Annotated in this window: 54 protein-coding genes and 4 pseudogenes (2 of these 58 running past the window's edge); 19 read left to right on the forward strand and 39 right to left on the reverse strand. The window is 35.9% G+C overall.

From position 1 onward, the window contains the following. From C7Y47_RS00520 to C7Y47_RS00530, 4 genes are all read right to left on the reverse strand, one after another. A protein-coding gene (locus C7Y47_RS00520; RefSeq protein ID WP_142506979.1) for an MFS transporter crosses the window boundary here: on the reverse strand, positions 1 to 469 show its beginning. It extends 719 nt beyond the left edge of the window; 469 of the gene's 1,188 nt are visible here — the first part of the coding sequence; it begins with the start codon at positions 467 to 469; the stop codon falls past the left edge of the window. 373 nt (positions 470 to 842) lie between these two features. Continuing rightward, entirely contained in the window at positions 843 to 1,886 is a 1,044-nt protein-coding gene (locus C7Y47_RS00525; RefSeq protein WP_142506980.1) for an ATP synthase beta subunit C-terminal domain-containing protein, read from the reverse strand. Between the two features lie 487 nt (positions 1,887 to 2,373). Next, the gene (locus tag C7Y47_RS24770; RefSeq protein ID WP_185903355.1) at positions 2,374 to 2,529 is read right to left on the reverse strand and encodes a hypothetical protein; all 156 of its coding nucleotides are present in this window, start codon (positions 2,527 to 2,529) and stop codon (positions 2,374 to 2,376) included. Positions 2,530 to 2,918: 389 nt separating this feature from the next. Next, positions 2,919 to 3,872 carry a bile acid:sodium symporter family protein gene (locus C7Y47_RS00530; RefSeq protein WP_142506981.1) on the reverse strand — a complete coding sequence of 318 codons (954 nt, stop codon included), beginning with the start codon at positions 3,870 to 3,872 and terminating at the stop codon, positions 2,919 to 2,921. Between the two features lie 127 nt (positions 3,873 to 3,999). Between C7Y47_RS00530 and C7Y47_RS00535 the strand changes: the two genes are divergently transcribed. After that, the gene (locus tag C7Y47_RS00535; protein ID WP_142506982.1) at positions 4,000 to 5,025 is read left to right on the forward strand and encodes an S-layer homology domain-containing protein; all 1,026 of its coding nucleotides are present in this window, start codon (positions 4,000 to 4,002) and stop codon (positions 5,023 to 5,025) included. Positions 5,026 to 5,291: 266 nt separating this feature from the next. On the opposite strand, the gene C7Y47_RS00540 is transcribed toward C7Y47_RS00535, so the two are convergent. After that, positions 5,292 to 5,501: a hypothetical protein gene (locus C7Y47_RS00540; RefSeq protein WP_142506983.1), complete on the reverse strand. Its 210-nt coding sequence runs from the start codon at positions 5,499 to 5,501 to the stop codon at positions 5,292 to 5,294. Positions 5,502 to 5,806: 305 nt separating this feature from the next. Next, a complete protein-coding gene (locus tag C7Y47_RS00545) occupies positions 5,807 to 6,487 on the reverse strand; it encodes a LysR family transcriptional regulator substrate-binding protein (protein WP_436970090.1) in 681 nt (226 codons plus the stop codon). Positions 6,488 to 6,811: 324 nt separating this feature from the next. Between C7Y47_RS00545 and C7Y47_RS00550 the strand changes: the two genes are divergently transcribed. Next, entirely contained in the window at positions 6,812 to 7,369 is a 558-nt protein-coding gene (locus C7Y47_RS00550) for a flavodoxin family protein (protein WP_142506984.1), read from the forward strand. Between the two features lie 401 nt (positions 7,370 to 7,770). Here C7Y47_RS00550 and ade read toward each other — a convergent pair whose 3' ends face one another. Together ade and C7Y47_RS00560 are read right to left on the reverse strand one after the other, a co-directional pair. Beyond that, on the reverse strand, positions 7,771 to 9,522 hold the full coding sequence (gene ade, locus C7Y47_RS00555) for an adenine deaminase (RefSeq protein ID WP_142506985.1): 1,752 nt from the start codon (positions 9,520 to 9,522) through the stop codon (positions 7,771 to 7,773). A 127-nt stretch (positions 9,523 to 9,649) separates the two neighbouring features. Continuing rightward, positions 9,650 to 10,072, reverse strand: a complete 423-nt coding sequence (locus C7Y47_RS00560; RefSeq protein ID WP_132359637.1) for a pyridoxamine 5'-phosphate oxidase family protein — start codon at positions 10,070 to 10,072, stop codon at positions 9,650 to 9,652. A 156-nt stretch (positions 10,073 to 10,228) separates the two neighbouring features. Here C7Y47_RS00560 and C7Y47_RS00565 point away from each other — a divergent pair, with 156 nt between their 5' ends. The 3 genes from C7Y47_RS00565 to C7Y47_RS00575 all read left to right on the forward strand — a co-directional run bounded on the left by C7Y47_RS00565 (position 10,229) and on the right by C7Y47_RS00575 (position 11,882). Continuing rightward, positions 10,229 to 10,858 (forward strand): YczE/YyaS/YitT family protein, encoded by a 630-nt coding sequence (locus tag C7Y47_RS00565; protein WP_400934722.1) that lies wholly within the window; start codon positions 10,229 to 10,231, stop codon positions 10,856 to 10,858. A 144-nt stretch (positions 10,859 to 11,002) separates the two neighbouring features. Next, the gene (locus C7Y47_RS00570) at positions 11,003 to 11,290 is read left to right on the forward strand and encodes a PadR family transcriptional regulator (protein ID WP_185903372.1); all 288 of its coding nucleotides are present in this window, start codon (positions 11,003 to 11,005) and stop codon (positions 11,288 to 11,290) included. Beyond that, positions 11,277 to 11,882, forward strand: coding sequence for a DUF2812 domain-containing protein (locus C7Y47_RS00575; RefSeq protein WP_142506987.1), 606 nt, complete (start codon positions 11,277 to 11,279; stop codon positions 11,880 to 11,882). The genes C7Y47_RS00570 and C7Y47_RS00575 overlap by 14 nt, the downstream gene beginning before the upstream one ends. A 47-nt stretch (positions 11,883 to 11,929) precedes the next feature. On the opposite strand, the gene C7Y47_RS00580 is transcribed toward C7Y47_RS00575, so the two are convergent. The 3 genes from C7Y47_RS00580 to C7Y47_RS00590 all read right to left on the reverse strand — a co-directional run bounded on the left by C7Y47_RS00580 (position 11,930) and on the right by C7Y47_RS00590 (position 14,636). Next, positions 11,930 to 12,562 carry a 50S ribosomal protein L25/general stress protein Ctc gene (locus tag C7Y47_RS00580; RefSeq protein ID WP_142506988.1) on the reverse strand — a complete coding sequence of 211 codons (633 nt, stop codon included), beginning with the start codon at positions 12,560 to 12,562 and terminating at the stop codon, positions 11,930 to 11,932. 304 nt (positions 12,563 to 12,866) lie between these two features. Next, positions 12,867 to 13,784 carry an S-layer homology domain-containing protein gene (locus C7Y47_RS00585; protein WP_185903356.1) on the reverse strand — a complete coding sequence of 306 codons (918 nt, stop codon included), beginning with the start codon at positions 13,782 to 13,784 and terminating at the stop codon, positions 12,867 to 12,869. A gap of 147 nt (positions 13,785 to 13,931) precedes the next feature. After that, the gene (locus C7Y47_RS00590) at positions 13,932 to 14,636 is read right to left on the reverse strand and encodes a YjjG family noncanonical pyrimidine nucleotidase (protein WP_142506990.1); all 705 of its coding nucleotides are present in this window, start codon (positions 14,634 to 14,636) and stop codon (positions 13,932 to 13,934) included. Positions 14,637 to 14,984: 348 nt separating this feature from the next. Between C7Y47_RS00590 and yfkAB the strand changes: the two genes are divergently transcribed. Further along, a complete protein-coding gene (gene yfkAB, locus C7Y47_RS00595) occupies positions 14,985 to 16,097 on the forward strand; it encodes a radical SAM/CxCxxxxC motif protein YfkAB (RefSeq protein ID WP_142506991.1) in 1,113 nt (370 codons plus the stop codon). A 320-nt stretch (positions 16,098 to 16,417) separates the two neighbouring features. Here the strand turns inward: yfkAB and C7Y47_RS00600 are convergent, their stop codons facing one another. The 3 genes from C7Y47_RS00600 to C7Y47_RS00610 form a co-directional block, all read right to left on the reverse strand. After that, positions 16,418 to 16,597, reverse strand: a complete 180-nt coding sequence (locus C7Y47_RS00600; protein WP_142506992.1) for a hypothetical protein — start codon at positions 16,595 to 16,597, stop codon at positions 16,418 to 16,420. Between the two features lie 325 nt (positions 16,598 to 16,922). After that, the gene (locus C7Y47_RS00605; protein WP_142506993.1) at positions 16,923 to 17,930 is read right to left on the reverse strand and encodes an LLM class flavin-dependent oxidoreductase; all 1,008 of its coding nucleotides are present in this window, start codon (positions 17,928 to 17,930) and stop codon (positions 16,923 to 16,925) included. A gap of 73 nt (positions 17,931 to 18,003) precedes the next feature. Further along, positions 18,004 to 18,429 (reverse strand): hypothetical protein, encoded by a 426-nt coding sequence (locus C7Y47_RS00610; RefSeq protein WP_142506994.1) that lies wholly within the window; start codon positions 18,427 to 18,429, stop codon positions 18,004 to 18,006. Between the two features lie 216 nt (positions 18,430 to 18,645). On the opposite strand from C7Y47_RS00610, the gene C7Y47_RS00615 reads away from it, so the two are divergent. From C7Y47_RS00615 to C7Y47_RS00625, 3 genes and pseudogenes are all read left to right on the forward strand, one after another. Next, entirely contained in the window at positions 18,646 to 19,413 is a 768-nt protein-coding gene (locus C7Y47_RS00615) for a TSUP family transporter (RefSeq protein ID WP_142506995.1), read from the forward strand. Positions 19,414 to 19,533: 120 nt separating this feature from the next. Then, positions 19,534 to 20,039 (forward strand): annotated as a pseudogene (locus C7Y47_RS00620) (IS66 family transposase); the annotation flags it as partial. Between the two features lie 81 nt (positions 20,040 to 20,120). Then, positions 20,121 to 20,408, forward strand: a pseudogene (locus tag C7Y47_RS00625) (DDE-type integrase/transposase/recombinase); the annotation flags it as partial. Positions 20,409 to 20,613: 205 nt separating this feature from the next. On the opposite strand, the gene C7Y47_RS00630 reads toward C7Y47_RS00625, so the two are convergent. Next, the gene (locus C7Y47_RS00630; RefSeq protein WP_142506997.1) at positions 20,614 to 21,510 is read right to left on the reverse strand and encodes a DegV family protein; all 897 of its coding nucleotides are present in this window, start codon (positions 21,508 to 21,510) and stop codon (positions 20,614 to 20,616) included. 167 nt (positions 21,511 to 21,677) lie between these two features. Here C7Y47_RS00630 and C7Y47_RS25340 point away from each other — a divergent pair. Then, a pseudogene (locus tag C7Y47_RS25340) lies at positions 21,678 to 22,266 on the forward strand (IS66 family transposase); the annotation flags it as partial. Positions 22,267 to 22,493: 227 nt separating this feature from the next. Here C7Y47_RS25340 and C7Y47_RS00645 read toward each other — a convergent pair. Further along, on the reverse strand, positions 22,494 to 23,177 hold the full coding sequence (locus tag C7Y47_RS00645; protein WP_255504952.1) for a YqeB family protein: 684 nt from the start codon (positions 23,175 to 23,177) through the stop codon (positions 22,494 to 22,496). Between the two features lie 43 nt (positions 23,178 to 23,220). Next, positions 23,221 to 23,382 carry a hypothetical protein gene (locus C7Y47_RS24775; protein ID WP_185903358.1) on the reverse strand — a complete coding sequence of 54 codons (162 nt, stop codon included), beginning with the start codon at positions 23,380 to 23,382 and terminating at the stop codon, positions 23,221 to 23,223. Positions 23,383 to 23,674: 292 nt separating this feature from the next. Between C7Y47_RS24775 and C7Y47_RS00650 the strand changes: the two genes are divergently transcribed. The 8 genes from C7Y47_RS00650 (at position 23,675) to C7Y47_RS00685 (ending at position 32,029) form a co-directional block, all read left to right on the forward strand. Further along, complete coding sequence (locus C7Y47_RS00650; protein ID WP_142506998.1) at positions 23,675 to 24,193, forward strand: sigma-70 family RNA polymerase sigma factor; 519 nt, start codon at positions 23,675 to 23,677, stop codon at positions 24,191 to 24,193. Beyond that, positions 24,186 to 25,067 carry a DUF3298 and DUF4163 domain-containing protein gene (locus C7Y47_RS00655; RefSeq protein WP_142506999.1) on the forward strand — a complete coding sequence of 294 codons (882 nt, stop codon included), beginning with the start codon at positions 24,186 to 24,188 and terminating at the stop codon, positions 25,065 to 25,067. The genes C7Y47_RS00650 and C7Y47_RS00655 overlap by 8 nt, the downstream gene beginning before the upstream one ends. Before the next feature lie 484 nt (positions 25,068 to 25,551). Further along, complete coding sequence (locus C7Y47_RS00660; RefSeq protein ID WP_142507000.1) at positions 25,552 to 26,676, forward strand: endospore germination permease; 1,125 nt, start codon at positions 25,552 to 25,554, stop codon at positions 26,674 to 26,676. Then, entirely contained in the window at positions 26,676 to 28,136 is a 1,461-nt protein-coding gene (locus C7Y47_RS00665; RefSeq protein ID WP_142507001.1) for a spore germination protein, read from the forward strand. Before C7Y47_RS00660 ends, C7Y47_RS00665 begins: the two co-directional genes overlap by 1 nt. Next, on the forward strand, positions 28,133 to 29,293 hold the full coding sequence (locus tag C7Y47_RS00670) for a Ger(x)C family spore germination protein (RefSeq protein WP_142507002.1): 1,161 nt from the start codon (positions 28,133 to 28,135) through the stop codon (positions 29,291 to 29,293). Before C7Y47_RS00665 ends, C7Y47_RS00670 begins: the two co-directional genes overlap by 4 nt. Positions 29,294 to 29,832: 539 nt before the next feature. Next, the gene (locus C7Y47_RS00675) at positions 29,833 to 30,594 is read left to right on the forward strand and encodes a TerC family protein (RefSeq protein WP_142507003.1); all 762 of its coding nucleotides are present in this window, start codon (positions 29,833 to 29,835) and stop codon (positions 30,592 to 30,594) included. Positions 30,595 to 30,780: 186 nt separating this feature from the next. Continuing rightward, entirely contained in the window at positions 30,781 to 31,413 is a 633-nt protein-coding gene (locus C7Y47_RS00680) for a Bax inhibitor-1/YccA family protein (protein WP_142507004.1), read from the forward strand. A 106-nt stretch (positions 31,414 to 31,519) separates the two neighbouring features. After that, complete coding sequence (locus tag C7Y47_RS00685) at positions 31,520 to 32,029, forward strand: ferritin (protein WP_142507005.1); 510 nt, start codon at positions 31,520 to 31,522, stop codon at positions 32,027 to 32,029. 111 nt (positions 32,030 to 32,140) lie between these two features. Here C7Y47_RS00685 and C7Y47_RS00690 read toward each other — a convergent pair whose 3' ends face one another. The 15 genes from C7Y47_RS00690 to C7Y47_RS00760 form a co-directional block, all read right to left on the reverse strand. Further along, entirely contained in the window at positions 32,141 to 34,207 is a 2,067-nt protein-coding gene (locus C7Y47_RS00690; RefSeq protein WP_142507006.1) for an ankyrin repeat domain-containing protein, read from the reverse strand. A 13-nt stretch (positions 34,208 to 34,220) separates the two neighbouring features. Next, positions 34,221 to 34,559, reverse strand: coding sequence for a hypothetical protein (locus tag C7Y47_RS00695; RefSeq protein WP_255504953.1), 339 nt, complete (start codon positions 34,557 to 34,559; stop codon positions 34,221 to 34,223). A 335-nt stretch (positions 34,560 to 34,894) separates the two neighbouring features. Then, a complete protein-coding gene (locus tag C7Y47_RS00700) occupies positions 34,895 to 36,202 on the reverse strand; it encodes a DUF4179 domain-containing protein (RefSeq protein WP_142507008.1) in 1,308 nt (435 codons plus the stop codon). Next, complete coding sequence (locus tag C7Y47_RS00705; RefSeq protein WP_142507009.1) at positions 36,203 to 36,712, reverse strand: sigma-70 family RNA polymerase sigma factor; 510 nt, start codon at positions 36,710 to 36,712, stop codon at positions 36,203 to 36,205. It abuts the gene before it with no gap. Positions 36,713 to 37,258: 546 nt separating this feature from the next. After that, complete coding sequence (locus tag C7Y47_RS00710; protein ID WP_142507010.1) at positions 37,259 to 38,440, reverse strand: iron-containing alcohol dehydrogenase; 1,182 nt, start codon at positions 38,438 to 38,440, stop codon at positions 37,259 to 37,261. Between the two features lie 17 nt (positions 38,441 to 38,457). Further along, entirely contained in the window at positions 38,458 to 39,303 is an 846-nt protein-coding gene (ahlS, locus tag C7Y47_RS00715) for an AhlS family quorum-quenching N-acyl homoserine lactonase (RefSeq protein ID WP_142507011.1), read from the reverse strand. A 132-nt stretch (positions 39,304 to 39,435) separates the two neighbouring features. Further along, entirely contained in the window at positions 39,436 to 40,857 is a 1,422-nt protein-coding gene (locus C7Y47_RS00720) for an aldehyde dehydrogenase family protein (protein ID WP_142507012.1), read from the reverse strand. Between the two features lie 99 nt (positions 40,858 to 40,956). Beyond that, positions 40,957 to 41,952 carry a LacI family DNA-binding transcriptional regulator gene (locus C7Y47_RS00725; RefSeq protein ID WP_142507013.1) on the reverse strand — a complete coding sequence of 332 codons (996 nt, stop codon included), beginning with the start codon at positions 41,950 to 41,952 and terminating at the stop codon, positions 40,957 to 40,959. 90 nt (positions 41,953 to 42,042) lie between these two features. Beyond that, a complete protein-coding gene (locus tag C7Y47_RS00730) occupies positions 42,043 to 42,867 on the reverse strand; it encodes an RtcB family protein (RefSeq protein ID WP_142507014.1) in 825 nt (274 codons plus the stop codon). A gap of 304 nt (positions 42,868 to 43,171) precedes the next feature. Beyond that, positions 43,172 to 44,272, reverse strand: a complete 1,101-nt coding sequence (locus C7Y47_RS00735) for an ABC transporter ATP-binding protein (RefSeq protein ID WP_142507015.1) — start codon at positions 44,270 to 44,272, stop codon at positions 43,172 to 43,174. Beyond that, positions 44,272 to 45,966, reverse strand: a complete 1,695-nt coding sequence (locus C7Y47_RS00740) for an ABC transporter permease (RefSeq protein ID WP_255504955.1) — start codon at positions 45,964 to 45,966, stop codon at positions 44,272 to 44,274. Before C7Y47_RS00740 ends, C7Y47_RS00735 begins: the two co-directional genes overlap by 1 nt. 2 nt (positions 45,967 to 45,968) lie before the next feature. Continuing rightward, complete coding sequence (locus tag C7Y47_RS00745) at positions 45,969 to 47,006, reverse strand: ABC transporter substrate-binding protein (RefSeq protein ID WP_142507016.1); 1,038 nt, start codon at positions 47,004 to 47,006, stop codon at positions 45,969 to 45,971. Positions 47,007 to 47,008: 2 nt separating this feature from the next. Further along, positions 47,009 to 47,782, reverse strand: coding sequence for a 5'/3'-nucleotidase SurE (surE, locus tag C7Y47_RS00750; protein ID WP_142507017.1), 774 nt, complete (start codon positions 47,780 to 47,782; stop codon positions 47,009 to 47,011). Beyond that, complete coding sequence (locus C7Y47_RS00755; protein ID WP_142507018.1) at positions 47,757 to 48,554, reverse strand: sugar phosphate isomerase/epimerase family protein; 798 nt, start codon at positions 48,552 to 48,554, stop codon at positions 47,757 to 47,759. Before C7Y47_RS00755 ends, surE begins: the two co-directional genes overlap by 26 nt. After that, positions 48,551 to 49,387 (reverse strand): PHP domain-containing protein, encoded by an 837-nt coding sequence (locus tag C7Y47_RS00760; RefSeq protein WP_142507019.1) that lies wholly within the window; start codon positions 49,385 to 49,387, stop codon positions 48,551 to 48,553. Before C7Y47_RS00760 ends, C7Y47_RS00755 begins: the two co-directional genes overlap by 4 nt. 358 nt (positions 49,388 to 49,745) lie before the next feature. Here C7Y47_RS00760 and C7Y47_RS00765 point away from each other — a divergent pair, with 358 nt between their 5' ends. Continuing rightward, positions 49,746 to 49,928 (forward strand): hypothetical protein, encoded by a 183-nt coding sequence (locus C7Y47_RS00765; RefSeq protein WP_142507020.1) that lies wholly within the window; start codon positions 49,746 to 49,748, stop codon positions 49,926 to 49,928. Between the two features lie 326 nt (positions 49,929 to 50,254). Here the strand turns inward: C7Y47_RS00765 and C7Y47_RS00770 are convergent. From C7Y47_RS00770 to leuC, 7 genes and pseudogenes are all read right to left on the reverse strand, one after another. Beyond that, a pseudogene (locus tag C7Y47_RS00770) lies at positions 50,255 to 50,560 on the reverse strand (transposase family protein); the annotation flags it as partial. A 172-nt stretch (positions 50,561 to 50,732) separates the two neighbouring features. Continuing rightward, complete coding sequence (locus C7Y47_RS00775; RefSeq protein WP_142507022.1) at positions 50,733 to 52,583, reverse strand: dynamin family protein; 1,851 nt, start codon at positions 52,581 to 52,583, stop codon at positions 50,733 to 50,735. A gap of 233 nt (positions 52,584 to 52,816) precedes the next feature. Beyond that, positions 52,817 to 53,698: a ribokinase gene (gene rbsK / locus C7Y47_RS00780; RefSeq protein ID WP_142507023.1), complete on the reverse strand. Its 882-nt coding sequence runs from the start codon at positions 53,696 to 53,698 to the stop codon at positions 52,817 to 52,819. A 547-nt stretch (positions 53,699 to 54,245) separates the two neighbouring features. Continuing rightward, on the reverse strand, positions 54,246 to 54,416 hold the full coding sequence (locus tag C7Y47_RS24780) for a hypothetical protein (protein WP_185903359.1): 171 nt from the start codon (positions 54,414 to 54,416) through the stop codon (positions 54,246 to 54,248). Continuing rightward, positions 54,413 to 55,624, reverse strand: a complete 1,212-nt coding sequence (locus C7Y47_RS00785; RefSeq protein ID WP_142507024.1) for an MFS transporter — start codon at positions 55,622 to 55,624, stop codon at positions 54,413 to 54,415. The genes C7Y47_RS24780 and C7Y47_RS00785 overlap by 4 nt, the downstream gene beginning before the upstream one ends. Positions 55,625 to 56,046: 422 nt before the next feature. Then, a complete protein-coding gene (leuD, locus tag C7Y47_RS00790; protein ID WP_142507025.1) occupies positions 56,047 to 56,637 on the reverse strand; it encodes a 3-isopropylmalate dehydratase small subunit in 591 nt (196 codons plus the stop codon). A 30-nt stretch (positions 56,638 to 56,667) separates the two neighbouring features. Then, positions 56,668 to 57,671, reverse strand: the 3' portion of a protein-coding gene (gene leuC, locus C7Y47_RS00795) for a 3-isopropylmalate dehydratase large subunit (RefSeq protein ID WP_142507026.1). Its footprint extends 406 nt past the window's final position; 1,004 of the gene's 1,410 nt are visible here — the last part of the coding sequence; its start codon lies off the right edge, out of view; its stop codon occupies positions 56,668 to 56,670.

Raw genomic sequence — 57,671 nt, forward strand, 5'->3', positions numbered from 1 at the left:
TTAACATGAATCCCGCTGCAGCAGTACCAATAATCCTTGAAATCGTTCGTGCATTCATTTGCCAAGCATTTATTGTAATTAAATCCTTATCCTTTACAATCATTGGAATAATAGATTGTAAAGCTGGCATATAAAAGGCGGCTGCTATTTGCAACGTAATTAAAAAAAGAATCATCCAAATAACCGAATTTGTATAAAGTGCCATAAACATAAACAAAACACTTATAATTCGTCCTACACTAGCCCACTGTACAACTGTTTTCTTCATTGACCTGTCAATAATACGCCCTGCCAACGGACCTACTACTAAACCCGCCAATATACCGCTAGAAATAATTAATGATTTGCGAAAGTCAGAGGGTACGACTTCTTGCATAAAAGCAAGATTTCCTATAATCCCAGCCCACAAGCCAAGACCTACAACAAATTCACCTAATAAAATTATCCATACATTCCGATTACGCCACATGCTATATCTCCTTGTTGTATCATTAATTAATAAATCGTAACAAAATTACAAATATTAGTACATAGTCATTTTAACTAATTTCATTATATGTATGTCTTGAATATATTTAGTTCTTTAATTATGGAATATCGCCTTTTCGATCATATCAGGAAAGCGATAAAGAACATATTATCAAACATGTCCGTGTAGCTTTAAAAATTTGCAAAAAAATTTAGATAAAAATCACCTCTTTAGTTTTTCTTAGAGGTGATTTAATATTGAATATTAAAATAAACTTGAAGATTATAAAGAAATGTACTTAAACATACAGGTTAGATTAGTTGAAGAAGAAACTTTAAAAACAATAGAAAAGGCCTTTTTCCCTATTCTAGGATTAAAGACTCCCAATAAACACTAATTCTGATGCATCTCTAGAATCTAAAGCACCGTTCATAATTTCTTGTACATCATTCAAAGTATCTTTAAGGCTGACAGATTGGCCCGGTTTATTTGTAAAGGGCTCAGCAGTATAAAAAGGCTGAGTTAGATAGGCTTCCAGTTTCTCTCCTCTTTGATATGTTTGTAACTCAGAAGTCGGAATCCGTTCAATCCCACTAACATTCACTAATGAACGGAGTTCCCGATAACGGCGAAGAAGTTTTAAGGCTTTTTGTTGAATTGTGAAATGTTCCTGATCTAAATGTGCTCCTTCGAGAACAGTTGATGTTGAACTAAGAGGATTAACGGCTGGATAGCGGTGTCTTGCAGCAAGATCAGCATCAAATTGCCAAAAAGTTTCAAGTGGTCCATAAGGTAAATCTTCATCAACAACTTCGCCTGTCAAATCAACGAGGAAAGTTGTAACAGAATGAATTCCAATCCCTTGAAGACTCTCCTGCAGTTGTTGGATACCTCCTGTTATAACATGGGTTCTGTCTGCAACGAACATAATGTCTTTGTCTCCACCAATATTCGCAATACACTCATACGTGTCTTCAATGGTGTTTGTAATGATTTCTACATTTTCTACAAGATCATTTAATCCTTGATGTTCACCTTTAGGCATTAAAAAGATTGTTTTATATGCTTCATTTTTAAAACGATAGAGTAATTCTGCTAAAACTACGAGCTGCCCCATTCCAGGGCGTGCAACCAAACCGACAGTACCTCCTTTTGCTAAAGGAGCAAATAAATCTAACGTTTTGATTTTGGTTTCTATCATTTCGATTTTCTCCCCTCTGAGAATCAGATTATCCAAACTGCAATCGGCTAATGATGCAAGTGCAACTAAAGTCCGAACCTCGGCTCTACCAACAGGTATTTTTCCCGTGCATAAGTTAGAAACGGTTGCTGATCGCAAGCCAACTTGTCGGGCTGCACTTGTTAGATTCGGTACTTTCCTGCGTAATAAGCTTACATTTAATCTTAAGTCATCCATTTCCCATAATTCCCCTCCCTTACTCCATATTGTGAATTAAATGGCGTTAAATTGCAACAAAAAATTACGCTCTAAAATAATATTAATTACTTTTTGGAGTAAATTATGTAAGAGCTATTCAAACTTAAGGAAGAGGTACATTAAATGAACGACTAAGTTGCGTGCAGTTTAAACATACTTCCTAACAGAAGCTACAGTGCAACAAAGGTATCAAAAATAATCAAACTTTTTTATAATGAATTTTATCAGCCACATAAATAAAAGCATGTTTTGATCAATCTTTTTTCAAAACATGCTCTTTGAATTTGCCCTTATATCAAGGTTGATATCGTTAATTTTATTACAAAGCTACAGTCTGATAGTAGATAAACGTTATGTTTTTACATAAAGCTATTTGGCAATTTTTAGTCGACAGACCGTTATTTAACATTTTATGAGGAGCCTTAAAACTAACACTACGTAACATTAGAAAAATCTCGTTTTCAATTCATATTAATTTTTTTACAAGGCGCCGCCAGCCTATCCAGAAAATAATGACCATCATCCCTGCACCAACAGACTCTGTCAGTTTCCATAAAAGTATAAGAATTAGCAAAATAATTAACGGAAGAATCGTTAGCTTTACATCATCTAACTCTTTCATTCATGCACTCTTCTTTCTTAAGTGACATAATTAGTACTCAAAATACTTCCGACAAGCATAAAACACTAAAATTTCTTGTATAAAAAGGGCTGGTATTAACTCTCAAATTTATAGTTCTGATATGAAATATCTCCTCCATCCTACATTTAAATAACATGGATACTGCTTATCTTCATCATATTCTGAAGGTAGCATAATGGAAACCTCATGTTTTGTTATTTTCACTTCATGATCTTGCAGCAAAATTTTTAGTGTCTTTTCTTCTTTTTGTAACAGCTTCACCATCATTAATTGTCACAAAAATGATGTAGCATTCTAATAACTGTCGGGATAGTAGCTCTTACATACTCGCTTCCCCTCGAACATTCGCGGATATTTTTACATTTAACCTATAGTAAACCTTCCGCATATTTCAGCTGATACTTTTCCATTACTCGGCTAAAGAACGAGGCTAGAACTTGCTGAAATAGCATACCAAACACCACAGGCATAACCGTTTCTGCGGGAAAGTATGTAGTCGCTATTACAACCCCTACAGCAATATTACGCATCCCTCCTGTAAAAACGAACATCGTAACAATGCTTTTATCCTTCCAAAGCATATGCCCTAATACTAAACAAAAAGCATATCCTGATACAGCTAGTAGAAATACGACCAAAATAACACTAACAAGCTCCAAGTTAATATTTTTTATATATGGGGCAATTGCACTACTGTTAATCATTACAATACTAAATAAGCTAAGTTTTGAAAAAGGGGCTAATTGCTTTCCTAATGTAAGCTCAATTTCACCTTTAGTAAACTCATTTAACGCTACACCTATAAGAGAAGGCACAACAATCATCCAAAGTAAATCTAGAATGAGACCAACAGTATCAATTTCGATTGATTGCCCTACTACAATATGAAGTAATGCTGGAATGACAAAGGGCGAAATGAGTGTATCGATTAAAATAATTGCAAGACACAATGCAAGATGCCCCCTACAAATACTAACCCAAATAAAGCTAGTTACCCCTGTTGGTATAACGACTGCTAAAACAAAACCAATTGTCAGCAGATGATCGTGAAAGATGATGTTTGATACAAAATAAGCCCAAATTGGCATGAGTAGGTGTAAAAATGCAATAACAATTACTATTTCTGTTGGGTATTTTTTAAGATTTTTTATTCCTTCAAAATTCATGCTTAAACTACCTGCAAATGTCATAAAAGCGAACAGCCACGGCACTAAAAATAATAGCTGATGCCCTACGTTCTCAAACAACACACCAATTACTAAGCTAAACGGTGTTAAAATAGGCATCCATTTTTGGAAGTATTTATTTAAACTATTTAACATCTCTTTTTATTCCTTCTTTCATAAAAGAATAGTTTTCTTCAGTCTATAAACTAAAAAAAAATTTGCAGTTTATATCCATATCCTTCAAACTATTAACATGACTAGAAAGAAAGGATGACTGAGACTAATGAAAAAATTAGTGTGCACTTTATTGCTTCCCCTACTTGTTGTGGCAACTGGATACACTGTACAAGCTGCTGGCTTTAAAGATGTGCCAGAAGATCACTATGCCTTTGAAGCCATCATGTGGGCAGAGGAATACGATATCGTTAATGGTTATCCAGACGGTACATTTAAGCCCAATGCAACAATCACAGAGCAACAATTCGCAAAACTACTAGCTAATTTTTATGAGCTTGAATCACCGTATGATGAGTTAAAAAAACAAACCCCTGCTGCAAACGGGTCTGACGAATATTACAATCGTCTTGCGAGCTACGGTGTTCCATTAAACGGATATTTTGATAATAATATTCGCGCAGCTAGTGTGAAGCGCGGTGTTGTGGCACAGGCAATTACACATTTAGCTAACGGTAAAAGTGGATTAGATCAATCCATACAATTTTTACTCGATTATTACATTTCCACTGGACAAAACTTTCAGTATGAAAACCGCAATTTACAGAAGTTTTTTGGCGTAACTAACAATATGACACGAGCTCAAGTCGTGACAATGCTACACCGTATGGATGAAAGAAATTTTTATGAAATTTCAGAGGACGCACAGGCAATACATGAAAATACGAGTAATGCTTCTTTAAATACACGAGCAAAAAATGGGCAAAGTCAGCTAGATAAAACGATGCAGCTGACAACACCTTCTAATAGTGCTTGGGATGGTAACTATTCGTATTACTATAAATGGGGTACAGGCACAACTGATTTTAATCGTCGAGATGCCTATATTTCAAACGCAACAAGCAAAAGCTTTAATATATTTATTACTGCCAATGATGGGACAGCTGCAGGGAGTGTCGATGGGACTGCAACGATTACTTCTAGCACTAAGGCTGTGATGAACAAATCCTCAAACGGCAATCGTTGTGTAGTAGAATTTGAGCGCCTTAATAATGCGCTTAAAATTACCGAGGTAGATTGTCGCACAGAGCATGATGAAGGAACTAATTTTTCTGGTACTTTAAAGAAACAATAAGTTTTTCATAGGCCCGAAGAAAACTCATAAAGGAACACCCTTGAGGTACTTTTATAAATCACAATAATACGCTTTCTTAGTGAAAAGAACTAAAAAGTGCGAATGGATAAAAATATTCATTCGCACTTTATACTTATTTTAAACTAACGTCTTTACCTTTCAATAACGTCTACATAACAATTCGTTTTATTTAGCGTACTAAAGAAAGCGAAAACAGAGCGAATTCTACGGATTTGTAGATTCTCTCTGTTTTCTCAGAAACCCTACTATTTTTTATCTATGCAATCAAAAACATATTTTTCAACAGTAGGTTTACCTTTAAATACAACATAGCGTGTGAGTATAACTTCTTTATCTTGAACAGTTAATTCAAATGGTGCCTTCTCTGCCGATATCGATTTTAATAAATCTTTTAATGCTAAAGAAGCAATAAGTTCGATATCTTCCCCATCATAATGATAATAGGATACACTCACCAAGTCATCGTTATTACTTTTACAAGCAACATAAAAACCATCTTTAACTGCCGCGTATCGGAAATTCCTTATGTTGCTATTGTTGCTCCCTATACAGGTGTTAGATCCTTCTTCGATCAAGATAGCAACAATTTTTAAGAAAAGAGAGCCTATTTAAAATACCGGAAAATTAACTCTAAATTGAAATGACAAAAACCACAGATTTAGATAAGCCTAAATTGTGGTTTCCTCTTTGTAAATTATTTAAACGGTGTCCTATCTAGGTGACCTAGATCTTTTATCATCAGTCAGGGTATAACAAACTCTTAAAACTTCTTATACATCTTCATAGCAATCTCTATAAAATCAGCGAGATATGGAAATATGTGTTTATCCTTATGCCAAGCGATATCCGTAAAAATATCAGCTAAATTCATGGATATAGTCAGTTCTTTTAAGCGATTGTTTTCTAACTCCTTCTCCACCACCATTTTGGGCAAGAATGTAATACCTAAGCCAGCCATCACACATTGCTTAATAGCTTCAATACTTGCAAATTCAATCATTTGTATTGGTAGCGCACCTTGCTGCTGAAGCTGTACTTCCAATTGATTGCGGTAGGAGCAACCGCTTTCCGTCAAAAGCATCGTTTCATTTGAGAGTTGCTGTACAGAAAATACCTCTCTGTCCACATTGCTATTAGTAGATGCACTGACAAATACTAATTGCTCTCGAATAAGTCGCTCACGATGTAACATAGGTGTTTCCTTATATGCATCTGTAATAAACGCTATATCAAGCTTGCCTGACTGCAATAAATCTTTGGCTATTTCGGTCGTATTGACAGGCTTAAAAATGATTTTTACTTGTGGATGTGCTTTCTGAAATTGTTGTAAAATACCCGGCAGACGGTACACACATTGACTTTCCTGTGCACCTACTTTTAACACCGCTTGTGCTTGTTCATTTACTACAGCTTTTTTCATATCTACATTTAAATCTAGCATTTTTTGAGCATACTGTTGTAATCGCTTGCCCCCCTCAGTAAGGGTAATACGTTTTCCAAGCCTCTCAAAAAGGACTACATCAAGCTCTTCTTCAAGCGATTTAATTTGTGCTGTAATACTCGATTGAGCATAGCCTAGTTAGCTGTGCAGTCTGGGTAAAACTTAACGTTTCTGATGCTGTTAAGAACGTTTGCAGTTGTTTAAGATCCATCTTCCCCACCTCTAAATCGTTTTTTTCGATATATTCCATTGAAAGATTCTGCTTTATCGATAATAAATATAAGTTTACACTTGTTATAGCCTGAAGAATAGAGGAGGATTCTTATGAACATTACAGCTTTTATTGGAAGCTCTAGAGCCGGTAGTAATAGTGAACAGCTAACTGATTATGTATTAGATGGCATAAATTATGTAAAAATAGATCTAAAAAATTTAACGATTGAGCCCATTAACGATTTACGTCATGATAACAATGGCTTTCAGTTTGTAGATGATGATTATGATCAAATTATCCATGCGTTTCTAACAAGTGATCTCGTTATTTTTGCAACACCTATATATTGGTACAGCATGTCGGGAATCATGAAGAACATGGTAGATCGACTGAGTCAAGCTATTCGAGATGAGCGGTTTCCACAGCTAAAAGAGAAACTACAAACTACAGAAGCCCTTGTTGTTGCTGTCGGTGGTGACGATCCATATATAAAGGGTTTACCAATGATTCAACAATTCCAATATATTTTTGACTTTTTAAAGATGCCGTTCTCCTCGTATATTATCGGTGAAGCAAACAAACCTGGTGAAATTATTCATGATGAACAAGCACTGATGCAAGCATCCATATTAAATAAGAAATTAAAAGTACGTATTTATCCCATATAATAAACGACCTGAAAGCGGCTATGCTTTTAGGTCGTTTTTATATGTAGCGCATTAAATTGATGTGATTTCTGTTTCAGGTTACTCGCTTTCGCACAATATTACCATTTGGTGAAGTTTCGTTATTTTCACTATAAATAAGACTAACATGTCAAAAGAACATACTAAGTAAGCTATGTGGTTGATTGGAGTGGAGACTGAGCGACTCCTTGGGGGTCAGCGTCACAAATGAGAACCTGCAGCGTAAGCGAAGCGGCTCATCGGACGCCCCCAGGAAGCTTTGCTCTGTGCGAAAGCGAAGCAGCAGCAACAAAGCGCTCAGACGGAACGGAAATCCCTCTCGTTTTGCCGAAATGGCATAATTATTTAATAGGACACCTTAATTTCATTGAGATATTCTAATGTTAAACTTCCGCTTCTACCGGAATATGTTGGAATGTTGTCACATCAAATAGCCCTGTATCTGTTAGCTTTAAAGCAGGGATAACTGGTAATGCGACAAATGAAAACGTCAATAAAAAATGAAAATCTAGCGTTGGATTGAGCTCGTGTATGGCGTTATGCAAACTTGCTAATTGCTTTTTCGCCTCATCTGCTGGTGCATCCGTCATTAAGCCCCCAATTGTTAATGGCATTTCCGCTAATATCTCACCATCTGCTACTATGACAAAACCACCTTGAATTTCTTGAATGCGTGACAGAGCAAGTAACATATCTTCATCATTCGTACCTACCACTAATGCATTATGCGAATCATGGGCTACAGTAGTGGCCACTGCCCCTTTTCGTAAACCAAAGCCCTTCACAATACCAAGACCTGTGGTATGCAAATTGTGATGCCGCTCAATCACTGCTAGCTTTAGTAAATCCTGTTCAACTGAAGGTACAAATACGCCATCTTTCACAGGTACATCTATTACTAAATGGTTCGTAATAAGCTGATTTGGTATAATTTCCAAAACATTCGCCTTCGTACCTTTATGGAATGGAATGCTAAGCATGTCCTTCGTTACATAAGGTAAATGTACAGAGCGATGAATATGTGTAGGTACAATAGGTTCAGTACGATTCGTTAACATCGCACCGTTTTCAGCAACCTTAATACCATTTTTCCAAACTGCCTTTGCACGCATATTGTCGATGTTCTCGATTAATACAAAATCCGCCTTATAACCTGGTGCTAAAACGCCTCGATCATATAAACGATAGCATTCAGCTGTATTAACAGTTGCAAGCTGAATAGCCTGCAATGGCTCCATCCCTTCCTCAATGGCCATTGCCACATCAAAGTTAATGCTACCTTCATCCATTAACTCATCAACATATTTATCATCGGTACAAAAGCCAAAACGGCGAGCATTTGTTGCATTGACAGCAGGCAATAAATCACGTAAGTTTTTTGCTGCTGAGCCTTCACGAATTAATACATACATCCCTTGCTCTACACGATCAGAAGCCTCCTGTGCCGTTACACATTCATGATCTGTATGGATACCAGCAGCACGATAGCCCGTAATTTGATGACTATTTAAGCCCGCACAATGTCCATCTATAACTAAATTAGCCTGTTCCGAAAGAATAATCTTTTCAAGCATGCTGGCTTCACCATTTAATACCGCAGGAAAATCCATGACCTCCGCTAAACCTCGAACATCTTCGTGCTGTAAAAACGGCTCTAAATCAGCAGCTGTCAGCGTTGCCCCTGCATTTTCAAAATGAGTGCCCGGAACACTAGATGGCAACATAACAAAGATATCCATATCTGCTTTTTTGGCATCTTCTAGCATAAACTGAATGCCCTCCGCACCTGCAACATTTGCTATTTCATGAGGATCTGTAATGACTGTTGTAATGCCATGCGGAATCAGTATACGGCTAAATTCTGCAGGTGTTAACATCGATGACTCAATATGTATATGTCCATCAATTAAACCAGGTACAACATATTTTCTTGCGCCATCCTCTTCGTTTTTAGCTTTAAATCTATTCATTATATCAAGCGCCACAATTTGCCCATTGTTAACGACAATATCTGCTTTTTTCCACGTCAATGTAAAAACATCTGCTATTTGTACGTTACGTAAAATAAAATCCGCCTCAATTTTCCTTTGCGATGTTAAAATATTTTGTGCAAGCTGTTGTAGTTTATTTGTCATTCTTTGCACTCCTTTGTTCTATTTTGAATTATCATGCATGAACACTCGCCTAATTTCAAGTTAAGATTTATCATGTAACAAAGAATATTTCTCCATCTTCGATAAATAATCAAAAAACGACCACATCTTAATGGTCGTTTGTAAATTCGAGTTCTTTAGGTGGATCGCCTTTTTTATTCATCAAGCGCATACGAATCGGCTCGATTTTTAGTGTAATCATTTCATCTTGATTACCAACGAAAATGCTTGTAAAAAGTTCAGCTAACTTATTTTTTATTCCTTCCTCTAGAATTTCTGTTAGCTTTCCTTCAATTTCAACGTATGTGTCACCAAAGCCTCCATTTTCGTATCCATACAATATATGTGTATATGGATTTTTACGAAGCTCCTCCATTTTTTCAGAATGTTTATTCGTTACGGTGTATAATACAAAATCCTCATGTTGGAATGTCATATAGCGTGAGTACGGTTTGCCATTCTCAACTGTTGCCATCGTTCCTATTTTTTCACGATTTAAAACTTCTAGTATTTCATCTCGTACAGAGGTCATATCATCTCATCCTTTCTTATCCCTACTATTCTGTCCTTATTTAGCTTACCTAACCCTATTTTTTGAAAAATGTGAATTGACAATATTCGATTCATTTTAAAATCTATTGTTATAATAATTTGTTGAACAACATGAATTTTTAGAATGAGGGTTATAATGATGAAGCAAGCATTTTTCACACGGTGTCTGTTCTTCTTAACGGGTATTTTGCTTTTATCCTTAGGTATAACATTGACAATTAAAGGTCAGATTTTCGGTGTTGGTTCATGGGATGTGTTACATATTGGACTAGCTAAAACATTAGGATTAACCATTGGTATTTGGTCCATTCTTATCGGGCTAGCCATAATAGCGTTTGATATAGTAATTACAAAGAAGTTTCCACTGCCGGGTACGTTTATAGATATGTTTTTAGCAGGAATTTTTATTGATATTTTTAACTATTTGCTTCCTGATATAGATGGTTTTTGGATGCAACTTCTTTCATATGTATGTGGCTTACTATTACTTGGCTGGGGTTGCGGTATGTATATGGTGGCAAATTTAGGGATTGGTCCTCGTGATTCATTAATGCTTTTAATGGTCCATAAGCTTGGCTGGAGTGTCACACGCTCTCGAACAACTATGGAAGTAACTGTCGCTTTAATCGGCTTTTTACTAGGTGGTCCTATCGGCGTTGGTACGGTACTAATGGCCTTCGGACTCGGACCGATTGTCCAATTTGCTTTAACGTATAATGAAAAATTATTTATGAGATGGACTGGCGTGAAAAGCGCTGTAGTATAGGCTTACAAGACAATGCAAAAGTGCATTGTCTTTTTTTATTCGGTTGCAATATACAGTTCAACTATATATAATTGAACTATATAGTCGAACTGTATATGAGGTGAACTTGTGAAAAAACATAAATTACTCCCTTTATCTGAAACCATGCATTATATTCTACTCGCCTTACGTGAACCATTACATGGTTATGCAATGATGCAAAAAATCGAAGAAATGAGCGCTGGTAGTGTAAGGATCGCTGCTGGTACTATGTATGGCGCAATTGAAAATTTATTGAAATATCATTGGATTTCGCCTGTAGAGACCCATGATACGAGGCGTAAGGTTTATCAAACAACAGCTGAGGGACTAGAAATACTAGCTGTCGAACAACAAAGATTACAGCGAATTTTATCTTTATATGAGGGGGCTGATGGACATGAAAAAGTTTAAAATTTTTTTTGATATCGAAAAGGAAGAGCAATGGTTAAATCATATGTTGTCCAACGGGTGGGTTTGTACAAATGTAAGTTCTAGCGGATTTTATACATTTAAAAAGACAGCTGATCTTGAACAAGTTATCCGTATTGATTATCGGCAAGATCTTCGGAGTGAAAAACGAACTAACTATAAACAGTTATATGAGGATTTTGGATGGCAAGCATTAAAGGGAAAATCGTATGATGGTACCTATTATTGGTTAAAAAGAAAAGATGGCAACGATGAATTATTTTCTGATAATGATTCGAAAATTTCTAAATATAAACGATTAATGAAACATTCCAGCAATTGGGCAGTATCTTTTATATGGTTAATGATTTTTTATTCCAATGACCATTATTATTACTTTTTCAATATAAAAGATGCTTATTTTACGCCAGGTTTATGGGATGCAAAGGGTTATGATTTTCTATTTTCTTTTTTATTTGAAACACCATTCGCCATCATGCGCATTATCCCACCATGGCTATTTTTAGCAACTGGCAGCTTGTATCTAATCACGTATTTCCGTTATCGCCATTCCATACACAAGCTTATAGCATAAACTATAAGGAGCCACTTACCGAATGTAAGATGGCTCCTTTTTTGTTTCTATTTTTCTGAATCAGATGGATTTTTCCCAGTAGCCTCGATTACTTCAGGGGTTCCATCTACTGTATCTTCCTGCACATTTTCAGCGGCAGGTGGTGTAATCGTCACTAATGTATAGTCATCTTCCTGTAAAATTTCAAAGGAAAACTGTTGACGAATATCTCCTACATAAAGTGATGTCCCGATGGCTACTTCAGTCACATCAATCTCTATTGTTTCAGGAATTTCTGTTGGACTTACTTTTATTCGAACTTCACGATTAGGCTGTAATAGGAATCCACCATCTGCAACTCCAATAGCTTTACCAGTAACCGTTACAGGAATATCAACCTCTAGTTCCTCTGCCATATTAATGGACTTGAAATCTACATGCTTAACATTCCCCTTTAACGCACAGCGTTGTACTTCTGTTACCACCGCATTGATCTGTTTACCGTCTACATCTAATTGAAAAACATTTTTATTGCCGAATTGAGCTAATAATTTCGCAAATTGTCTGGCATCTAGTGATATTGCTGTTGATTCCATTTGATAGCCATATACAACGCCCGGAATAGCACCATTTTGTCTAAGTTGAGTTAATGATGATTGACGCCCTTTATCGCGCTTTTTTATAGTTAAAACAGTATTCATCGTATATTCCCCTTTCATGGAAACTAGTCTCATAAAAGGTTTTGCCCGTTCTATAGATTTTTATACATGAGCACTATGTATAGCTTTATCTGAAGTTCGTGCCGGTGCTCTAGTTCTACTATCCGTTCCATTGAATATAATTTACCAGCAAAAAAAGCCGAGACGTTGTTATGCTCGGCAAAATTTATCTTCATTCAGGCAAATGTTTTCTGTGTGAAAGAGTAGCGTCAGCAACAATTGGTTTCTGTGCGACAGCAAAGCGTCAGCAGCAACGATTACGCTATGGCGAAATTGATAATATAAATTACAATCTTCCAGCTGCGCTTAAAGTCATTGCTAACATTTTAGCAAACTCTCCACGGGTAATAAATTGATTTGGCAATAGATTTGTATTGGTATCTAGAGCACCGATTGCATACAAAGTCTCAGTATGACGCAATGATTCCTCTTGGAGATAGTAGCTATCCTGATAAGGTAAAATCACATACTCTTCTTCTTGGACAAAATTAACAGCTTCTAATGTTCGACCAAGCATTAAAATTGCCTGCTGGCGTGTGATTTTTCCATTTGGATCAAATATAGTTGGCGTTTTTCCGTTTATGATTCCTAGCGAATGCAAGGCACCAACATAACCGCTATACCAAGATTTTTTAGCATCTATGTCTTTGAATTGTTTTGTTTGTACTTGTTGAAAGCTAAATGCGCGAGTTAATAATGCACTAACTTGTGCACGTGTTAGGGAATCATTGACACCAAAGTTATCAGCTGTTTTACCTTGAACGATGCCCCTCCTCGATAAAGTACTAATATACGAACTATACGTTGATCTTCCTATATCACGAAAATAATTAGGCGGTGAATTATCAAATTTTAATTCTGCATTATTATGAATAGTGGCAATTACTCGGTCATTTAGATCTCGATAAGCAACCGGCTCCAATGCCCCCTTTTTAACAACTTGTTTTAAGACCCCATCCTGACCATTTTTAAAAATTTCCACTTCTAATGGCTGACGGTTATTGACAATATTTGCTTTAACACTAAAAATATCGCCTTTTTCTGATGCATTAATTGTAGCACCATATGCAGAGTACACCGTCATATTTGGCGTTTTCATATGTACATAACTAGTTGGCTCTTGATAGGCATATGCCTGCATTGGAATGGCCAATGATATACCTAACAGTCCAACCAATACACCCTTTGAAATTTTTCCTTTCATCTTATTTCTCCCTTCTTTCATCTAACACAATCATACTGGATTTAATTATCCATAAACATAGTATTTTTAAAAAATTGTTCTATCCAAAAAACTAAACTTCAATTGTTCGAGCTTACGAACAGTTGAAAGCGTAGTATAAATATTTACCTAAAAAATCGCCACTTTGTTATCTAACAACAAGTGTAAATCATGAAGCTTTTTAATTTCATATTGTGGTTCAATATCGCTTGTATTTTCTATATCACGTATATTAAACCAGCATGTATCAATTCCAGCTTGTAGTCCTCCTTTAACATCAGATGTTAAGGAATCACCAATAATCAAGGTTTTATCTTTATTTATATTATCGATACGTTCAAAAACATAATCGAAAAAAGCGGGCATTGGTTTTTGATAGCCTGTTTGCTCCGAGATAAAAATACCTTTGAAAAATTGTGCTAAATTTGCATCCTCTAGTCGTTTATTTTGGGTAATTGTTTTACCATTTGAAACGACATATAACGCATAGTTATCTGCAAGCTGTTCAATTACCTCGTAGGCACCGTCTACATAATGATGTGCCTCTTTCAAAAATTTTTGAAAAATCGCCTCAAAATGCTCTCCATCTACATCTAAGCCGAATTCCTTAAAAGCAATTGAAAATCGAGTGTTATGTAGTGCTTCTTTAGACACCTCACCACGTTCAAAAGCACGCCACATAGATTCATTAATCTCTTTATAACGAGCAATCATCGTTGGAGTTACTGCAATATTTTCCTGTTTAAATAAACGGTCAAGTGCTGCATTTTCAGCTAAGTCAAAATCTAATAATGTGTCATCCACGTCAAACAATAATGTTTCATACTTAGTCATGTCATTCCCTACTTTCTTTGGTGCTGTATTACCATTTCACTCCTTCTATCATATCGTTTTTTGAGAAAAATAACAGTAAATCTATCTATTACCCTATTTTACAGAATTTTAGGAAATCTTATAGCCGCTAATCCGATCCGTCGACATGGGATTGCCTTCCGTCGATGCCTGAGTTCTTTCCGTCGGTTGGCTCTACCTTTCCGTCAAAAGTAAGTTGTTAAAAGTTTTCCCTTCATTGAGTAAGAAAAATGATCATCTTGCCAAAAAATAGCCCTTTCGATAATTTCATATTTGAAAATAACAGCGAATATGAGACAATAGAATGCTAGAAAGGAAGATGTACCAATTATGAAGACCCTACAAAAAATTACGCCGGCCTTTGATCCATGGGAAGCGTATTTAGATGTTGAACAACATGGGCATATGACCCTATCTAATATTGAATTCACAACAACGACTCTTTGTAATATGCGCTGTGCACACTGCGCTGTTGGCTATACATTACAAACGAAAGATCCAGAAGCTTTACCAATTGAACTAATTATAAAGCGTCTGGATGAAATTCCACACCTTAAAACAATCTCAATCACTGGTGGAGAACCGATGATGTCTAAGAAATCCGTTCAAAACTATGTATTGCCTTTATTGAAATATGCGCATGAACGTGGTGTCCGAACACAAATTAACTCCAACCTAACATTGGAACCAGAACGTTATTTACTGATTGCACCGTATTTAGATGTGCTACATATTTCACATAACTGGGGTACTATCGATGAATTCGTCGAAACAGGCTTTGCCATGATGGAGCGAAAACCAACTTATGAACAGCGTGCAGCTTTGTTCCAACGCATGATTGATAACTCAAAAATGCTAGCAGAACACGGTGTAATGGTATCAGCGGAAACTATGTTAAACAAAAAAACTTTACCTTACTTAGAGCATATCCATAACCAAATCATCAACGAAATGAAATGTGCACGCCACGAGGTGCATCCGATGTACCCTTCAGATTTTGCTAGTGCCCTTACGTCTTTATCACTTGAAGAAACGCGTGAGGCGATTCATCATCTACTTGATATTCGAGATAAAAACACTTGGATGCTATTTGGTACGCTACCTTTCTATCCATGTAGTATGAATGAAGAAGATCAAAAGCTTCTAAAACGACTGAGAGAAGAAAAAAACGTGACGATGCGTAATGATCCAGATGGACGCTCTCGCTTAAATGTCAATATCTTTACAGGTGATGTCATTGTAACAGACTTTGGCGACACACCTGCGCTAGGCAATATTGTGAACGACGAGTTACCAGTGATTTTCGATAAATGGATGGCAACAGATTTAGCAAAATCACTAAACTGTCACTGTCCAGCAGTAAAATGCTTAGGCCCTAACGTTCTTGTTCAAAATATGTATTATAAAGATACGAAATTTGTTAGTGGGTCTGTTAGAGTTTAAAACGGAAAATGTCCAATGCAAATGTATGCATTGGACATTTTTTATAAGATTTATATTACTTTTACCTTAACAATAAAACACTAATAAATGTCCGAGCATCAGGTAGCTTCTTGCGAAAAAGTGATAGATAGAAAAATTATCTATACTTTTACTACTTTAGTATGTAAGATCAATTTCTATGGCTAATACTTTCACCATTCGATCGATAGGGGTCATTCAAAAATACTTATATCTGAGATGAATTCAGACTTTTGATTCTTTCAATCTCTTCTCTCGATAAGCCTAATAAATTCATTATTTCTTCAAATGGCTCATGCCGTTTAAGTAATTTTTTCACTAACTGTATTCGCTCTTGTTCCGACCTTGTTCATATCCTTGTTCTCTTCCCTTATTGATTCCATCAATGTAGCGGGAGCGGGCTTCTTCATATACTTTAACCGTGACTGGTAACTGGTTTCTTCCCAAGTATCAAATGCTGCACGTAAGTTTTCATCTTTCATAAGCTAACGCCTCCAATTCACGATATATCTCTACATATACTTTCTTATTGCGACCATCGACCATACCAAGTAATAACAACCATCGATTAATGTCATCAAGAGCATCCATAAGTTTATATCAAAAAAGCGATGTTCCCGTACTGAACATCGCTTCTTTTTTGTTATTTTTCACAAAACTGCTTATATTTCTACCACCACAAGAATTCAACTCTATTTTTCTTGATAATTTGTTGTACGGCCTTTTTTCAAGATTCATAGATTTTTTCGCTAGCATAATCAAAGCTACTCTTGTTGATTAGAAGGTTTTACGTAAGTACTCCCGCGGCTAAAGCTGTGTGGTTCTTAACAATTCCTTCGCAATTAGCGTATAAGTATTCATGCGACTTTCTAGTGCATATTGATTGCAGTTTAGCATCACTTCGTCAAATCCATAAAGCTCTTGCTCTGCTACTAAAAATTCAGCGACTTCTTTCGGTGTTCCGACAAGATTGGCTTTTCGATTATTGGCAATTGTCATTTTATCCAACTCCGTAAGTGGATAATCCTTTGCTTCCTCGGGTGACATCGCTTGAATGATTTGTCCCTTCATGAGATGGAGACGTGTAATATCAATCGGTTTCGCCAAATATTCCGCTTCCTCTAACGTATCTGCAACTGTCGCAGCATAAGTAACGATAATTTGTGGCTTCTCCATATAATAGGAAGGTATAAAGTAATCTCTATACGTATCAAATATATCCTTTGATATATTGCCAGTAAAAAATTGTGCATATGAATAACCTACACCTAATCGACCTGCCTGCATAGCGCTTTGACCACTTGATCCAAGTAACCAAGCTTCAGGTAATTGGATATTCACTGGTGCCGCAATTACTTGATCATAGACATCTTCCCCTGTTTTTTGATTATTCATCAGTTTTAATATTATTTCGAGCTTATCGTATTGCTCTGTAAATCGTTGTCTCCGTCCCTCTGCTAGTGCATAAATAGAGGCATGATCACCACCAGGGGCTCTGCCGACGCCGAAATCAATACGATTTGGCGCCAAGCCACTTAATGTTTTAAAAACCTCGGCCAACTTATATGGTGAATAGTGCATCATCATAACGCCTCCAGTACCGATTCGAAGACGTTTTGTTTTTGCTGCTAAGAAAGCAGCTGTAACTTCGGGAGCTGAACTTGCCAGTGAATGACTATTATGGTGCTCTGCTAACCACATACGATGATAGCCAAGCTCTTCACCTAAAAGCGCTATTTGTTCTGTACGCTGAAAGGCTTCCTCAGCAGTATGATCTTTTGGAATAGGCATTTGATCTAAAATACTTAATTTCATTAAAAACACCCTCTCTGTCTAAACACTCCCCTCTACTGTAATATAGGAATATCTTTTTACAAAGCAAAAGACCTTACTCATAGGCTAGCCGCTTTGAATGCCATGTTTCATAAACCATACCAATAAGCAACCGGGTTTGTACGGGACTCAATACGACATCATTAAATTTCATTGCGTAAGCAGTAAATTTCTTTGTTTGTTCATCCACTACGAATTGTAAAATGGCATGCCCTTTCTCACCTTCAAATGTAATATCACCTGATAATTCGACAACATGCTCACCTGTTTTTGCTTGGTAATACCGCCAATACGGTTCAAAAAATGCGTAATTAAATGCATTACGAACAGATACATCTGAAAAATTCCTCAAATATCCTTCTTTTACTGTATCGATATATTCATTATCAGTTATATCTTTTTTGGCATTATATACATATCCGACAAGTAGCCCCATAAACACAACACAAATAAATACTCTTATATGATTCCCTAAACTCAAATGCTATCACGTCCCCTTTACGCAAAAAACATCATCATCTACATATCACATTAAAAAATACACACAAAGTAGAATATTTTTGTTTTTTTGTAGAATTTTAAAATATTTAAAAATATCTAATTGTCAAAATTAATAGAGAAATACAATTTAAGCTATTTACAGTCCTGTTTCATTTCGCTACTATCAAATTACTATTATAGAAAAGAGATGACCACCGTGCCTTTCGATTTAGATGTAAACATTTTACTCATTCTTATCTTTTTTGGCTTTCTAGCAGCATTTATTGATTCTGTTGTAGGAGGCGGCGGACTTATTTCATTACCCGCACTTATGTTTGTTGGTCTTCCACCATCTGCAGCCGTGGCTACCAATAAATTAGCGGGCACTATGGGGTCATTAACGAGCACCATAACATTTTATCGCTCTGGAAAATTGGATATTAAAGCCGTTTATAAATTGTTCCCATTCGTTTTTATTGGTTCCATGATTGGTGCATGGATTGTCCATCTTATGGACCCAAGCGTTCTAAAGCCGCTAATGCTTGTCATGCTAGCAGCTGTGGCTATTTATACTATTTTCAAAAAAGACTGGGGTAGCGTTTCTACCTATAAAAAATTGACGCCTAAACGTTACACATTTTTCGTAGTGATCATTACCTTAATTGGCTTCTATGATGGCTTTTTAGGGCCAGGGACAGGCTCGTTTCTACTGTTTGCCTTTTTAATAGTTGGCTTTGACTTTTTAAAATCAGCAGGCAATGCAAAGTTTTTGAATTTCGGAAGTAATATCGCCGCCCTTCTTATGTTTATATACTTAGGGCAAATAAATTATGCCTATGGTTTACCAATGGGTCTTGCGCAAATTGCTGGCGCTATTGTTGGTTCTAAATTTGCCATTAAACGTGGAAGCGGATATGTACGTAATTTATTTATCGTTGTGACAATTCTATTACTTTTAAAAAATACATATGACTATTTTTCATGATTCTTAGTAAGCCCGTAATCAAATAACGCATATAAATAACCAGGCATCTCCGGTACGATAAATGTATCAATTAGAGGAGGTGCTTCTTTATGTCAACTACCAAACTAACAATTGTCCCTCGGGCAAATTGGCGTGGATTACTGTGATCAACTGTATCACCTAGAACGTCAATTCAAGCATCTTTCACCAGGTAAACGCCGAAAATCACGGCAAAAACATTCAAAGCCGATTGTAGAGAAATTCTTAAAATGGGTGGATGAATCACCTTTCTTCGGAAAAAATGCCTTAGCCAAAGTTGCGGAATACACATTAAATCGTGTACATGGATTAAAAGCTTTTCTGTTCGACGGTAGGATTGAAATCGATAATAATCCGGTTGAAAATGCGATTCGTCCAAATGTGATTGGTCGTAAGAACTGGCTTTTCTCTGTTAGTGAAGCAGGCGCTAAAGCGAATGCCATCTGTTTAAGTTTGGCTGAAACGGCAAAAGCAAACGGCATCGATTTCTATCAATACCTAGTGACGTTAATGACAGAATTGCCAAATTTACCGATTCACCAGCAGCCAGAGATTTTAAATAATTACATGCCTTGGTCGAAAAAATCCAAGCCACATGTACAAACTAGCCATCTATCCGAAAAAAATTAGGATAGATCGCCATTCGTCGTGTGTACCGAAAAGGTGCGCTTTTTTATATTTTGGGCTTACTCTATATCGGAGAAAGTGTAGCGCAAACAATTGATTCTACACAAGATACGTCATTCGTTTTGGATATTTTATATCAATTACCTGATTTACCGCAAGGCTGCATCTTGCATAGCGATCAAGGTTCTGTGTACACATCATATGCGTATCAAAAATCAGTCAAAGAAAAAGGAATTACCATAAGCATGTCCCGCAAAGGCACACCCACTGATAATTCCCCAATTGAAACGTTCTATCTCGACGGAATCTACCGCACGACAAATGCGCATATGATTCAAATCGTCGAAGACTAAATTACCTATAATAACAATATCCCTATTCAAACAAAATTTAACAGCCAGTCCCCCATACCTGAATGAAAACACTGCTATCATTCAAAAATAACGTTACATCTGCCAGTTTACTTAAGCTAAAATGCTCTCTGACTGTATAATAGTTGGTTTATAGGAATTTCGCAACTTCATGTACCTACAATAATTTAGATTACAATTATGTTTATATAGTAACTAATTCAGCTTTCTTTTTCTTAAGTGGTGCAAACTCTGTTAGACGTACCCAACTTAAACCAAGCGTTCCTTCACCTGCATGAACCGCTACACAAGCACTTAGTGGTAATACGGAGAAGTTTATGTACGGATATTCGTTCTCTAAAGCTTTTTTCCAAGCGGTTGCGCCTTCTTCATCATTACAGTGAATAATTGCAACTTCAGGGATAATACTTTTTTCTAGATCTGTATTTAAAACATTTTGTACATATGTTTTAGCTCTAGTCGTAGCGCGTACTTTTTCTTTCATAACGGGCTTTCCATCTTCAAATGATATGACAACTTTAATATTCAACAAGTTACTTAAAAATGCTTGAGTCCCTGAAACTCGACCACTTTTATGTAATTGTGATAAGTTAGCCGGAATAAATGAAAGCTCACTGTTATCTGCCATCTCATTGATTCTTTCAACAATATAGCCAGGTTCAAAACCTTCACGCTCTAACTGCTGACCGAGTTTAATCATTTTCATCATCGGAAATGACCCGATTTTTGAATCCACTGGATATACTTCAAATTCAGCTTGACCAGCTGCTGTGAAAGTGCTTTGATAAGTGCCCGAAAGATGTTGAGAGGTATGAATTGCAATTGCACATGTATACCCTTGTTCTTTTAATGATTTATATAAGTCTACAACTTCACCAATAGCAGGTTGTGATGTCTTTGGATTTTTTTTAGCATTTCGTAGCTTTTCGTAAAACTGATCATGTGTCATATCAACAGTTTCGCGTAAAGCCCCTTCTTCGAACACTATATTAAGTGGTAATACGTGAATTTGATTGTCCTGTATGAACTTTTCATCTAACAATGCTGCTGTATCTGTAACCCATGCAATTTTCTTTCCCATTTAAAAGTAATCCCCTTCATCTATCGTAGAATATTATTCATTTTATCTTATGCAACTATACACAGATAAGATCATCATGAGTAGTGATATTTATAATACTGTATTTATTTTTTTACAATCTTCGACATTATTTCGACAATAATTGCGATAAAAATAGCATTTTATAAGCATACGGTAAGCTATCTAATATTTCATTCGCTAATTGTTGGGCGCATATACGACATTATTGGCTGAAAGCCGATAGCAAAAATGGGAAAATCGGCTTGGATTACTGTGATCAACTGTATCGCTTAGAACGGCAATATAAGCATCTCTCACCAGGAAAGCGTCGTAAAGCACAGCAAAAGCAATCAAAACCGATTGTCGAAAAGTTTCAGGAATGGGTAGATAAATCGCCTTTCTTCGGAAAAAACACCTTGGAAAAAGTTCCCGAAAACACATTAAATCGTGTACATGGGTTAAAAGTTTCTCTGTTCGATGGTCGGATTGGAATTGATAATAATCCAGCTGAAAATCCGATTCGTCCTAATGTGATTGGCCGAAAGAACTGGCGTTTTTCTGTGAGCGAAGCTGGTGCTAAAGCGAATGCACTGCTTGAGTCTGGCTGAAACAGCAAAAGCGAATGGTATTGATTTCTATCAATATTTAGTTAAACTAATGATGGAGCTGCCGAATTTACCGATCCATCAGCAACCCCAAATTTTAAATAAATACATGCCTTGGTCGAAAAATATCCAAGCCACATGTGCAAAATAGCCATCTATTCGAAAAAAATTTCAGATAGATGGACATTCGTAGTGCGGTCCGGAAAGATGCGCATATTTTTTATATTTCGGGCTTACATTCTTTATATCTTTAAAAACGAAATAAAGCGGTGCAATTATATTAATTGCACCGCTTATTGGTTTTGTATATATATTGTTTTACAATGGTCAATTCTCAATTTTTGAATAGGCCATTTACTCTTCACTTTTCTTTGTCGTTTATCGATAATATTGACTTTTATTTTTTTCTTTTACAGATACTCTTAGCTTCCAAAGCTCTTTAGCTAACTGAAATACTTCTTCATCATTCCCATCTTCAATCGCTACTTTTCTTGCTTTTAATAGAGCATTTGCAGCAGGTGATAGATCAGGACAATCCTGCACCCATTTTTTATAATCTTCTATAAAAGGTGCTGTATCACTCCATACATAATTATGTTTTAAAAAAGCAGCACCAACTGTATTTCTATTAAGCTCTTGTTTATATCGAAACAGCTCTTTCTCATCGTTACCTAATAATACTATTTGCTTTCCATCTATAAATACAAGTGAAATATCTTCCTTTTTTAAGATAGTTTCATCATCTCTAAGTTTTAACATAACTTTCTCATCATAAATAGTCATTTCTAAGCTTTCATGAAAAGAAAATAATGTCACCATAATTCCCGCAAACAATCCAAGAACCATTGTGATAAAACCTACCCATGCTCCATTATAAGATGCAATTAGATTTAAAGGCCCTTGAAAGGGTACCCATGGTAAAGTAATAGCCCATTTAGCAATACTCGGAAGAAACCAACCAAGCACTAAACCGAGAAGTGGGAAACCAAGCCACAAGATCACTTTATCGGCTTTGGAAAAATTCAACAATGTATAATTATTATCCAAACTTTTATTCATCATTTCACCTTTATTTACTTAATATTAGGTAAATAATAACACTAGATTAATATACTGTCAAAATAATTAATTTTATTCTACTCGTATTACTCCCTGTATAGATTTGGCATTCTCCTAGAAACCCATCAACAGTTATTTCAATAATTTCAGAAGCTCTACTTCCTGCTTCAAATAAAGACTGCTCAACGACACTTCCAATTACACCCAACTCATTTTTTCCCCTTTCTAAGTAATAGCAAAAGGTTTATAATTTGCTATGATTTTTCTCCAAATTAAAATGGACGGTAAAGTGAAACTTTAATCTGCGGAGGTTTTCTTCATTCCCACTGATTGTTAGTCTTCACTATTGGCTATTAACTAATGCTAGATAAATTACTAATTATTTTCTTTGATGTTAAAAAAATAAGATAAATTTTTTTATACTATCAACTTTTTTTCCCCTTTCACACGTCTAGTAGATGTATACAATTTGAAAATGTTATAAAGGAGCTTCTTTGGACATGAAAACAAGAAATGCATTTCAACATGAAGAGGTGTTTGTCCAGTTAATTCGTGAACAGAAAGAGCGTTTTTATTTGCTCGCGTATAGCTATACGAAAAATGAACAGGACGCACTTGATGTCGTACAAGACAGTATTCAAAAAGCAATGCTTTCTCTAGATCGACTAGAAAATGTCGAGTATATGAAAAGCTGGTTTTACAAAATCGTCGTACGTACATCTATAGATTTTTTACGTAAGCATAAACGCTTACAAGTAACAGATGATGATACATTGCAATATTTAACAACTGCGCAAGAGGATGTCTACGAAAACGTTGATTTAGAGCATGCGTTAGAAGACTTACCCGTAATGTACCGTGAAGTTGTTATTTTACATTATTTCGAAGATTTAAAACTCGCTGATGTTGCAAATATTCTTAACATTAAGCTGAGTACTGCTAAATCACGTCTTTATAAAGCGCTAAAACTATTGAAAATACAGTTGGAAGATGTGAAGGGAGAAACAGCACATGGATGAAAAATTAAAAGAATTAGAAAAACAATATAATGAGGTATCTATTCCAAAGGAGCTTGATTTTGTGGTTGAAAACGCATTAAAACAAGGTAAAAAGAACAGAAAAAAAAGAGCACCACAATGGTTACTTGGATCTGCGGCAGCTGCAATGCTTTTTACAGCTGGTTTAAATGTCAGTCCTGCAATGGCACGAACACTTTCAGATATTCCTGTTGTTGGCAGTGTCGTAAAAGTCTTAACTTGGACTGAATATGAAGTAAAAGAAGAGACATACGATGCAAACATTAAAGTACCTTCTATTGAAAACTTAGAAAATAAAGATCTTGCTAATGCTTTAAATGAGAAATACCGTTCAGAAGGTAAAGCTCTTTATAATGACTTTATTGCCGAAGTTGGTGATTTAAAGGCTAACGGTGGCGGCCATTTAGGTGTAGATAGTGGCTACGACGTAAAAACAGATAATGACCAAATCTTGTCGATTGGTCGTTACACTGTCAATACAGTAGGATCCTCTTCTACAACGATGCACTACGATACGATTGATAAACAAAATGAAATTTTAATTACACTGCCAATGCTATTTAAAGACGATAATTATATTAAAACGATCAGCGATAACATTATCGAACAGATGCGCCAACAAGCCGCTTCCGACTCAGATAAAGTATACTGGGTAAAAGGTGCAGGGCATGAAGAGGTTACGGACAACTTTACAGCTATTAAAGCAGACCAGCAATTTTATATTTCTAATAAAGGGAAACTTGTGATTTCCTTTGATAAATATGAAGTGGCACCAGGCTATATGGGTGTAGTAGAATTTGAAATCCCAACAGATGTCCTTAAAAAGGATCTTGTAAGCTCTAATTATATTCATTAATCATTTAATAAAGTGAAATTTTAATCCGTGGGGGTTTCTATACCCACGGATTATTAATTTTCACCAATCGGGCTTTTACGGGCAGTAAGTCTCCCACCTCACTTCTTAATGTGGGGAGACTTACTGCTCTTTAAAATTTAATTCTAAAAACGAGGTATTTGAACCGTCAATTACCTCGTTTTTTTCTATAAAAAATTTTTTCATGAGCTATAGCAATTATGCCTCGGCATAATTGCGTCCGGAATCGGCTTTAACTTCTTTCAGCGGATGTTTTTTGTACCGAAAGCGTAGCGACAGGTACAGATGTTTGGACACCCGCTATAAAATGACTTAAAACCGCTTTCACCTCACCACCTATAAAGGTTGGGGACTTTTGTAGCTGTAAGAAGATAAAATTCTCTTTTCAGAGTAGTTTGTCATACTTATAATCCCCTCACTTTTTGTCTAAGCTAAAATGTATCAATTAACGTTAGAGGGTTTTTATATGAAAGGTGTAGGATCGATTAGTATTTTACATGTTGTCTTCTTATCTATGACTGTTATTGGCTTAAAAAATCACGTGACAATTATTCCCCCACTACTCGACGTTGTAGGGAGAGATGGTTGGGCATCTGTATTAATGGCTACTGTTATTATATTCTTCTGGCTATTTCTTTTAGTTTATATTCAAAAAAAGACGAATCAAGAACCTATTAGAGACTGGTTAGATGGGAAAATCGGGAAAATAGGCTCTACTATTGTCATCTATATTATCGTTATTTATTTACTCATTTTAGCTGCTTTTACGATGGTTGAAACTTTGCAATGGGTAAATACAACGTTTTTACCTGAAACACCGGTCATTATATTATTACTCATTTATACGATTCTTTGTATTTTACTCGTTACAACTAGCTTACAAACCATTGTTATGTTAAATGTCTTTGTATTATTTGGTGTAGTAGTCTTTGGTTTTTTTGTAGCATTTACAAATATACAGGTAAAAGAATATGAGTTATTACGTCCATTTTTTGAGCATGGATTCCACCCCGTTATCAAAGGGATGGTTTACCCGGCATCAGGATTTATTGAATTAATCATACTGTTATTTTTACAGCACCAATTTAAAGAACGTCTTCGTTGGTATCATTTAGGCATCATACTTTTCATTTTAATGGGGCTTACTTTAGGTCCACTCCTTGGAGCAATTGCAGAATTTGGTCCTACCGAAGCCGCAAAGCAAAGATATCCTGCCTACGAGGAATGGGGACTAGTATCAATTGGTCGCTATATTGAGCATCTTGACTTTTTCTCAATATACCAATGGCTTACTGGTACATTTATACGAGTTAGCTTCCTCTTATATGTTATAGCGGATTTATTGAAAATGACTGGGGCCCCGAAGCAAATATGGAGAATGATAGCTCCACCCTTCTTTCTACTTTGTCTACCGCTAATTATTTTAAATGAAAACATATTTTTGAAGGTGAAAGGGAACTATATATTAACAGTGACTTTTATTTTCTTTTTTCTTCTGTCAATTTTTTTCGTACTAGTAGCGTTCTTTTCAGGTAAGTCTTCCCCAAAAAAGAAATCTGAAAAACAAGAGATGGAAAGTGGTGAATCATAATGCCTCAGCAGGAGAAGGCGATAGATCTAAACACCTTAAAAAAACTATTTCAAAAGTCAGCAGATATTCAATTTCAGGAATATACATTTAATCAAAAAAAGGTTCAATTCATTACCTGTGATGCAATGATAGACCAGCAAATGCTCAATGAAGTCATTATTCGGCGTGTTCAGTACCTTTATGACAATTTAGCTGATACAACCTTTGAAGATAATATTACGCAGCAACTTCATGTTCCGACTCTTCAAAAAATCAAAGATAAAGAAGAAGCCATTACCTTTGTATATACTGGTTTCCTACTGCTTTATTTTGAAGAGGAAGGACTTTTATATGCTAGTAATATTGCTAAAAAGCCTAATCGGAATCCTGAAGAAACGAGGATGGAAGTTCTCGTTAAGGGACCAAGGGATAACTTTATTGAAGACATCCGGGTCAACATTGCACTATTACGAAAACGTTTACCTACGAATTCTTTTTGTGTAGAAAAAATGGAGTTAGGCAAACGTTCGAAAACAAGCGTGGCTATTCTTTATTTTGATGATATTGTCGATATGGATATTTTACACGGAATTAAAAAGCAACTGACAGCTGTAGATACAGATATTGTCTTTAGTGGAGATATATTAATGGAGCGAATTAATAAAAACTCCAAACTTTTCCCAAAATTCGATTACACAGGACGACCCGATTATGCTATTCAGGCTTTAATTAGAGGACGCTTTCTTATTTTCGTCGATGGTGTAGCATATGGCGTCATCACACCGGTTAATTTATTTTTATTATTAAAATCCGCTGAGGATAATGAATATCCCATCGTTTTCAGTTCTATAGAACGACTGTTAAGGATCGTTGGCATTTTAATCGGTTTGCTATTGCCTGCATTTTGGCTCTCTTTGACGACCTATCATCAAAATCAACTACCATTCCAGCTTTTAGCAACCGTCGTCCAATCAAAAACAGGTTTACCTCTCCCTTCCTCTCTCGAAATGCTAATCATGCTACTTATGTTTGAATTGTTTCGAGAAGCCGGCTTACGTCTGCCTTCTGTTATTGGTGGTACGATAAGTGTAGTTGGAGGTTTAATTATTGGTGATGCAGCCATTCGCGCTGGTGTGACAAGTCCAGAAATGATTGTCGTTATAGCGATCTCTACAATTGCATCATTTACTCTTGTGAACCAATCTCTTGTCACAACCATCAGTATATTGCGTATTGCGTTCATTCTTGCCAGCGCTTTCTTTGGTTTATTTGGCTTTTTCATCTCACTTTACTTTACACTTCTTTACTTATGTAACATCCGAATTTACGGTTATTCTTACATGAATCTTGCAACAGATTTAAATTGGACAACTATTAAAAAATCGATCTTCCGCTTATCACCAAAAGGCTATGCCGAGCGTAATAAAGCACTTGCACCCCAAGATAACACTCGTACATCTAAAAGCAGGAAGAAGCAATGAAGAAAAAAATTATTATATTATCAAGCTTAGCTACTTCACTCCTTCTTTCAGGATGTTGGGATGTTTATGAAGCTCAAAGAATGTATTATGTAGATGGTCTTGGTATTGATTATAAAGATGGTCAGTATGTTATATACATGCAATTAATTAACTTCACCAATGTTGCAAAATTCGAGTATCCTAATCCTCAAAAAACAGTACAGGCTGAGGTTGGACACTCTAAAGGAAAAACAATGGAAGAAGCACTTTATAAATTATTTCAATCCGTCGACCAAAAAGTGTTTTGGGGGCATATGACATTTATAATTTTCTCCGAGGAAGCGATGAAAAATAAAAATGCCCTCTCCGTTATAGACACTGTATTGCGGTATAGGGAAACAAGGTATCAAATATGGACCTATTGTACACAAGATTCTATAAAAGACATCCTTCTTCTAACGCCGATTTTGAATACATCTCTTATATCATCAAAGCTTAGTACTCCTTTAGATACAGCTGATAAAGAAATATTCGTCGAGCCCGTTAATTTTCGAAATTTAGTTATTGGCTTAAATGAACCAAATCACGAAATTGGTATCCCTTATGTAACGATCAGTAAAAACTGGGAAACTGCAGAGCAACAAGGTCAGGAAACTGCCTTAACAGGGGTTGGGGTACTTTCTAAAAGTGGGTTTAAAGGCTTTATTAAGAATGATGCCGCAAGAGGCATGCAATGGATGCATAATAGAACGCACCGAGGTCAAATAACGTTTAAAATAGAGGGTGACGAAACAGATTATTTGACAGCAACATTGGAAAAAATAAAAGTAGATATTGAACCACTAGTTAAAAATGATCAAGTAACATTTGATGTCCATGTAAAAATAAATGCAATTTTAAATGGTTTTAAAACGAATATTTCAGAAGATAAAATAAGAAAAAAGATTATAAAAGAAGTGAAGAAAGAAATTCGAACAACGTATAAAGAAGCATTAACAAAAGATATTGATATTTATCGCCTTTCTGAACAGCTATACCGAAAAAATGTGAAAGTATGGAAAAAGATAGAGAAAGACGGGAAGATTCCATTAACACCTAGTTCTATTAGGAAATTAGAAATAGACGTTAACCAAGTAAATCCTGGCCGTAAAACATTTACGGGAACATTTAATGAGTAATCTAAAAATATCCCCTTAAATGTACATAACTATTTAAGAGGGTATTTTATTTTGGATTAAATATAAATAAGACTTTATTTATTCATTTTCACATTCCAATTTATCTTGCTATTCCCCAAGGAGTCACCCAGTCGTTACGAAGTTCAACATATGGCAATATGCTGCGATATTGTCGAAATAATTATTTTTACCACAAAAAAATTAACATATCTTCACATATTGATTTGCAATTGATGATCAGCATGCTATAATTCATGTATAAAGAATTGAATAGCTTTTGACAATTATGTCAAAGGGGAGTAGCTAGCAGATGTAAACATAGCATCTGATTTCACATTCGTCATTACATGGTTATTTACCATCGGGTGTGAAGGCATATCTTGGCGTACAGATATTCTGTGCAACAACCAATTAATTAGCTTAGCAAGACCTTTGCCTATTTTTTTAGGCATGGGTCTTTTTATTTTGCCTAAAAAAGCAAAGAATAAGTTGAAAGCAATTTATTCATTTCTATTCAAAGTATAAAGGAGGAAATACATTTGGAGGCAATTTTACTAGAATACGCATGGGTTCTCGTCGTATTAATTGTACTAGAAGGTTTATTAGCTGCAGACAATGCCGTTGTTATGGCTGTTATGGTTAAGCATTTACCAAAAAATCAACAGCAAAAAGCATTGCTATATGGTTTAGTGGGAGCATTTGTTTTTCGCTTTGCGGCACTATTTCTTATTACAACGCTCGTTAACTTCTGGCAAATTCAAGCTCTAGGTGCTGCCTATTTATTAATTATGTCAACGAAGCATATTTACGATTCCCGAAAAGCCAAACAAAATCCCGAGGAAACTCAGGACAATAAAAAACAATCTGGTTTCTGGATGACCGTACTGAAGGTTGAGTTTGCTGATATTGCTTTTGCCATAGATTCAATATTAGCTGCTGTCGCCATTGCAGTTACACTACCTCATATCGGAAATTTCGATGTTGGCGGCATTAATGCTGGGCAATTCGCTGTGATGTTTTTAGGTGGTATTATTGGTGTTATTATGATGCGTTTTGCTGCTCGTTGGTTCGTGAAAATACTCGATAATTATCCATCACTTGAAACAGCTGCCTTCTTAATCGTTGGTTGGGTTGGTATAAAGCTGGCTGTTCTAACATTAGCACACGAAAAACTAGGTATAATCCCACATGAATTTCCACACTCAACACTTTGGAAGGCCATTTTCTGGATTGTCTTAGTGGCAATTGCCCTTGGTGGCTATTTAGTTGGTGTGAAAAACCAAAGGAAAAATGTAAAATAATGAAAAAATATTACCCGGTCTAGCAAAGGCCGGGTATTGTTTGTATCATCAAATCGTGGATACTTGGTAACCAGTCAGCACCACATGATGATAATAATACATATTTTTTTATAGTTGAATCTTTTTCAATGTTGATTCGTATGTTACTATATAAAAGTTATTTTACAAAAGAAAGGATTTTTCTATATGGCGTATGCTAAAAATCAAAACTTAAATAAGATCTTAAAACACTTTGCTTTTATGTGGGTATTAACAGTTGTCGGAATGTACATAGCAACATTATTACCTCCTGCAATTGTCATGCCAATATCCATTATTGCGCTTGTACTTCTTATTATTGTCATCTTTGTACGAAACCTGAAGCTTGCTAATTCTATTATGTATACAATCCCCTTTTTAATGGGAATTTCACTATTTTGGACAACACAATTTTACATTGTAGAGCTAGGGCAACAGCTTGTTTTACTTGTTTTCGTAGCGACTGTAGCTATTTTTATTGTGCTAGCACTGATAGGTATGATGATGAATAAAGACATTTCCAATTGGGGAACCTATTTATTCACCGTATTAATCGTCGTTATTGTATTTTCATTAGCCTTTATGTTTTTCCCTGTTAGCAACTTGGTCGCTTTGATTATTGCAGGAATTACTGTACTACTTTTTAGTCTCTACACGGTTTATGACTTTAACCGAATCCGACATAATCACGTTTCAGATGCTGAAGTAGTAGGCATGGCTTTAAATCTATACTTAGATTTCATTAATTTATTTGTCAATCTTTTAGAAGTTATTTGGCGTTTAAAAAATGAATTTGATTAAATTTCCTAATTGAGAATAAAAATCAATCAAATTGCCACACTGCCCTTCTTCGCTGTATACTAAAAGAGATGCAGCAGGTATTTACTGCAAAGGGAGGAAAACTTTTATGTTATCTGAAAAACTACACACAGCACTAAACGAACAAATGAATTTTGAATTTTACTCTGCGCATGCTTATATGGCGATGGCGGCATATTGCACAGATCAAGATTACGATGGCTTTGCCAACTTCTTTTTAGTACAGGCTGAAGAAGAGCGCTTCCATGCGATGAAATTTTATAATTTCCTAAGCGATCTGGGCTACCGTGCAACAATCCATGGCTTCGATAGCCCAGATAACCATTTCGAGTCTATTTTACATGCCTTCAAAACTGCTCTTTCACACGAGAAGGAAGTGACTCGCCGTATTTATAATCTATCGGATATCGCTTTAGACGAGCGCGAGCATGCGACAATGGCTTTCTTAAAATGGTTTATTGACGAGCAAGTGGAGGAAGAATCAACATTCGACACGTTAATTCGTAAAATTGAACGCATTGAAAATGATTCTAATGCCATCTTTATGCTTGACGCTGAATTAGCGACACGTTCATTTACACCAGATGCTGAAGCTTAAAATTTACTAGTAAATTGAGTCATTTTTTATTCCTCCTCAATGTTTTAGTCTTACTTAACATTTACTCAGGAAGATTAAAAATGACTCTTTTCTTTTACATATTATATGGACTTAATCAAAAAGGCCACTATAGCTAAGAAACCCTACTTCTTCGTTTGGTTTTAAAAGCAATAGTTGATCTGTACCCTTTAAGTAAAATAACGGCGCTTCATCATTGACATACGGTTCTCCTAAATCTTTATACCATTTTTCATTTAGCTGTTTAGAATAAAATTCAAACGATATGTTTTCAATCTTATCGCTTTTACCTATATAAGAACAATATTGCGTCTCTATATCTTGTCCTGTACTGTCTTTCAAGTAATAAAAATCACAGTCTATTTCACCATATGCGGTATCGAACTGTTTCCTCTTAGCTGGTTTTCCTAACTTATTAACTACATCTTTTCTCGAATTACCTAGAGCGATTCCATTAACCATAAAACCATTCTTTTGTTTATCAATCTTAATAATAAATCTACCTTGCTCAAATAATCCCACCAAAGATTTATTATACTTTTCAGCTATCTCTTGTGCTGAGTCACCGCTACTATTAACAGTTTTTATATCTGCCTTTTTATTAATTAGTTCTTCAACAGTTTTTTTATCCCCATTTACTATCGCTAAATATAATGGTGTTTGACCTTGTTCATTGAATCCATTTACATTTGTTCCCTTTTTTATCAATTCTGCTAAAAAATCAAAATTATCTTTTTTATGATTTAGGAGAACATGGATTGCATTATTTCCAAATTTATCAACCTTATTAAGATCTAGTCCTTTATCTATAAATATTTGAACTACCTCTTTATTTTGAGTAAGAATAGCCGTTTCGTATGTATTTTGTCCATCTATATTCACTCTCTTTAAATCAATATCCAGGTTCAATAATTCTTTTATTAATGCTGTATTGTTTAACTGCTGTAATAAGGCTACTTGAACTATATTGTTTCCCTCGTTATCTACTTCTTGAAGATTTACTTTCATTTCATTAATAAGGTATTCAATCATCTCTCGATTCCCTGTTTTCATTGCAGAATATAGAACGGTATGCCCCATCTCATTCTTTACGTCCATATCAATACCGTATTTATGAAGCTCTTTTAATATTTCATATTGTTCATTATTGATTGCAACATGTGCAAGCGTATCCTTGTCTTTTCCAACTCTAATACTTCCCATTCCTTTATTCATTAAGGAAATAGCTAATTTTTTATTAGGTAATTTGATGGCTTCACTTATTGAATTTTCGCCATCTTTGTTAACAAAATTAGCATTGGCCCCGTTTTCAATCAAAAAATTTATATCATTCATATTTTGACTTTTTACTGCTTCAATCAAAGAGACATCCTTATCTTTTAATAAAAGATAATTTTCCCATGAAAAAGTAAACTTTGTTATAAAGCCATAAGTTGCAATACCAATAAGCAATAAAAGACTGATTAACACAGAGCTATATTTAATCATTTGCTTTACTTTTTTCTTAAATATTTCTTGTTGGCGTTCTTTTTCTAATAGCTCTTTCTTTTTTTTCTCTTCCAACTGTTTTTCATATAATTTAATTTGGTCATTAATCGCTTCTTCATTATTATAGATAGAAAGAACATGATCTTTTTCTCTTTTACAACGCTTACATGTGTTCATATTCTTTACGTTAAGACGTCCACATACACATGTCCATTTATCATTCAATATTTGTGAATAGTATTTTGCATCATTTCCTTCATGTGTTTTTACAAACGTTAATAGCCTAGGGTTATTAATTTCTTTTAGTTCTACTTTTTCTAGCTCTGATTCAGTTTGAGTCCATGTAGTTTCATCACTAAAAAGTACTTTCTCAATGACTATATCAATGTTTCTTGCATGTGGAAAATTTTCTAATGAAATTTTTTCATTGTCACCAAATGCTTGGTTAGGACCTATTGATTCAGGTAGCTGAAGTTTATATTTAAAGCTATTTGATTCCCAACCAACTGGCTCACCAAATTGATCAAAACAATAAATGGTAGCATTAAAGCCTTTAATTCTATTTTCTGAAATATTATTAAATCTAAATGAGCAATAAACCTTACCAGTTTCTTTACTTCTATAAAGCTGATACTTAAGCACTTCAATTGGACAATTTATATCAACTAACATACTATTCCTCCGATTAATTTAACAACTCAAATTCCTCTTCTTGAGGCTTCTTATAAATTTTTAAACTTATGTCTTGAAGTAAGGAAATAATTTTCGCTATGGCTAGAAAGAATATTCCTGTTAATATAATAGATATTGCTAATACTAAAGTTGTAGTGAGATGAGAGGTATAACTATCTTTTAATACAGAATATTTTTCTTCTATAAGGTTATTATCATAATGTTTACGAGTCGCTTCTTCCCAATATTTCATATCCTCCCTTTCTTTTTTTAAACTTGAGATTTGAGATAAAGCAAAAATTATAGCGGAAACAATTAATATCACACTTGTTATCTGTAGTACTAATTTCACTAGTATGCCCTCCATATAATAAAATAATATCTATTATATACCAATTAATCATTATTTACTATTCATTTACTAGGGAAATATTCACAATAATTTTCTTCTTCCTAATACTTTATTCATTATTAAATTTGGCTCTGTTTAACTTGATTGTTGTTTTTCTCAAATTAAAAACGTATTCTTGTGGTAAATACTAATAATCTACCCTTTTAATGTGTCAGAACCAACATTCGTAATAATCAAATATCAACACCGTAATTAAACAGAGCCTAATAAAAAAAGAAATGCTAAAAACTAACATTTCTCTTTTTCTTACTTATTTCGGCACCGAAATTCCACCTCTATTTCAGTGGAATATCAATTGTTTGAGTTCCATCTAAAAAGTTTTCATAATGTGAGAAATTGATGCGAACTGGGTTGACGACTCCCTTCATGTCATATGTTTCGGTTTGTTCGATTACGTATTCATCAGGTCTATGATAACTTGCTGAATTACTATAAACAGTTTCGCCATTTGCATCTATTGCTGTACCAAGTAAACCGATATTTTTATTTTCATAAGAAGTTGGAACATTTACTGTTACCATGTGCTTATTAACTTGAACTTTTAAGCCTGGGAGAGGTGGTTTCGATAGCACTTTCTTTTGGTTAAAATCTACCTCTATAAAATCTTGCCCTTTCGGCAATGCTTTTACTTTTCCAATGGATAATGTTAACTTTTTGGGCTCTCTAAAATAATTACTTTGCATAAAGAATGTCGCTTCCCCATCCATAAAATCCCCTGTAGCTGTTATGCCATTATTAATCGTCGTCCATTCCTCCCCTTTTTCATCTAATAGACGAATATCATCAAATCCTAAAATACGCTGATCATTATGTGGATCGAGAGCGATTGTAACACCTGTACGGAGCGGTGAAATAGATACAGACTTGATGGTGATTTGCTGACCTTCAAAGCTCATTATTTCATTCAATACATAGGACTTCGTTTTCGCTATTGGCTTTTTAAGTGAGAATGGGATCGTAAACTCTGTTTGTTTTTCATCTGCAAATTGTATATATAGTTCAAAATTAGCATTGTCATAATTTATAGGATTTTTAAATGAAGCCGCAAATTTATCTTCAATCAAAGTTGTTTCTTTTTCGCTATACCAACTGTAACTTATTCCAGCGGGTAATACCTCACCATTTAGACGGAGCTCCATTTTCTTCGTTGCTAAATCACGAACATCGAACGGTGCCGAAAATGTATAAGGCAATATCATACCTGTTTCATCAGCAATAACTCCTTGAAGTGTAAATGATACACCATTTTTCGTTTGTGACAGTCCTAGTTCCTCATAATAGTTGTTATGGAGTATATCTTTGACCCCTTTATCATACGTAATCATCTCTACTAACGGAGCAAAGCCTGGGATTTTTGCGATGGTACTCGCAAAAGCTGGAGATACACGGATAGACGTTACAAAAAGTAACAGCAATGCACAAGTAACAGCAATGCTTTTCCATATACGTTGTCGATTACGCTTTTCTTTTTGGAAGCGTATGACACTTTTCCTATGCGACTCTTCTAAATGCTCATGTGGTATGTCAATTTTCGCTAGTTCTTTGACAAAAACATCATAATCATGCTTTTCTACCTGTTTCATCTATAGCTCTCCCCTCTCCGTAAAATATAGTTTTAGCTTTTTCAATGCCGCATGTAACCTTGACTTCACAGTTCCTTCTGGAATATTTTGAAGTCTAGCGATATCTTGATTTTTATAATCTTGAAAATATTTTAGAAAAATAAGCTCTTGCTGCTCTTTTGGTAGCTTCGTAATGATATCTGTCATTTCAAAGCGCTCATAATTGGGGGCATTATCACTGATTTCTATGTCTTCCTGCAAATCAAGACGTCTGCTTCTTTCACGCATATCATGGCAAATATTGAGTAAAATTCGGACAAGCCACGTACTAAAATAACCTGGTTCTTTTACGGTATGTATCTTTTTTAGGCTTCGATATGTAGCTTCTTGTATTGCTTCAATGGCATCATGTTCATTTCTTAAATAAGCAAATGCCATACGGTACATCGTCTGTTCATATTGTTTTATTAGATGTAAAAAAGCATCTTCGTCCCCAGCTATCGCACGCTTCACCAATGTTTGTTCATCCATCACATACACCCCCTTCTACTTATTAGACAGTCAAGCTGACATTTTCGTTCGATTTATTTTTAATTATTTAACCAATTGTAACAAATTTCATTTTCATTTATATTCTGTATGTAATACTTCATAGAATTAAAAAAAGGGCTTCTTTGACTGTTGCTGTTAAAACATAAAAACAGAGTTAATCTACAAGATGTGTAGAATCAACTCTGTTTTTATGTTTTCTTAAATCGAATATTTCACTAAAGCACTCCGTTACTTTAAGTAGATTCCTTCACAATCTTTAATTAATAGGTGTTAATATTCAATTTTCATTTGATGAAAAAAAATTAGTTTTTTCCATTAACAAGGAACTTAACGAAGAGGATTATTCTATTATTTTAGCAAAACCAAACAATAAAACCATTGCTGTATTAAAAGAGCATACGGATACTTTGGAAATGTTTAAACATTATTTACCTGGAAGTAGTTATTTCACTAACAAGGACTTTAATCTTTGGGTAAGTTCCTAAAAAAGAGAAACGCCAGCAATCAACGTTTCTCGTATCTTCTTTATAGTAGATGAGGTTCTCGAACTTCTCCATCAAATGCTGCACGATATATCGAATAGATATCTTCTCGCTTAAGCGGCATCGGACTACGTGCTAAAATTCTTGTTTGCATTGTCGCATCATCCGTTAGTTGTTCCAGTGCTAATTCTGGTATATTAAATCCTTGTAATGTGGACGGAATATTAACATCGTGAACAAGTTGCTTCAATGCATCTACACATTTATAGGAAGCCTCTTCTTGCGATAAATACGCAGTTGAAATACCCATTGCATCTAAAATATCTTTCATACGTTTCTCGCAACTTTGACGAATATAGCCCATGACATATGGTAATAGCACTGCGTTGGAATCTCCATGAGCAATATGGAACTGGCCACCAAGTGGATACGCTAAAGCGTGTACTCCTGCAACACCAGCATTAAAAAAGGCTAAGCCTGCCAAATAACTACCATAACTCATATCCGAACGAGCCTGCTTATTCTGACCGTCATGCACTGCAGTTCGAATGGAGCCACTAATTAATTTAATGGCTTGTAATGCAAGTGCATCAGTTACTTCATTGGCATTTACAGAAACATAAGCCTCTATTGCATGTGTTAAAGCATCTACGCCTGTAGCAGCGGTCACTTTGGATGGTACGGAAATCGTTAACGCAGGGTCTACAATGGAGACATCTGCTAATAAGTAATCATGTGTCACAACATCCTTCGTTGTTTCAAGTGACAGTACTGAAATATTTGTCACTTCTGAGCCTGTTCCGGATGTAGTTGGAATTAAAATTTTAGGTAACCCTTTATTTTCAAGAGTTTTTGTTCCTGTTAAATTTAAGTAATCTGCCACTTTCCCATCATGTGTTGCTAAAACCGCGGCAAGTTTCGCTAAGTCTAATGCACTTCCTCCCCCTAAACCAATCACTAAATCAAAATGATGTTTTCTAGTAAAATCAACTAGTTTCTCACCAATTGCGAGCGGTGGCTCTGGGGCAATATCGGTATAAATAGTTGTAGCGTACCCATTTTCAAATAATGGCTTTTCAAGATGATCTGTTAAACCTAACTCTTTTAAAAATGGATCTGTGATTATTAAAATATTATTTGCTTTCAATTTTTCTACTTCCGGTAGTAGCTGACTTAAGCAACCCCAGCCTGTATAACTCGCAGGAGTAAAGGTTAATTTATGCATAATTGTTCTACTCCTATCTATTCATAATAGCCTTCTGTCGATTTTCTAAATGACTTAAATTGGACTGAATCATGGCCAAACCACACTTGCGAATTTGTTTTATTTGCTAATCTTCTAATTCGTTCAACTGTAGAATTATAGCCAACAGAATCATAAAGTATACCAGGTGGCTTGACAGGCGGCCCAAAGCTTTCAGCGGTGTAAATGGCATCTGAAGCTAAAATAATTCCACCCGTTTCTGGCATATTAATATGCAAACCTAGCATTCCCCAAGCATGACCGCTTCCAAAATTCAAAACTTGGATTCCTTCTGCAAGTTTCACATTATCCTCACCACGCTTAATTAATCGCCATTGTAAATTGTTTTTTATCCACATATCAATGTCACCCCAAATATAGGCACCTTCTTTTACATTTCTTGCGTATGTTTGTAAAGTTCCATTGAATTCATCTTCCTGTACAATAATCGTTGCATTTGTAAAAAGCTCTAAACAGCCTGCATGATCTAAATGTAAATGTGAAGCTACAACATATTTAATATCTTCTAGACGCACATTTAACTCTTCTAAACGATGATGTAAATAGCATTCTTCTGGCATATTAATCGGGAATGCTTTTTGAGTAAATTCACCCCAGCGCCCTTCAGATCCCATTGAATTTGGGTTACATGCTGTATCAAATAATACTTTTCCTTCTGGATGATCAATTAATACTGTATAAACTGGAAGCTCTATAAATTCATTTGGCTGGTTTGGATGATCAATCGTTGCAGGGTTATGCATGGCAATCAGATAGTTTTTATCCATTCGCATTGTTCCATTACCCATAACATACAATTTCGGGTGCTGTTTGATAATGTTCATTTACAACCATCTCCATTTCGGAATCATTTATGCCTCGACATAATTGTAGCTGTCGCTTTGCTTTCGCTACATAAAACATTTGTAGCTGTCGCTTTGCTTTCGCTACATAAAAACATTTGCTGCTGAAAGAAGTTAATTGTTATTCCAAATCACTAGCTTCATTTCTGTCATTTCCTCAACTGCATATTTGATGCCTTCTCGACCGGTTCCGCTTTCTTTAATGCCGCCATATGGCATATGGTCAACACGGTATGTTGGAACGTCATTAATAATGACGCCTCCTACTTGTAATTTCTTTGAAGCTTTAAAGGCCATCTCGATTGAAGGTGTAAATATGCCTGCCTGTAAGCCGTAATGTGAATCATTGACAGCATCAATAGCTTCTTCTATGGAAGAAACAGAATTGACAATTACAACAGGTGCAAATATTTCTTCACAAGATACACGGCTTTGAGAGGATACATTATATAATACTGTTGGAAGTAAAATATTATTTTCAATACGACCACCTGTCAGTACTTCGGCACCTTCTGCTACCGCTTCTTCTATCAATGTGACAGCACGCTGTTGCTCAGTTTCTGAAATCATCATCGCTAAATCCGTTGTTACATCTAATGGGTCCCCTATTGTTAGCTGTTCTATTTTTGCTTTTAGTTTTTCTAATAATACATTCATCATATTTTCTTTTACATATATACGCTGTAGGGAGATGCAAACTTGACCTTGATTTGCAAAAGCCCCCATCACAATTCGGTCCATAATCTTATCGAGTTGAATCCCTTCATCAACAATTACACCAGCATTCGAACCAAGTTCTAATGTGACTTTCTTTAAGCCAGCGCGATTGCGGAGGGAAATACCTACAGCAGGACTTCCAGTAAATGTAATCATCTTTACTTTTGGATGTGCTAAAAAGGCATCTCCTACTAGTTTTCCTTGCCCAGTTACTAAGTTAAATGCACCTGCTGGTAATTTTGTTTGTGCCAATAATTTTGCTAAAAAATGAGCAGATAACGCTGTTTGGGTTGCAGGCTTCAAAACAATCGTATTTCCAGCTGCTAATGCGGGTCCAACTTTATGGGCTACTAAATTTTGTGGAAAATTAAAGGGTGTAATAGCCGCAATAACGCCCAATGGCTCTCGAATTGTATAACCAAATCTACCCTCTCCACTTTTAGATGCATCCATTGGAATCATTTCACCAGATAGTCGTTTAGCTTCTTCTGCTGCAAATTTGTAAGTTTCAATCGTTCGATCAATCTCAGCATAGGCATATTTTAACGGTTTAGCTGATTCTAGTGAAATAATTCTAGCTGCCTCTTCTCGATTTTCGGCAAATAGATCCGATAATTGTTCTAAAATTTCTGCTCTTTGAAATGCTGTTAATGCTGCCATTTCGGCTTCTGCTGCATGAGCACTTTCAATTGCATGCTGTACATCATCTTCAGTGGCCATAGCAAATTGAGCAATGACCTCTTTTGAGTAGGGAGCTTGAACCTCCATAAATTCATCTGTCATTTGCCATTGTCCATTAATAAATAAGCTCTTTTTCAAGACCTTACTCACTCCTTTCTTTAAATGGTTACGTATTCATTTCTGAAAATAAAAAAATGAATACGTAACCATTTTGGTTTTAAAAAATAAACTGAGGCATCAGTTTATTTTTTTACTTGTTGTATTTCTCGGGAAAAGTTTAACAGATTCTGTTTGTTGGATGCAAGCACTTTTTTTCTCCATTACTTCAAATAATTTTTCAATAGCAATAAATCCGAGGTTTTTTTCGGATTCTAAACCTACTGTTGTTAAAGCAATTGAATAGTGCTTACTGAGCTCCACATTATCAATGCCAATAACATTAAAATCTTGAGGAACATGAAAGCCCCTCTCTAAGCAAAGGTTTAAAATTTCAATAGCAATTGCATCTGTTGCGGCACAAATAGCGGTAGGCCTCGTAGGAAGCTTTAGTATTTCCTCAAATATTCGTTCAATATCGTCTTTTTTCGTATTTGTAAAAAATGCTGACACTGTATTTACATCTATACCGCTGTCCTTTAATGCATTTTTAAAGCCATTGTACCTTTCAAAAAAAGTACTGATTTCATGTGGGCCGCCAATCCAGCATATGTTACGATGATCTAAAGATAAAATATGATTCGTCGCTATATAACCAGCTTCCACATTATCAATTTCTACAAAATACCTGTTTTCTCGATGCTTGCGATTATACATGATAAAAGGTACGCCTAGTTTTTCAAGCTTAAAAAATAAGTCATCTTCATATAACATAGACGATAAAATAATCGCATCAGCCCTAGTTTCCAAAACCGAATTATAAATAGAATCTAAATCATCTTCCGTACCAAAATAAACATTTACTTTATAGCCCCGAGCAGTAACATAATTAACGATTGCAGTAGTTGTATCGACAAAAAAAGGATTATGTAAAGGCCCTGATATCAAAGTAATAATGCCAGTTTTTTTCTGTACAAGTGATCTTGCAATATCATTTGGAATATAGTTTAAATCCTCAATTGCCCGCATCACTTTTTCAACAGTTTTCGGCTTTACGAGTTCAGGAGTATTTAACACTCTTGAAACCGTTGTTTGAGAGACACCCGCATATTTAGCCACATCTTTTGAAGATACCAAGAAACCACCCACTTCATCTTTGTAAGCCTATTTTATACCATTAAAGAAATAATGTTAATAGATAAGAGTAAATGCAAGTACTTTCTATTATTAGGAATTTTTTTGATTTTTTCGCTCATAAGGCTTAACGGCTTCGCTAGCTTTAAAATTATAAACAGGTGTAATTACTTTTATTATATCTGCAGTTTCCTCAAGAACAGATGTGATTTCTGACATCGGCTTATATGCCATTGGGGCTTCATCTAATGTTTCTTCGTTTACGGATGTTGTCCAAATGCCTTGCATCATTTCTTTAAAATCTTCCATGTTTAGTGCTTCTTTTGCAGCACGGCGAGAATACATTCTCCCTGCCCCATGTGGTGCTGAGTAATTCCAATCTGCATTCCCTTTCCCCATACAAATAAGTGAGCCATCTCGCATATTCATAGGAATAACCAGCTTCTCCCCTTTATTTGCTCGAACGGCTCCTTTTCTTAACGTCATTGTTTCTGTATCAATATAGTTATGGATCGTATCGAATGTTTCGTTAAAACGCCAGTTCATATGCTTGGAGATTGTTTCGGCAATTGTCCAACGATTCATCCGAGCATATTGCTGAGCAATTTTCATATCGTGAATATAATCATGGAAATACTCACCCTCTAAATAAGCTAAATCTTTTGGTACAATAAGATTTTGCTCTTTAAAAGCTTTAATCATCGCTTGAATTTCTTTTTCGCGCCCCTGATATTTCAGCTCGGCAATTTTATCTTTTAAATCTTCTTGTTGTAATGTTTCATAGGCTCTTTTTTGATGCCAATTCGCTACCTTAGCTCCGACATAACGCGACCCAGTATGGATAAGTAAGTAGTGTGTGCCTGCTTCGTCTTTGGCAAGCTCGTGAGGTGGGCTACCGACGCCTTGCTGTGTTTCCACAGTAGAAAAAAGAGCTCAGACGATTTTTCAAACGAGTAGACGGGTAATACCTCACCTCGATTCTTCTGAGCTCTCTTTTTAAGGCGATTTTTTGTGAAATGATAGCTATCTTCACTAAACCTTTCTCTATTCTTTTTTATTCTTCTTCCCGATTCTACTTCGGGTATTCATAGTCGCTTCTCTAATTCTCATAACTACCAAAAATTGTATGTTTGGCTATATATTCGACAGATATGATTTAGAATGATAATCGAAGTAGGAAGTCTAAGCTTATTAATAGTCTGAACGCATACTTCCTAAAGTATTAAGCACCACATATATAGTCTAATATAGAATGTTGCTCATCCGTAGTTGATGAGGCGGTTTCAATGTTTAACAAAACAGTTTGTCCAGTTGAAGGAAGTTGGTGGGTGTCTGTAATAACGTTTAACAAATCTGAGCCGACTTGTACATTGCAAACAACTTCTCTTCCTTGGAATTGTACGTTATGCACAATACCAGAAAATCCAGCTAACTTAGCTGTGTGAGGATTCTGTTCAATAATTTGTACTTTAAACTGCTCAGGACGAACTGGGCAGATGCCTTGGTTTTTAAAAGAGCTAGGAATATTTGGGATATACCACTGAAGGGTGTTATTAACAGCAGGGTAAAAATAATCGCCTTCCCATATGCCTTTAATTAAATTTGCTTTGCCAATAAATGTTGCGACGAAAGGTGTCTTCGGTTGAAAATAAATAGTCTGCGGTGTCCCAACTTGCTCGATTTTTCCTTCGTTCATGACGACAACTTTATCTGCCATTGCGAGTGCTTCACTTTGATCATGTGTGACATAGACAATCGCTTTTTTAAACGTCCGATGAATTGTTTGGATTTCATTTCGTAATTCTATACGAAGCTTAGCATCGAGACTACTAAGCGGCTCATCCATCAAAATTAGTGCAGGTGCAGGACTTAATGCACGGGCAATAGCGACACGTTGCTTCTGTCCACCTGAAAGTTCATGTGGGTAACGATGAGCTAAATGATTCAGACTAACAATATCCAACATTTCCGCTACACGTACCTCCATATTTTCTTTTAACTGTGACTCGACAAATCGGTGATGCTTTAATGGAAAGGCAATTTGATCCTTTACTTTCATATGTGGCCACAGTGCAAAAGACTGGAAAACCAGACTAATATTACGTTGTTCAGGTGGAATATGAGCAACAGATTGGTCGTCCATCATTAATACTCCACTTGTCGGTTTCTCAAAACCTGCTAATATTCGAAGCAAAGTCGTTTTACCGCATCCTGATGGACCGACAATAGCTACAAATTCGCCTTCTTCAATCGTCAAGTCAATGCCTTTTAATACGTCCATTGACCCGAAAGATTTTTTTAGTTGCTTTAATATCGTAATCATTACAATTGCTCCTTTCTCCGGATGATTAGGATAATGCTATACAATATACCGGCTAATCCGGCCATATAGAGTAATACAATTACTGAAAACGCTGTGGAATAGGTCGTATAACCTGCTTGCTCAAAATTATAAATAAGCACTCCAATTGTTTCCGCCCCACTAGACCAAAGTAGAGAGGAAACGGTTAGTTCAGTTAAAGTAGTTAAAATAACTAAAATAGTACCGCTAATAATGCCTGGTAAAAATAACGGAAGTAAAATTGTCCGCCATTTGACAAACTGGGAAGCGCCTGCAATATGAGCTGCCTCTTCTAAATCTACCGAAACTTGCAAAATTGCTGTACTACTTCCGCGGACTTGTAGTAGCATAAACCGTGTAACATAAGCAATTAATAGAATCCAAATCGAGCCGTATAGTCCGGGATTCCAACCGGGAATAGGTTCCATCCAAGCCAAAATCATCGCTAGAGCAAGTACAATCCCCGGCAGTGTATAAGGAATAGCGATAATCATTTCAATTAATTTAGAAAACATAGTAGCCTGACGAATACGAATATAGGCAATCGCTGTACCAACGATTGTACAAATTATTGCTGTCCCTAATGCTAATAAAGTACTTGTTTGCAGCGCATTCCCTACTTTGTTATAGTCATATAACAAAAAGTTGAAATTAAAAAGGGTAAGCGTTTCCCACGATAACGGTAATCCATATGTTTTTACTAAAGATGTTTTCACCATTGAAAATAACGGCATTACGCTGAATAATAAAACAATGCTCCAAACCACGATTTCAGTACTGAGTCTCCATTTTCCCAAAAATATGCGTGGCTTTTCATCAACATAGCTTGTCTCAGTCGCTTTTGACTTTTTTAATAAAAGCCATTGAAGTCCAGTCACAATAAGGGCAATGAATGCGAGTAACACGGATAATGTAGCAGCACGAGCAAAGGCATTTTCACCAAAGCCGATAACTTCCTGGAAAATAGCTGTACTTAATACAGTAATGTTAGCAGGAATTCCTAAAAAAGCAGGAATTCCAAAGTTGTCTAAGTTCGATAAAAAAGCAATCATGCCGCCACCAATAATGCCTGGCAATGCAAGTGGAACTGTAACAACGCTAAATGCTTTCCATTTACCACCACCTGATGCAAGCACGGCCCATTCAAGTTCCCGTGGGATTCGCTTTAATACATTCACTGTAAATAAATAGACGAGTGGGAAATGAGAAATTCCTAATAGAAATGTAATGCCTCCAAGCGAATAAAGGTTGAATGTTCCGAATGGAATATCTTTCACAAATTGTGTCCATGCAATCGTTACGATGTAAGATGGGATGATAAAAGGAAGTAATATAAATATATTAATCCATTTTTTTCCTCTGAAATCTGTGTAAGCCATTAGCCAAGCGAAAAATACACCTAGTAGCAACGATAGAGCAGTAGAGCCAATCACAATCCACATCGTATTCACAAGCATATTCCATGTAAAGGCTTCACTTAAAATTTTCGCATAATGGGCAACGGATAGTTGTCCATTATACTGAAAACTTTGCCAAACTAATCGCAAAACTGGTAAGAAGAAAAAGATAAAGATGACAATTGCCGTTACAGTCATAATACCTTTTTTCGACCAAAGCTCAGTAGCTGATGAAGGCTGTGACTGTTCTGATTGAATGTTAAAAGATTTATTGACCACGTTTACTCACCAAACATTGTTTTAAATTTGTTTTTATCTTCTTCACGATTGCTCAGTAACTCCTTCACATCACTTGAAAGTACTGTTAATTCTTCTACACTTTTCAATCCTTCCGGTGCTTTTACATCTGTACGGATAGGTGCATAGCCTTGCTGTGCAGCAAGATTTTGCCCTTCTTTAGATAAAACAAAATCGATAAATGCTTGAGCTGCTTCTGGATCTTTGGCATCCTTTACAAGTCCAATTGGTTCTGTAATGACGGGTACTCCCTCAGTAGGGTAGGCGATTGCTACTGGAGATCCCTCTTTCGCAGCATTGTTTACTAAATAATCAACAATCATCGCATAGTTGTTTTCACCAGCTTGTAAACCTTTTAGTGCTGCCCCGTTTCCTTGGACAACTGTCACACCATTTGTTTTTAATGCTGTATAGTAATCCCAGCCAAAGTTACTTTGTCGTGTAAAGATTCCTAAATTATAAGCTGCAGCACCCGAGTAAAGTGGACTAGGCATAATTGTTTCCTTGGATTTTTCTTCTAATATACTCCAAGATGTAGGAGCTTCTGAAACATTTCCAGTATGATAGCCTATAACAGTTGCCATAACCTTTGTACCTGTATAAGTGTGGTCAGCATCTACAAATTTATCTGGGATATTTGCTAGCTCTTTTGATTCATAGCCTTCAAGTAAAGATAGGCTTTTTAATTTTTCAAAAGTAACATGATCTGATAGTAATAGGACGTCAGCTTGTACATCCCCAGCAGTATTTTCAGCTAACACCTTACCAACAACTTCCTCTGTACCTGATCGGAATAATTTCACATCTATATCAGGGTACAGCTCATTAAATGCAGTAATTAATTGTATTGCATCTTCCTCAGGCTGTGATGTATAGAAGCTAACAGTCCCTTCTAACACGTCCGCTGGTGCAGCAGTAGTTGAAGATGGCTGATCAGTAGTCTCCGTCTTTTGCTTTCCTGTTGATCCACAAGCTGCTAATATCATTGTCAAAAGTAAAGCTGTCATCCAAAGCTTTTTCATCGTTATTTTGCTCCTTTTAATAAAGTAATGGTGTGTTGAAACTGCTCATCATTGATATGACTAATAGAAATAGGGGTAATGGTTGTATAACCTTGAGCTAGTAATGCAAAGTCGCTTTGTGTTACTGTACTTTCTACACAGCGTCGATGGTCTTTAAGCCAGTAAAAAATTTCCCCTAAATCATCTTGTATATGAATATGCTTATAGCGCTCTAAAGAAAAATCTAAAGTAGCAACGGTTGGTCCTAGATAATGTTCTGGTGCAACGTAAGGAAGATTAATGTTATAAACAGTCCCAACTGTTAAAGGTTGATGAAGCAAATGTTGTAGCAATTGATATAAATATATTTTGGCATGCTTAAAATTAGTCTTTTGGGCATCATAAGCGTCGATAGAAATAGCAATTGATTTATAATGTAACGAGGCTGCTTCAATGGCTGCACTAATCGTACCTGAATAAAATACATCTTTCCCAATGTTCGCCCCTAAATTGATACCAGAGATAACAAAGTCGATTGGTTCATCCACCAATATATCTAATGCGAGCTTCACACAATCAGCTGGTGTCCCATCAATCATCCAAGACATCACATGCTGCCCAAACAAATCGTTTTTTTGAATATTAAGTGGTTTACGTAAAGTTATGGAATGAGAAATAGCACTTCTTTCTTGATCAGGGCAGCACACATAAACAGTTCCAAAATTATTAAGCACCTCGATTAATGCTCGTACACCTGGTGCAAATAGGCCATCATCGTTTGTAAGTAAAAAGTTCACGCTGTATAACCCCTACCTTTTCTAAATAATTAAGATGCTGTTGAAATAACGTGTCATCGTAACAAAGACCTTCGATTACAACAGGCACCTCTAATTGCTCTATCATTGTCCAAAGTGATGGAGTCAACTGTAATTCGCCCGTACCAAGTGCTACATGATATTGAAGGCTAGTCGAATCGCTTATATGAATTTTATCGATGGCGTGTAACTGCTGAAGTTCTTGTTCAATTGATATGCCTATATCAATGTGTGCAATATCAAAAGTTGTGCGAAAAGTCGGATATTGTTTTATAAGAGTGTTCAACATATTAGCCTGCCAATACAATTCTTTTGGTGTATGCTCCATTAATTCTATTGAAAGTTGAACTCCGATTTTTTCACTAGCCTCATACAATGTTTGTAAACTGCGTTGCATCGCAACCTTATACAGATTAACTGAATGGTTAGCAATCATTTTTCGACCTGGATGTACTGTAATTGACGGCACATCCAATGCTTTTGCAATTAAAAGAGTGCGCACAACATCTTGCACTGATGCTTGGCGAATTTCTTCATTTAACGATGCAATATTTAAATCCCAACTACGTGCATGTAATGTAAGAGCTAATCCAGATTGCTGTAATTCTTTTTCAATCGTGCCAATTGACCAGTCTGCTAAAATCATTTGTTCAACCCAGAGTTCGATGCCTTGCAGCTGCGCAACCTGCACTTTCTGACATATTTCTTCTAACGATTGCCCCCAAAAAAGTGTAGAAGAAGCAAAAATGTTCATAGTAGCACCCCATTTTTCTTTGTAAGAATCTCCTGTAAAAATTGTCGTACTGCTTCTTCTTGATACGGAACAGTTCCTGGTAGCTGCGGATTCTTAGACGTATGCCCATGAAAATCGCAGCCAACCGTCATGTATATTGAATAATGCTGTGCAACTTGCTTCCATTTTTCCGTCTCAGCAGGCGAATGAAGTGCATAATACACTTCAATGCCATCAATTCCTTCTTGTACAACAGTATCAATATCGAAAGGGAACTGGTAAATTCCGGGGTGTGCCAAAACAGCTAAGCCACCTGCATCATGAATCATCTGAATCGCTTCGGCTGATGTAGCACCCTTTCTTGGTATAGAGGCGGGTGCCCCTTTTTTCAGCACAGTTTCAAATGCTAATTCACGTGTCGTAAAGGCACCCATTGCTACAAGCTCATCTGCAATATGTGTACGCACAATAATGCCACCTGCTGCGCGTCGCTGTACAGCTTTTAAGTCAATTGCATAACCAAAAGATTGGAGTTGCTCTACAATCTTTTCAGCCCAGAACCAACGCTCATTTCGTCGCATATCACAATATTGTTGCAATGGTTGATACGTTACATCTAATCCATACCCTAAAATATGTAGTTCCCCATTTGGCCCATCTGTATTAAACTCCATCGCTGGAATACATGTAACCCCACTTGGCACAAATTGCTGTACCGTTTCATAGGCAGCCAATGTATCATGGTCACTAATTGAAAAATAACGTAATCCCTGCTGCACAATTAACTGTACCAACTCTTTTGGACTTAACTCGCCGTCTGAGCAATTTGTATGCATATGCAAATCTACTGACATTTCCTCACCTCCATATTTACTTTAAAATACAATTGTTAATTAAAAATAGTTGGGAACGTAAAGGATTATTAATTGTTTGTAAAGGGGGAATATGGATAAAGTCTTTTTTAATCTACAATCTTCTTGGTGAGTTTAAACTCTATTTACAAACTAATTTACATATAATTAATATTATCCTTGCGATTCTTTGCTATGAATACGACACTCTAAAAGGGTCGTTAGATTTTATTCGATGCTTAGACTTGCGAGAAGTAAGTACAGAAATCAAAAAACTAATTATCTAAAAGAAAGCGCTCAGCGTATTAACTATTCAAAAACAGACCACGATGCCACATTTATGCGAATGAAAGAGGATTAAATGAAAAACAGTCAGTTAAAAGCTGGAGATAATGTACAAATAGCCACACAAATCAGTTCATTGTTGGATCTGCATTATATCGATGGTCAGGAAGCACACGTTGTTTCCAACCGTTTATGCATTAACTACTTGAAACATTACCCAAACTGGTCCTATCTGGAGAAGAGGGCACTGAAAAACTAAAAAAATTCATTTTTTTATATTAGAAATCTATCTTTTGTTATTTGAAAACTTAAAAAAGTCAATTTGCATCACATTTTTTGTGGCAAATCGACAAGTGATTCAAACACTATACGCTATAATCAACGAACAAATGTGGGTGGATACAAACAAGACTACAAAATTTATATGCAAGGATGGTCCACTGGAATACAGTCTATGAAGAAATGAAAGAAAGGCTTAAGAGAAAACAATAAAGCTGGAGATATGATTATATATGTAGCAAAAGTTAGATCTAAAGAAGCAACAAATTCCATAGAGGGTGACTATGTTAACTACTTGAGAGGAAATTGATTCCATTCCTTTGAATACCGTTGATATTTATCTACGAAAAGGGATTTTTCGGAGAAACGCTTTCCACATTTACAAACATAACGACGACGTTTATAGAAAAGAATAGTTAAACGTTCAAACCACTTTAAATGATTGATCTTTTGTATACGATAATCGTGAACCTTCGAAGTTTCTTTTTTACAAACTGGACATTGATGCGTACATTTAGGCAATTGTACATACAATGCGATTCGATCGCCTACTTCTTCTACTTTCGTAATCTCTACATCTTTTAATCCCGGAATATTCGTGTTAAAATTCATATGCACAGTTCACCTTTCTATTACTTGTTTCTCGACAATTCAAGTATATATAAATCAGTGAATCTGTGCTTTTTTTATGCGTGTAATTGTGTGAATACCCCAACAAATATTATAGAACCTAAAAAAATGTTCTAAAATTATAAATTAATTTTAGAACATTTTCTTTTAACATTTATTCTTCATATTGAATATCTAATTTTTTCGGTATTTCTGGTATATCGTTTGATTTTACATCTACTTCTGTTAAAGCTAACGTATGTAATGGATATTTTTTCTGAACATCGAAAGGAATTGCGATGCTCTCCATTTTATTGTTCATTTGACTACGTGCAAGTAGCCCATTATTTGTCAGGTCAATGCTTATAATACTGTTAATCGTTTCTTTTAGCATTAAAATATCTTTTTCTTTTAACGGCATTTGTTCGTCCATTAAAAATGGTTGAATATTTTCTTTAATATAGCCCTGCGCCTCAATTAAACAAGAAAATTCATTTAATTTATTTGCGTATAACTTTAATTGGCGCTTTTCTTTTGAACGTTGGTGATTTAGCTCTTGCACTTTTTGCTCAATGCGTTCCAAACGTTTTTTCGTTAACTCCATAAGATAACTTTGTATTGAATAAATGGACTGAAGCATCGTTGCCTCCGCTTCTTGCACTTTTTCATATTGTGCAATACAAACAACTTGCTGCTCATTTAACTTGTTAACACGTTCCTTGAAAAATCCATTTTGTGTATGCTGACCAAAAATAGCTTTCATAAGACCTTTTCCGTGAATTTTTTTATGCTGAGCGTCCAATCGATCATATTCACGTATATAATCGCTATGCATATTACGGTATTCCCGTAACATTTGTTGATAAAAAACAGCCTTTTCTGTAAAGCTTTCCACAATTTCATCTTGAAAATAATCATTTTGTGAAATGGTTTGTAAAAGTTGGTATAATGTTTGAACATTTTCAAATACGTTGGCAACCTGCTCGTATTCTTGCTCATATTCAGTTACAATCGCTAAATCACGTTGATAGCGTGAAAATTCGTATTGCGTATCGCCTGCATACTTTTCAATGTTCTCAACTGCAGATTGGAATGGATCTCTTTGTGGAATAACAGTTAATTCGAAGCGGAATCGTTCAAGCCATTGCAAGAAGCGAATTAAAATGCCATACGTTTTCTTATCACTATTTTCTGCAACCCGATGAATTTCTGAAATTAATTGCTCATACTGACTTTTCTCCCAAAGCTCATCACTCTTAGTCTGTTTAGCTTCAATCGCTTCTCTTGCAGAGATAGCAACAAAATCACTTATTAAATGCCCAATTCGTTCTCTCTCAGCATTAATAAACGCCTGCGTATTGTCATTTGAATCTATGGCATTGATTACACAAAGAGGCTCAACACCTTTGTTTTTTAGCGTTTCCATCAATAATATTTCAGGATAAATAGCCATCGAACCTGAGCGTAATACCCAAAAGATTTCATCAACACGGTTCATCAATGCCTCTGGGAAGTAGGCCATTTCTCCTCCCCCAGCTTCCAATGAAACAGAGTCAATAATTGTTACTGATTTTAATAAATCGTTTTTCAAATATACTTCTAAGTAATCTAAATGTTCTCGTAGTATTTGAGATGCAAAAGTATCGCTAGTTGTCAATAATTCTAGCTTGCTCATATCAAATATTGCTACAACGCCATCTAAAAAATAAGCCTTTATTTCTTCATGTTCACCGTATCGCAAAAATGTATTTACCCCTGTTGGATGCTGATCACTAACAGGCAAAACTTGACGTCCTAGAAGTCCATTTACAAGTGTTGTTTTTCCAACACGCTCTTTCCCAACAATAAGAATCATCGTTTCGTTGTTAGCATCTTGAATGATACGATTTAAATGTTTAGCTGTATCTTTTACATAAGTATTTTGTACAATAATGCCATGTAATTGTCGCAAATGATCAACAAGCTGTGGCAAAATATTATTCGCTGAGGCTGTATATTCGATCGGAACATCACCAATATTTGTCATCCCCAAAACCTCTTTTCGTATGTATCTAAAGTTATTATAAATGAAAATATTCATTTATTAATATATAGTACTAAGAAATAACGACAAAAAAGGACAATATACTTAAATGCAAACGTCACAAATAGGTAATAAATCTTATGCTTTTAAACGAGTTATCTCAGATACTATTATTCATTCAGACTAAAAGAAATAAAAATTATTATTATAAATTCGTAAGAGAGTTAGTCTTTCCTTCATTCTTCCATTCCAGCCATACGTGAGTAAAGCGCTCCAAGTGTTGGCATACCACCTTGTGCACCGAATTTCTCCACTGATAATGAAGCTGCAATATTTGCAAAATACACTGCCTGATCCAATGATTGCCCTTCTACTAAAGCATAAGCGAGTGCACCGTTAAACGTATCACCTGCACCTGTTGTATCTACTGCTTTCGTTAAATAGCCCGGAACATGAATAGGATATTCACCATCAAAATAGCGTGCGCCATCACTACCTAGCGTAATAATCATTTTATTAGGATACTTTTCTAATATTTGTTCAACATCATCTCCAAAAATTTCGGCACACTCCGTTTCATTTGGTGTGATATAGGCAATATCCTCCATCCATTGCACATCAAAATTAGCCGCTGGTGCAGGATTTAATAAAACAGGTACATTCGCTTCTTTACAAAGTTTTATTGCATAAGCAGTCGTTTCCGTTGGGATTTCTAGCTGCATAATTACCATTTGACTTTTTTGAATGATTTCTTTCGCTGCCTCTATATGCGCAGGCATTAACTCATAATTTGCCCCTGGTACTACTATGATACGGTTATCATTATTGTAGATTAAAATATTAGCAATCCCCGTAGGTGCCGATACGCTTGTAATAGCTTCAGTTTGAACATGCTCTTGCTGTAAAACATTGCGCAATGTTTCGCCAAAACTATCGAAGCCTACGCAGCCTATCATTGTGACTTCACTTCCAAGACGTGCAGCAGCAATTGCCTGATTAGCCCCTTTTCCTCCTGGAATCGTTTGAAAATCTTTACCAAGGATCGTTTCACCTTGCTTTGGAAAAACCCCCATTTGTACAACTAAATCCATATTTATGCTACCTATAACTGTAATCATCTTTTGACCTACCTTCCATCTTATTTTTCCATTTTAACTGAGAAAGAAGTGGAAAGACAGGCCATTTACATTTGAAAATTATGGGATACTGATCTTCTTACTCAATGTTCTGCAATGCAGTTTTTCATCACCCTATATCAATTATGCCTCGACATAATTGCGTCCGGAATCGGCTTTGTCCTCGCACAAAGAACTCCTTTCCGATTTCCGTGACATCCGCCGGAGGCTTTGGGCCAACATAGGTTTTATTGTGCGAAAGCAGCGGCAGCGACAGGATGTTTTTTGTGCGAAAGCGCAGTGCAACGTAGCGGTAGCGACAGGATGTTTTTTGTGCGAAAGCGCAGTGCAACGTAGCGGCAGCGACAGGATGTTGGTCTCCTCAGTCATTGCCACAGGACGTGGCGTTCTTCGACTGAGTTCCTCTATTTCAGCGGACGTTTGGACTCTCACTAAAAAGTAATTTAAATCGCATTCATCTCACCTCCTATAAAGGTGGGAGACTTCTGTACCTGTCGCTTTCGGTATAATAACCACTTGCTAAAAGAGGTTAAAGTTTTCCCAATAAACCTTTCCTTGCCTCTAATTCAATTTTCCTATCACAATCTTCACAGGAAAACTTCCCGTCCATATTTTCTTTATATAGTTTATACTTCCTTGTGCCTTCTACAACTTCAAATATTTTCTTACAAAAAATACAATGAACCTTATAGCTAATCATGATACTTCCTCCTTTAACCCGATGTAGTTTTTCGGGGAATATAGTACAAAATATAATGAGAGCGACAATAAAATACTTATAATACCGAAAATAATTGCCGTCATTTGAAGTGTAAATAATTCTGCAAACAGACCTAATAGTAAAGTAAAGGAGATTTGTAAAATATTTTGAAAAACACTAGAAATACTGCCAAATCTCCCCATCATTTCAGGCGGTACATTTTGCTGATAGAATGTTTCATAACCAGTATTACTAAATGCCATAAAAAAGCCTAAAAAAACAAAACTTACAAATGCCAAAATACTCGATGTCAAGGCATAAAAAGCTGTATAAAACAGCATTGTTAGCAACAAGCCAAAAGCCATATATGACCGAGTGGACCATTTTTTGGCGAAGCTTGCAGCAACCATTCCACCTAAAATTGCTCCGGCTCCTGCACTACTCACAAAGACTCCATATAAGCTATCGGATAAAGCCAAATCTTGCTTTATAAATGTTGTTTCCTGAGAATCAAGTGCAAATGCAATCATTAATGTACTTTGAAACAGTAAATAAATCGTTATAAATAATGAATTTTGTCGAATGAAAGCTATCACCGCTAGATAGTCACTTTTTAGTATTTGCCAAGTAATACGTTGCAGTGAAGTTTCCTTCACATCATCTACATCAGGTAATAAGTATATGATCAAAGCACAAACAAAAAATGTAAAGCTGTTTAACCAAATCGTAATTGTTGTATTAAAAAGCATGATGAGGAGTCCTGCAAGTGCTGGACCTACTAAAAACGAGCCTGAATTGAACGTGCCAAGTATTGCATTGAATCGTTGTCTATCTTCTGAGGGAACTAGCTTTGTAATATAATATGTACTACTCGGTCCAAAGAAACTACTCGCTATATTCGCTAAAAATAACAGCATATAGATGAGCCAAATAGATTCCATAAACGGCATACAAAAAACTATGAAACCTCGTATAATATCAGTTGCAATCATCAACTTGCGTTTATTCATACGATCAATGAAAGAGCCAGCTACCAAACTTGTTAAAACTCTTGCTATTGGTCCGACAATAAAGATTCCAGCCATCGCTGCCGGCGATTGCGTTAAATGCCATATTAATAAATTTAGCGCAACAAGGTAAATCCAGTTCCCTAAATTAGAAAAACCTAAGCCTCCAATTAATAAGCTGTATTTTCGAAGGATTTTCATTTATAGTTCCCCCCTTTTTTACTTCTCACAAAAGCTTTTCTTGTAAATGTTTAACTGACTCAACACCAAACGTTAGTTAATTTCCGTTCCAACTTATATACACGAGATACGTTTTTTCATTGCTAACTTATAGTGTCGTGACAATAAACTGGGTAGCATTCCATTTATTCCCCATAACTCTATTTATATATTATCAAAATATTACTTCAATTTGTTGCGTTTATTTAAAATAAACATTCAAATAACTAAAGTCGCTTTTTATTAGAATTATGAAATGTAGCAAGGAATAATCATTTACCAATCTATGAGTTCTTCCTGCTCCCTGAGCAGTTTCCCCTTCACTCAAAGCAAACCTTCTTTAAGCAACAAAAAAACTGAAGACAACAAATTTGTCTTCAGTCAAAAGGTAAGCCCTCAATCTATTAAAATACAACACGTTCTGCTTCGTAAGCAGCAATATGTTCTTCGTATTTGAAGGTTAGCGCAATTTCATCCCAACCATTCAGCAATGTTTCTTTATAGTAAGGATCGATGCTAAATTTATAAATTACACCATCTTCACCCGTTACTGTTTGCGCTTCTAAATTGACTTCCATCGTATACGGATTTTCTAAGCCTTTAGCTAGAACCTCATCACACTCTGCTGCAGTTAGTTTGATTGGTAAAATTCCATTTTTGAAGCAGTTATTATGGAAAATATCTGCGAATGATGGTGCAATTACTACATTGAAGCCATAGTCTAAGATAGCCCATGGTGCATGTTCACGAGATGATCCACAGCCGAAGTTATCTTGAGCTACTAAAATTTTAGAGTTTTTATATTCGGGTTTGTTTAATACAAAGTCCTTAATTTCATTGCCCTCTCCATCAAAGCGCCAATGGTAAAATAAATACTGACCAAAACCTGTACGCTCAATACGCTTTAAAAACTCTTTTGAAATAATTTGGTCTGTATCGACATTTTTACGATCGAGTGGTGTTATTACACTATTTACGATATTAATTGGTTCCATTTGCAATCATCCCTTCCGTGTAAATGGCATTTACACAGTTTCCTTTACGAATTCACGTACATCCACAAAGTGACCAGCAATTGCTGCAGCTGCTGCCATTGGAGGTGATACTAAGTGTGTACGAGAACCAGCTCCTTGGCGTCCTTCAAAGTTACGATTTGATGTTGATGCACAGCGTTCACCCGCTGGTACTACATCATCATTCATTGCCAGACACATTGAGCAACCTGTCTCACGCCATTCAAAGCCAGCATCTGTAAAGATTTTATCTAATCCTTCTGCTTCTGCTTGTTTTTTCGTCGAATAGGAGCCTGGCACAACGAGCGCTGTTACATTTTTATGTACCTTACGCCCTTCGATGACATTTGCAGCTGCACGTAAATCACTGATGCGTGAGTTTGTGCAAGAACCGATAAATACGTGTTGAATATCGATTGAAGTTAATGGTTGACCTTCCTCTAAGCCCATGTAGGCAAGTGCTTTGCGAAGAGCTGCTTTATCTGACTCATCCTCATACTCTGACTGTGTTGGTACATTACTTGAAACACCTGAACCCATTGACGGATTCGTTCCCCAAGTGATGATTGGCTCAATTTCTTCTGCTTGTATAATACGAACTGTATCATATGTTGCATCTTCATCGGACGCTAAGCTTACCCAATAATCTGCTGCTTCCTCAAACTTTTCTCCTCGTGGTGCATGTTTGCGACCACGGATATAGTCAACAGTCGTTTGGTCAGGAGAAATTAGTCCTGCCTTTGCACCCGCTTCGATTGACATATTACAAATTGTCATCCGTTCTTCCATAGAAAGCTTATGGATAGCCTCTCCAGTGAATTCCACAATATGTCCTGTGCCAACACCAATACCGAATTTCGAAATAATCGCTAAAATTATATCTTTGGCAGCTACACCTACCGGAAGCTCACCTTCTACACGAATTTCCATTGTTTTCGGCTTGTTTTGCCATAGAGTTTGTGTTGACAATACATGTTCTACCTCAGATGTTCCAATACCGAAAGCAATCGCTCCGA

Source organism: Lysinibacillus sphaericus (assembly GCF_006864135.1).
Lineage (GTDB): Bacteria > Bacillota > Bacilli > Bacillales_A > Planococcaceae > Lysinibacillus.

What these genes read in the sequence shown, in the direction of transcription:
- C7Y47_RS24770 (WP_185903355.1), bottom strand. Translation starts at nt 2,529, where the DNA reads ATGAAAGAGTTAGATGATGTAAAGCTAACGATTCTTCCGTTAATTATT.
- C7Y47_RS00670 (WP_142507002.1), top strand. Translation starts at nt 28,133, where the DNA reads ATGAAGAAAAAAATTATTATATTATCAAGCTTAGCTACTTCACTCCTT.
- C7Y47_RS00765 (WP_142507020.1), top strand. Translation starts at nt 49,746, where the DNA reads ATGAAAAACAGTCAGTTAAAAGCTGGAGATAATGTACAAATAGCCACA.
- leuD (WP_142507025.1), bottom strand. Translation starts at nt 56,637, where the DNA reads ATGGAACCAATTAATATCGTAAATAGTGTAATAACACCACTCGATCGT.
- yfkAB (WP_142506991.1), top strand. Translation starts at nt 14,985, where the DNA reads ATGAAGACCCTACAAAAAATTACGCCGGCCTTTGATCCATGGGAAGCG.
- C7Y47_RS00700 (WP_142507008.1), bottom strand. Translation starts at nt 36,202, where the DNA reads ATGAAACAGGTAGAAAAGCATGATTATGATGTTTTTGTCAAAGAACTA.
- C7Y47_RS00605 (WP_142506993.1), bottom strand. Translation starts at nt 17,930, where the DNA reads ATGAAATTAAGTATTTTAGATCAAATGCCTATTCCAAAAGATCATACT.
- C7Y47_RS24780 (WP_185903359.1), bottom strand. Translation starts at nt 54,416, where the DNA reads ATGATTAGCTATAAGGTTCATTGTATTTTTTGTAAGAAAATATTTGAA.
- C7Y47_RS00645 (WP_255504952.1), bottom strand. Translation starts at nt 23,177, where the DNA reads ATGATGAATAAAAGTTTGGATAATAATTATACATTGTTGAATTTTTCC.
- C7Y47_RS00760 (WP_142507019.1), bottom strand. Translation starts at nt 49,387, where the DNA reads ATGTCAGTAGATTTGCATATGCATACAAATTGCTCAGACGGCGAGTTA.
- C7Y47_RS00590 (WP_142506990.1), bottom strand. Translation starts at nt 14,636, where the DNA reads ATGACTAAGTATGAAACATTATTGTTTGACGTGGATGACACATTATTA.
- C7Y47_RS00530 (WP_142506981.1), bottom strand. Translation starts at nt 3,872, where the DNA reads ATGTTAAATAGTTTAAATAAATACTTCCAAAAATGGATGCCTATTTTA.
- C7Y47_RS00745 (WP_142507016.1), bottom strand. Translation starts at nt 47,006, where the DNA reads ATGAAAAAGCTTTGGATGACAGCTTTACTTTTGACAATGATATTAGCA.
- C7Y47_RS00570 (WP_185903372.1), top strand. Translation starts at nt 11,003, where the DNA reads ATGCATTATATTCTACTCGCCTTACGTGAACCATTACATGGTTATGCA.
- C7Y47_RS00705 (WP_142507009.1), bottom strand. Translation starts at nt 36,712, where the DNA reads ATGGATGAACAAACATTGGTGAAGCGTGCGATAGCTGGGGACGAAGAT.
- C7Y47_RS00650 (WP_142506998.1), top strand. Translation starts at nt 23,675, where the DNA reads ATGAAAACAAGAAATGCATTTCAACATGAAGAGGTGTTTGTCCAGTTA.
- C7Y47_RS00575 (WP_142506987.1), top strand. Translation starts at nt 11,277, where the DNA reads ATGAAAAAGTTTAAAATTTTTTTTGATATCGAAAAGGAAGAGCAATGG.
- C7Y47_RS00735 (WP_142507015.1), bottom strand. Translation starts at nt 44,272, where the DNA reads ATGATTACGATATTAAAGCAACTAAAAAAATCTTTCGGGTCAATGGAC.
- C7Y47_RS00525 (WP_142506980.1), bottom strand. Translation starts at nt 1,886, where the DNA reads ATGGATGACTTAAGATTAAATGTAAGCTTATTACGCAGGAAAGTACCG.
- C7Y47_RS00690 (WP_142507006.1), bottom strand. Translation starts at nt 34,207, where the DNA reads ATGTTAGTTGATATAAATTGTCCAATTGAAGTGCTTAAGTATCAGCTT.
- C7Y47_RS00585 (WP_185903356.1), bottom strand. Translation starts at nt 13,784, where the DNA reads ATGAAAGGAAAAATTTCAAAGGGTGTATTGGTTGGACTGTTAGGTATA.
- C7Y47_RS00565 (WP_400934722.1), top strand. Translation starts at nt 10,229, where the DNA reads ATGATGAAGCAAGCATTTTTCACACGGTGTCTGTTCTTCTTAACGGGT.
- C7Y47_RS00710 (WP_142507010.1), bottom strand. Translation starts at nt 38,440, where the DNA reads ATGCATAAATTAACCTTTACTCCTGCGAGTTATACAGGCTGGGGTTGC.
- C7Y47_RS00580 (WP_142506988.1), bottom strand. Translation starts at nt 12,562, where the DNA reads ATGAATACTGTTTTAACTATAAAAAAGCGCGATAAAGGGCGTCAATCA.
- C7Y47_RS00680 (WP_142507004.1), top strand. Translation starts at nt 30,781, where the DNA reads ATGGCGTATGCTAAAAATCAAAACTTAAATAAGATCTTAAAACACTTT.
- rbsK (WP_142507023.1), bottom strand. Translation starts at nt 53,698, where the DNA reads ATGATTACAGTTATAGGTAGCATAAATATGGATTTAGTTGTACAAATG.
- ahlS (WP_142507011.1), bottom strand. Translation starts at nt 39,303, where the DNA reads ATGAACATTATCAAACAGCACCCGAAATTGTATGTTATGGGTAATGGA.
- C7Y47_RS00685 (WP_142507005.1), top strand. Translation starts at nt 31,520, where the DNA reads ATGTTATCTGAAAAACTACACACAGCACTAAACGAACAAATGAATTTT.
- C7Y47_RS00775 (WP_142507022.1), bottom strand. Translation starts at nt 52,583, where the DNA reads ATGACAAATATTGGTGATGTTCCGATCGAATATACAGCCTCAGCGAAT.
- C7Y47_RS00550 (WP_142506984.1), top strand. Translation starts at nt 6,812, where the DNA reads ATGAACATTACAGCTTTTATTGGAAGCTCTAGAGCCGGTAGTAATAGT.
- ade (WP_142506985.1), bottom strand. Translation starts at nt 9,522, where the DNA reads ATGACAAATAAACTACAACAGCTTGCACAAAATATTTTAACATCGCAA.
- C7Y47_RS00655 (WP_142506999.1), top strand. Translation starts at nt 24,186, where the DNA reads ATGGATGAAAAATTAAAAGAATTAGAAAAACAATATAATGAGGTATCT.
- C7Y47_RS00630 (WP_142506997.1), bottom strand. Translation starts at nt 21,510, where the DNA reads ATGGGAAAGAAAATTGCATGGGTTACAGATACAGCAGCATTGTTAGAT.
- C7Y47_RS00665 (WP_142507001.1), top strand. Translation starts at nt 26,676, where the DNA reads ATGCCTCAGCAGGAGAAGGCGATAGATCTAAACACCTTAAAAAAACTA.
- C7Y47_RS00545 (WP_436970090.1), bottom strand. Translation starts at nt 6,487, where the DNA reads ATGCTAGATTTAAATGTAGATATGAAAAAAGCTGTAGTAAATGAACAA.
- C7Y47_RS00560 (WP_132359637.1), bottom strand. Translation starts at nt 10,072, where the DNA reads ATGACCTCTGTACGAGATGAAATACTAGAAGTTTTAAATCGTGAAAAA.
- C7Y47_RS00660 (WP_142507000.1), top strand. Translation starts at nt 25,552, where the DNA reads ATGAAAGGTGTAGGATCGATTAGTATTTTACATGTTGTCTTCTTATCT.
- C7Y47_RS00755 (WP_142507018.1), bottom strand. Translation starts at nt 48,554, where the DNA reads ATGAACATTTTTGCTTCTTCTACACTTTTTTGGGGGCAATCGTTAGAA.
- C7Y47_RS00600 (WP_142506992.1), bottom strand. Translation starts at nt 16,597, where the DNA reads ATGAAAGATGAAAACTTACGTGCAGCATTTGATACTTGGGAAGAAACC.
- C7Y47_RS00785 (WP_142507024.1), bottom strand. Translation starts at nt 55,624, where the DNA reads ATGAAAATCCTTCGAAAATACAGCTTATTAATTGGAGGCTTAGGTTTT.
- C7Y47_RS00535 (WP_142506982.1), top strand. Translation starts at nt 4,000, where the DNA reads ATGAAAAAATTAGTGTGCACTTTATTGCTTCCCCTACTTGTTGTGGCA.